Below are 57,671 nucleotides of genomic sequence, written 5' to 3' on the forward strand. Positions count from 1 at the left end.
GAAGCCTTTTTTAGCCTCCGATGCATCCGGCTTCAAGCCCCACGCACCGCCTTGTTTGCCTATCGCATTCCAGGTCCAAATCGTGTTTTCTTGCGTACCTTCCATAGTCCGCAACTGGCAACGGATTTTGCCGTTATGCGACTCAACCCAGATCCAGTCATCATCCTTCAATCCCATACGCCCGGCTTGTCCGCGGTTCATGTACATGAAGTTTTGCGCCAAAATCTGACGCAGCCACACATTCTGCGAATCCCATGAGTGGTACATCAGCATAGGACGCTGTGTCAGCGCAAAGAACGGATACTCTTTCTCATCAACCCTGGATTGCTCAAGCGGCTTGTACCACATCGGCAACGGATCAAAGTATGTAGCCAAACGCTCGCGATCTACCGGATTTGTCGGCTGCGGCCCGTCATACAAGCCCTGTCCAGCCAAACGGAATTTCTGCAATGGCTCAGAATAAATCTGCATGATAATTGGTTCGGATTTCCCAACAAAACCCACCTCTGCAGCAATATCCAGATACTCTTTGTTAGCGAACCGATTGTATTTCTGACTATCCGGCCAATGGTGTGCAAAGAACGATTCGTTCTCGATGTATTTTTCCCACTGTTTAGGGTTTGGCTCACCCTTCAACGATTTTTCGCCATTCTTACCACGCCAACCTGCCAGGAATCCAATGCCAGGTGCACGTTCGTAATTCACGATAAAATCAGGGTAATCCTTGAATTTGCGCGTACCGTCTTCGTTGGTAAACGCAGGGAATTTCATGCGTGATGCCAATTCCACCATCACTTCTTGCCATGGGCGCACATCACGGTCCAGCTTAATCAATGGATAGCGGATTGCATCCGCGGCTGCATCCGGCTCGGAAATCGGTCTATCCAACAGCGAAATCGTATCGTGCCGCTCCAGATAAGTCGTATCCGGCAACACCAGATCCGCGAAGTTAACCATTTCGGAATGAAAAGCATCCACCACTACCAGGAATGGAATTTTATGCTGATCAGGCTTGGCCGGATCCTTCTCGCGCAACATATCCTGCACATTTTTGGTATTCATCGTCGAATTCCAAGCCATGTTAGACATGAACAACAATAACGTATCTATTGGATACGGGTCATGATTGGTCGCGTTGGTAATAACCATATGCATCAGACCATGCGATGCAATCGGTATTTCCCATGAGTAAGCCTTATCGATACGTAACGGTTTACCATCAGCATCGATCACCAGATCTTCAGGGCGCGTAGGGAAACCTAACGGCGTACGTGACAACGGCGTGTTCGGCGCATTAATCACATCTATATTATTTTCCGGTAACTGATGCGGCGGAATTGGTTTCGGATAAGGTGCGCGAGCACGGAAATTACCCGGACCATCCAGCGCTCCCAGCAACATCTGGATCAAATGCACAGCGCGACAAGCATGGAAACCATTAGAGTGCGCCGCAATACCACGCATCGCATACATGGACACTGGACGTCCAATCACTTTGTCGTGCTTGCGACCCCAGCTATCGGTCCATTCGATATCCAGCTCAACCGTTTCCTTGAATGCCACATGCGCCATTTCTAAAGCCATGCGCTCTATCGTTTCCGCCGGCACGCCACATTCTTGCGCAACATTTTCCGGCGCATAGCGATCATCCAGATAACGCTCGGCAGTCAAACTCATCACGGTTCTAACCGGACGACCATCCGGCGCAACAAAGTCACCAAACAATGCCGGCGCAACATCTTTCGCCAGACCGTTTACGAAGGTCTCTTTCTCGATATCCCATACCAGCGGATTACCCTGTTCATCCCGCAGGAACAGGCCATGGCCTTTTTGACCCGGGGTATCAACAACCAGCCACGCTGTATTCGTGTAACGAATCAGGAAATCCCAGTCGAACAGTTCACGTGAAAGCAGGACGTGGACAACGGACAACGCCAGCAGGCCGTCCATACCCGGTTTAATCGGTATCCATTCATCGGCAATAGCCGAATATCCGGTACGTACCGGATTCACCGATACGAATTTACCGCCATGACGCTTGAGCTTTTCCAGACCAATTTTAATTGGATTGGATGAATGGTCTTCTGCTACACCCCACATAATGAAGTATTTCGCGTAATCCCAATCTGGCGCACCAAATTCCCAGAAAGAAAATCCGATGGAATACAATCCCGCCGCCGCCATATTAACCGAACAGAAGCCGCCATGAGCTGCCCAGTTCACCGTGCCAAACTGTTGCGCCCACAAACCTGTCAACGCCTGCATCTGGTCGCGACCTGTAAAGAATGCCAGCTTGGATGGATTGGTCGCACGAATCTCGGACAAACGATCCGACAGCATATCAAGCGCCTGATCCCACTCAATCTCGACAAACTCACCCTCTCCGCGTTCGGAACCAGGCTTGCGCATCAACGGTTTACGCAGCTTGGCGGCAGAGTACTGCTTCATAATACCGGCCGAACCTTTGGCGCACAGCACACCCTGGTTTGTCGGGTGGTTACGGTTACCTTGAATAAACCTGACCTTATCTTCTTCCAAGGTTACTTTAATGCCGCAGCGACAAGCGCACATGTAACAAGTAGTGAATTTAATTTCCTGCTTGTCGTGATTTTCGATTTTTACGATTGCATTCATTGGGATAGCGACTTCTGTGAGAAAGTGGACAATAACCTGAGCTTTCCATTTTCGCTCAATCGCCCCACTTAACGCAAACTATAATCTTTAATAGGGGTATAAATAATATTGTGAGCAAGGCACCGCGCACCTCAACTGTTTACGCCCCACTCTTTCCATGATAAAGTTTTGGCAGTTTGTATTTCCATTCAATACAATGGATACCAATCCGAATTCAAAAACCGAGCAAGATGCTCAGCAACAATAGGAGTATGGCAGTGGATAAGAGCAACTTCAAAGAAAACACACGTTACACGATTACTTGGCGCTCGCCTGAAGGTAAGCTGCGTCCGGCAAACATTTACGTCTACAAAATGTTTGAAAACGCCATGATTGCACGCATGACGGATAAAAGTGGTTTTTTATACAAAATTGCTTACGATGACGTCACTAAAATCGTTATGGAAAAAGCTGTTGCCAAGGAAGATCAATTCGGCATACCGTCTGCTGTACTTGATGAGAAGGTATGGAAAGATCGCACCATGATGGAGCGCTATTCTTCATCACCACACATGGGCAAGTAACCCCCGGCTGCGACGGCACTCCCTGCCGTCGCTCTGCACTTGACAAGCCTTACACAAACTCTAAACTAGAGCGCATCTTCGTTACTGACTCACCCATAGCTTGAACGACATTTCAATTGGCGTGCTTTTACTGGCATTGCTTGCTCTGCTGCTGCTTTCAGCTTTTTTCTCTGCTTCCGAAACCAGCATGATGGCGATTAATCGTTATCGACTCCGTCATCTTGCCCGGCAAGGCCATCGCGGCGCCACTCGCACTACCGAGTTGCTTGCCAATACGGACAAACTGCTTGGCGTCATCCTGCTGGGCAACAACCTCATTAATGCCGCCTCAGCGACATTAGTTACGTACATTTCCATACGCCTGTTTGGCAACAGTGAATGGGTGCTCGGCATTGCCACATTAATCGTCACATTCGCTATTCTGGTATTCAGCGAAGTCACGCCGAAAGTCATAGGCGCAGCCTACCCCGAAAAAATCGCTCTGCCCGCCAGCTTAATTCTGCGCCCATTGCTTACACTTGCTTTCCCGATAGTGTGGTTTGTCAATTTGTTTGTCCAGGCCTTACTGCGATTAATGCGTTTGCGCCCAAACGTCGACAGCACCGAAAATATACTGGGTATAGAGGAATTACGCTCTCTGGTAATGGAATCCGGAAAACTTCTGCCCTCTACACATAAAAGCATATTACTGAACCTGCTGGATCTGGAAAAAATCACAGTAGACGATGTGATGACACCGCGACACCAAATCGAAGCCATCGCAATCGATGAATCACCAGATACCATTACACGCCAACTTACCAGCAGTCACCACACCCGCCTTCCTGTCTATCGTGAACAACTCAATGAAGTCCTCGGCATCATACATCTACGCGATATCGCACGGGATTTACGCAACAATGACATCAACAGCGACTCGATACTCGCAGTAGCCCAGGAACCCTATTTCATACCATCAGGCACACTGCTTTTTAGCCAGCTGCGGCAGTTTCAGGAAAACCAGCGCAGCATCGGCCTGATTGTCGATGAATATGGCGAATTATTGGGCTTAGTATCGCTTGAAGACATACTCGAAGAAATAGTCGGCGAACTGGGTAATTCAGCACACCCCCAGCTTACGGGATACATAGCGCAAGCCGATGGCAGCTGGCTGGTTGAAGGCATCAGCCCTATACGCCAAATCAACCGGAAATTAAAATTCCAGCTACCGGAAACAGGCCCAAAGACAATTAACGGACTTATATTGGAACACCTCCAGGATATTCCGGAACCAGGCACAACACTAAAAATAGAAAATTACCCTATCGAAATCATCCAGGTACAGGAACGGGCGGTCAAAACCGCGCGCATTTTCCCGCAACAAAAAGCGCTGTAACGGGTTTACAAACACCCCATCTCAGCGCATCATTATTATTGATAATGGGATCACTCGGTTTAATCACTTAACTATCATTCTAAATATGTCAGCCACTTCATCCGCAATTACATTAACAGGACTCGCTCGTGCACTTGTAAGCCAGCAATGGCTTACAGAAGAAGAAGCCGAAGCCTTGATGAAGCAAGCCAAATCCAGCAATGAGCATTTTGTGACACAGGTTCTCAACAGTAAAAAAATCAAGGCTATCAAATTAGCTGAATTTGCTGCTACCCAGTTTGGCTTTCCCTATTTCGATCTGAGCGCCATCGATCCCGAAGTCATTCCCAAAAAAATACTCGACCCCAAACTTATCCATAGCCGACGGGTCATTGCACTCTATCAGCGCGGCAATCGTCTTTCAGTGGCTGTATCCGACCCGACCAACCTTCAAGCCATTGATGAAATCAAATTTCAGACCAATCAGGCTGTTGACATCATCGTCGTCGAAGATGACAAGTTAGGTAAGCTGATTACCGAGCTTGGCGAAAGTGAAAACAACACGCTTGCCAGCATAGACACCGAAGACCTTGATCTGGATTTTACTGACGACGAGGCGCTGGCCAAGGCAAATGAAGCCGATACCCAAGATATTGATGACGCTCCGGTAGTACGCTACTTGCAGAAAATATTGCTGGATGCAATTAACGATGGTGTTTCTGATATTCACTTCGAGCCTTATGAGAAATTCTACCGCATCCGATATCGACTGGATGGCATATTACGCGAAGTGGCACAGCCACCTTTAGCCATCAAAGACAAATTATCCTCCCGTATCAAAGTCATTTCCAAGCTCGATATTTCAGAAAAACGCGTACCACAAGATGGTCGCATGAAGCTGGTTCTGTCTAAAAACCGGGCCATCGATTTCCGCGTAAGCACACTACCAACGCTGTACGGCGAAAAAATCGTCATGCGTATTCTCGATCCAACCAGCGCTACGCTGGGTATTGATGCGCTAGGCTACGATCCACAACAGAAAGAATTATTACTGAACGCAGTGCAGCGTCCATACGGCATGGTACTGGTGACCGGACCTACCGGTAGCGGCAAAACCGTGTCTTTGTACACCTGTTTAAACATTCTGAATCAGCCTGGTGTCAACATTGCGACTGCGGAGGATCCTGCCGAAATCAACCTGCCTGGTGTAAATCAGGTCAACGTCAACGACAAAGCCGGCCTCACCTTTTCCGCAGCACTGAAATCATTTTTGCGGCAGGATCCCGACGTAATCATGGTGGGTGAAATTCGCGATCTGGAAACTGCAGAAATCGCTATTAAAGCAGCTCAAACCGGCCACATGGTGCTATCAACCCTGCACACCAATGATGCCCCATCGACGCTGACCCGGCTCATGAACATGGGTATAGCGCCCTTCAACATCGCATCCAGTGTCATTCTGATTACCGCCCAACGACTGGCGCGCAGATTATGCAAATGCAAGCAACCCGCAGACATCCCCGAAGCCGCGCTACTGCGCGCAGGCTTCAAGCAAGAGGAACTGGATGGCAGCTGGCGGCCATATCGCGCTGTAGGCTGTGATATATGCAAAGGCAGTGGCTACAAAGGCCGTCTTGGTATTTACCAGGTAATGCCGATTACAGACTCAATGACGCGCATCATCATGAATAACGGTAACGCCATCGATATCGCAGACCAGGCTCGCAAAGATGGGGTTCGAGATCTGCGGCGATCCGGTTTAGACAAAGTACGGTCAGGACTCACTTCGCTGGAAGAAATCGAATCCGTAACCAACGAATAGCCCAGCACCTTCACGCCACAACTTCAATAATGAAATAGAATTCGGAGACTTAGCATGGCTGTCGCAAAAAATGTTAAAGCGCAAAAAGATGTCGCATTCAGCTGGGAAGGCACAGACAAAAGCGGCAAAAAGGTTCAAGGTGAAATGATCGCCGGGGGCGAAGCCGTAGTCAGTTCTACCTTGCGTCGCCAAGGCATCAATGTCAAGAAAATCAAGAAGAAAGGGTCTTTTGCGGGCGGTAAAAAAATCACAGCCAAAGATGTCGCGCTGTTTACCCGGCAACTGGCTACCATGATGAAGTCAGGCGTGCCTTTATTGCAGGCATTCGACATTGTCGCCAAAGGTCATGCCAATCCTGCTGTACAGAAACTGCTTATTGACATCAAAACCAATATAGAAGGCGGTAACAGTCTCGCCAAATCGTTTGCAAAGTACCCACTGTATTTTGACACCTTATATGTAAACCTGGTTGATGCTGGCGAGCAGGCGGGTATTCTTGACGGAGTACTGGATCGTCTCGCAACCTATCAGGAAAAAATTCTCGCCATTAAGGGGAAAATCAAATCCGCACTGTTCTATCCGCTATCCATCCTCGTGGTAGCGTTTGTCATTACTGCGGTAATCATGCTGTTTGTTGTGCCCGCCTTTAAAGAACTATTCAGCAGCTTTGGCGCTGATTTGCCCGCACCGACCCTGATCATGATGAGCATTTCCGACTTTTTTGTCAGTTACTGGTGGGCTATTTTCGGCGCCATCGGCGGCGGTTTCTGGTTCTTCTTCTATACCTGGAAACGCTCACGCAAAATGCAGGAGGTCATGGATCGCGCCATGCTCAAACTGCCTATATTTGGTGTAATTCTGGAAAAGGCGGCCATTGCGCGCTGGACCCGCACCCTGTCCACCATGTTCGCCGCAGGTGTGCCACTGGTTGAAGCGCTTACTTCCGTGGCAGGAGCGGCAGGCAATATAGTTTACTATCATGCCACCATGAAGATTCGCTCTGAAGTCAGCACTGGCATCAGCCTCACCATCGCCATGCAAAATAGTGGGATTTTCCCCAACATGGTGCAGCAAATGGTCGCCATCGGCGAAGAATCCGGCGCACTGGATTCCATGCTGGGCAAAGTTGCCGATTTCTATGAAGCTGAAGTCGATGATGCGGTAGCATCTATCTCCAGCCTGATGGAGCCTATCATCATGGTAGTACTCGGCGGCCTGATCGGCAGCATGGTTATCGCCATGTACTTACCTATCTTCAAAATGGGCAGCGTGGTCGGTTAATAAATCAAGGTACTCTGCATATGCTCGCTTTACTGCAAGCCGACCCAATATTATTCACTGTCACTTGCGGGATAGTGGGTTTGCTGGTCGGCAGTTTTCTCAATGTTGTCATTTATCGCCTACCGAAAATCATGGAACGCGATTGGCAGGAACAATGCGCCGCCTTAAATGGACTGCCGTCGCCACATCAGACAGCATTCAGTTTATCCATACCCCGTTCTGCATGCCCGTCATGCGGGCATAAAATCGGTGCAACCGAGAACATCCCCATACTCAGTTACTTGTGGTTGCGCGGCAAATGCGCGGGTTGCGGAGTACGCATCAGCCCGCGCTATCCTATAGTGGAAGCCGCAACAGGCATTCTTACCGCTGCAGCCGCAAGCTATTTTGGTTTCGGGCTCAGCGCGATAGCTGCGATTATTTTCATTTGGGCATTAATTGCCCTCACTTTTATTGATTTTGACACCCAGCTATTGCCTGACAGCATCACGCTGCCATTATTATGGGCCGGACTCTTATTTAACCTGCAATCCACGTTTGTGCCATTGCAAACGGCCGTCATCGGTGCAATGGCTGGCTATTTGAGCCTCTGGGCTGTTTACTGGGCATTCAAACTTATCACCGGCAAGGAAGGTATGGGCTACGGCGATTTCAAGCTACTCGCCGCCATTGGCGCATGGCTGGGCTGGAGCATGCTGCCACTGGTGATTTTATTATCGTCGGCTGTCGGCGCCATCGTAGGCATTATTTTGATCGTTCTCGCCAAACAGGGCAGATCAGTCCCCATCCCTTTCGGCCCATATCTGGCCGGGGGCGGACTCATTGCATTATTTTGGGGGCCCGCAATTCTACAGAACTATCTGGCAACGCTGGCATGACCTTCATTGTCGGCTTGACTGGGGGCATAGGTTGCGGCAAAAGCACAGTAGGTCAGCAATTTGCTGACCTTGGGGTAGATGTCATTGATACAGACACCATTGCCCACGCCCTCACGCAAGCTCATGGCTCGGCCATACTCGAAATCGCCAGCGCATTCGGTGAGCGTTACATTAATCAACACGGCGCCCTTGATCGCGAGCGCATGCGGGAACTCGTGTTTACCGATGCTAACGCCAAAGCCAAGCTGGAAGCCATCCTGCATCCCCTTATATACCAGGCCGTCATCGCAGCAATTGCATCAGCCGATGATGCCGCTTATATCCTGCTCGTCGTACCACTATTAATAGAATCAAAACGGTACTTGGACATAGTGCAACGCGTACTTGTGGTAGATTGTGACGAACAGCAGCAAATCAACCGGGCGATGGCCCGAAGCGGCTTAACTGAACAAGCCGTGCAACGTATCATGCAAAATCAGGCAACTCGTCAGCAACGACTTCAACACGCTGACGATGTCATCCTGAACACCAGCTCACTTGATTTTGTACAGCAGCGGGTTATGGAACTTCACAAGACTTACTTGACTCAGGCACAAATTTTGCCTGCAACGCATTAGTATTTGCCAACACAAACATTATCATGTCAGAATCTGGTTTGCTTTTTAAGCTTGTGATGAAACAACCTAACTCGTGATTCACTACGAATACCCACTCAGTGAGCGTGTCCGCACCTTACTTCGACTAGAGAGCCTGTTTCAGAAGGCTCTCTATTTTGTTACGCTTGAAGACCGCCTGCCGCATCACGCAGCACTGCTCGCCATATTTGAAATTATCGAAGTTGCCGCACGCGCCGACCTGAAATCAGACATTCTGCAAGAGCTGGAACGCCAACGCCAAGGATTGGAAGCACTACGCCGCAATCCTGCAATCGATCAGGACAAGCTGACAGAAATACTAGGCGAAATTAGCCAGTGTCTGAAATCAATCCATAGCCTGACCGGCAAACTCGGTCAACACCTCAAAGACATTGAATGGCTGATGAATGTCAAACAGCGCGCCAGCATCCCGGGGGGCACCTGCGAATTCGACTTGCCTGCTTATCACTACTGGCTATATAGCACCACAGCGAAACGTCGCAGCGACTTAACCGCATGGATTACTCCCATGCTGCCGATTCACCAGGGCCTGAGCGTAGTATTGAAGTTGCTGCGGGAAAGCGGACAACCGCAACCAGTAATCGCGGTCAAAGGTGCTTATCAACAAATGCTGGGGGGGCGTAATGCGCAATTGCTCAAGATCAGCGTCAACCAGACACTGCCTTGCGTACCAGAAGCCAGTGCTAATAAATATGCACTCAGCATCCGTTTTTTGACTGTGTCCCAGGAACACCCCAGCCAGTGTACGGAAAATATTGAATTCAGCCTGACATTCTGCAATCTATGAAGCCACCCGCCATCGTCAAATGCCCGACCTGCAAGGACCCGGTAGAATGGACACCGGCAAGTAAGTATCGTCCTTTTTGCTCGGAGCGTTGCCGCCTGATTGATCTGGGACAATGGGCGACTGAGGCATACAGCGTACCGGTCACCAGCTCACCGGACCAGGACACCGATACCTCATTCAGTTAAATTAGTTACCGGCCTGCATGGTTTTGACACCTTCAGCCGTACCCAGCAGTAACACATCAGCAGCACGCTGTGCGAACAAACCGTTCGTCACCACACCCACAATCTGATTCAACGTTGTTTCCAGCTCTACCGGATTCATAATACTCAGCCCATGCACGTCCAGAATGACATTACCATTATCGGTAATAAAGCCTTCTCGCAACTGCGGCTGGCCACCCAGCTTAACTATTTCACGCGCAACATAACTACGCGCCATCGGAATAACTTCCACGGGCAACGGAAAACGCCCCAGCACATCCACCAGCTTGGAAGCATCCGCCAGGCAAATGAATTTCTTGCTGCAAGCTGCAACGATCTTTTCCCGTGTCAACGCACCGCCACCTCCTTTAATCATATGCATATGCTTGGTGATTTCATCCGCCCCATCCACATATATCTCCAGCTCACCGACCTCGTTCAGCTCGTATACGCTGATGCCATGGCCTTTCAGGCGTTGCGCGGTGGCTTCAGAACTAGCGACAGCGCCATCAAAGCGGCCCTTGATCTTGGCCAGCTCATCAATAAAGAAGTTGGCAGTCGAACCGGTGCCCACACCGATAATGCCTTGCGGCACATAATCAATCGCGGCACGCGCCACGGCCTGTTTCAATTCATCTTGTGTCATTGTCATCCTCAATCACTAGCTCATTACAAAAACAAAGAGGATAACCATAAATTAGAATTTTCACAAATCGTGCAAGGTCTGTTAATCTTAGGGTTCTGTTTGACACATACCGCATCATGGCACATAACGATCTCACCCACGACTATCTGGCAGCCATCCTTACCGCGCGCGTTTATGACGTAGCCATAGAATCGCCGCTGGAACTCGCACCCAATTTATCTGCACGTATCGGCAACAACATCTACCTGAAACGGGAAGACTTGCAACCGGTATTCTCCTTCAAGTTACGCGGCGCCTATAACAAGATGGCAGGACTATCCGCAGATGCATTGGCCGCAGGTGTGATTACCGCGTCCGCTGGCAACCATGCCCAGGGTGTAGCATTGGCTGCCCAGAAACTGGGCTGCCGTGCGACCATCGTAATGCCCACACCTACTCCGCAAATCAAGGTCAATGCAGTCAAGGCGCGTGGCGCCGAGGCCATACTGGTGGGCGACACCTACGATGACGCCTACGCCTACGCCAGGAATCTGGCGGAGACATCGGGCGCGACCTACGTCCACCCCTACGATGATCCGGCGGTCATTGCCGGCCAGGGCACCATTGCGATGGAAATCCTGCGCCAGCACAGTGCGCCGATAGACGCCGTATTTATCCCCGTGGGCGGCGGTGGCCTGATCGCCGGCATGGCGGTGTATATCAAGCGCCTCAAACCCGGCATCAAAGTCATAGGTGTCGAACCCGAAGATGCCGATGCCATGGCGCGCTCACTCACCGCACAGCAACGCGTATTACTCTCACAAGTCGGTATTTTTGCCGACGGTGTTGCCGTCAAGCAGGTCGGTGAAGAAACCTTCCGCCTGGCCAGCCTGTATGTCGATGAAATCATCCGCGTCGATAATGACGCCATCTGTGCGGCAATCAAGGATGTATTTGAAGACACCCGTTCCATCCTCGAGCCGTCCGGCGCGCTGTCAGTCGCCGGCGCCAAAATCTGGTGCGCGCGCGAGCAGGTATCCAACAGCACCGTGGTCGCCATCGCCAGCGGTGCCAACATGAACTTTGACCGGCTGCGCTACATTGCCGAACGTGCCGAACTGGGCGAACGCCGCGAAGCCATCCTTGCCGTGACGATCCCGGAAACACCCGGCAGCTTCAAGGCATTCTGCACCTTGCTGGGTACGCGCAACATTACCGAATTTAACTACCGGTTTGCCGACAACCAGGATGCGCATGTATTTGTCGGCGTACAGGTAGCCAATCGCCAGGGTGCAACCGATCTGGTTAACATGCTGCAAGCTAATCAGCTAACTACGATAGACCTGACCGATAACGAGATGGCCAAATTGCACGTACGCCATCTGGTTGGCGGACACGCCCCCCAGGTGGAACACGAACTGGTTTACCGTTTTGAATTCCCGGAACGTCCAGGTGCATTAATGCGCTTCCTGAACGCCCTGAGTCAGAACTGGAACATCAGCCTGTTCCACTACCGTAATCACGGCGCTGACTACGGGCGCGTACTGGTGGGTATACAGGTACCACCACAGGAACAGGCCGATTTCCACGCCTCCCTGCACCGCCTTGGCTACCCGTACTGGGACGAAACTGCTAACGTAGCTTACAAGCTATTCCTGAACTAGATGCGTTATCTTGTCGCCTGCCTCCTGCTGGCAGCCAGCTTTATCACCCACGCCGACGACAGCAGCGACTTTGTCGCCGCGCGTGACGCATTCCGCACTGGACAAATCCAGCGCCTGCCCGAGTATGCACAGCGTTTACATGATTCCGTATTACTGCCATACGTTCAATACTGGCAAATAAGCTCGCAACTCAAAACTGCCAGCGCAGATGACATTCGCTATTTCATTGACCGCAACAGCGACTCTCCGCTATCCAACAAACTACGCAGTGACTGGTTACGCCTGCTCGGACAACAGCAAGACTGGACAACCTATCTCAACGAATATCCTTTAGTGGTCAATCCAGACGTCACTCTGCAGTGTTATGCGCTGCAGGGTCGCATTGCGCAGGGCCAGCCACTCGCGCTCAAGGATGGTGTGGCATTATGGTTTACCGGCAAGGATATGCCATCCAGTTGCGACAACCTGTTCAGCAACCTGATTGCCAGACAGTACATCAGCCAGAATGACATCTGGCAACGTATCCGTCTGTCACTGGAAAACAACAACACCAATACCGCGCAGGCTATTAGCGCCTATCTCACTGAGCCCTCACAGCTAGATCAAAAACTGCTGTCCAAAGTCGCGAATGCACCGGAAGCATTGCTGAACAGCAACCGGCTCAACTTACAGCAACGCGGACAACGTGAGTTGGCACTCTACGCGATCAGCCGGCTGGCACGCAGCAACGCTACAACGGCAGCCCAACGCTGGGAAAAAATTAAAGCAGACTTTCCCGCCGCCGACCAGCACTACGGCTGGGGACAAATTGCACTCTATGCCGCACGCCAACACTTGCCGGCAGCCGTGACCTGGTTTGACCTGGCTGGCAACACCGAACTCAATGAAGAACAGCAGGCATGGCGTGTCCGCGCTGCGCTACTGGCTGGCAACTGGACACAAGTACAAAGCGGCATTCTGAACATGCCCGCCACCCTGCGTAATGAAAGCGCCTGGCGCTACTGGCTGGCACGGGCCTATAAAGCCCAGGGCAAAACCTATCAGGCTAATACACTGCTGGCCCCACTCTCGCGCGAATATGATTTTTACGGCTTGCTGGCAGAGGAAGAACTCGGTGCGGCGGCAGGCAGCCCGACGATCAACTTCAACGTAGCCAGCGATGAAGTCGCTACCATCAGCCGCATCCCCGCCATCCAGCGGGCGCTACTGCTCAATCAGCTTGATTACCGCACCGAAGCCAACAACGAATGGAACTGGGCAATCCGCAATTTCGATGATCGCCGCCTGTTGGCCGCGGCAGAACTGGCCCGGCAACAAAACTGGCTGGATCGTGCCATCAATACCGCCACGCGCACTCAGCAATTGCATAATTTTGATTTGCGTTTTCTCGCGCCTTATCGCGACACTGCCCGCCAATACGCCAAAGAGTATGGGCTGGATGAAGCCTGGGTCTATGGATTAATGCGGCAGGAAAGCCGCTTTGTCAGCCAGGCCAAATCCGGTGTTGGGGCTTCCGGTATCATGCAGATCATGCCGGCTACCGGGCGCTGGATTGCCAACAAGCTGGGTATCCATCACTTCCAGACTGAACACCTGCATCAGCTTGATACCAATATGCAATTTGGCATGTATTACCTCAAGAGCATCCAGCAGAGCCTGGACAATTCGGACGTGCTCGCCACTGCCGCATACAATGCCGGCCCTGGACGCGCACGTCGCTGGCGCACTGAAAAAGCCATAGAAGGGGCGATTTATGCAGAAGCAATACCTTTTAGCGAGACTCGTGACTACGTCAAGAAAGTCATCGCCAATGCCGTGTTTTATGCCCGCCGCTTCAATCAGCCGGAAACCTCGATCAAAGCTAGACTCGGCATCATTGCTGGCACAGCCTCACCGGCATTATGCGGCGGCAACAATGAAAACGCGCCCAGCTGCGACAATTAAGACACACCGGTTACTTGCACCAGCGCAGCCAGGCTGCCTCGAACGAGCTGGTCAATTTCAGCCTCGCTAATCACATAAGGAGGCATGAAATACACTGTATTACCGATTGGGCGCAGCAACAAACCCTGATCCAGTGCCGCCAGATAGAACTCACGGGCAAAGCTGGCATCAGCACCCGCCACATCAAACGCCCAGATCATGCCGGTACGCCGGAAATTGGTCACGCGGGCATGCTCACGCAATGGCACCGCCACTTTATCCAGATAATCACCTTTGCTGCGATTATTAGCCAGCACCTGATCCTGTGCAAAGATATCCAGCGTAGCCAATGCTGCGCGGCACGCCAATGGATTACCCGTATAGGAATGCGAATGCAGGAAGCCGCGCGCAGTGGCGTCATCATAAAACGCACTGTAAATTTCATCCGTAGCCAGTACCGCTGACAATGGCAGATAGCCACCGGTAATCCCCTTCGACAGGCACATCAGATCAGGCTTGATGGCAGCCTGCTCACAGGCAAACATGGTGCCGGTACGGCCGAAACCCACGGCAATTTCATCAGCGATCAAATGCACATTGTACTGATCGCACAATTGCCGCACCCGGGTTAAATACACTGCATGATACATCGCCATTCCAGCCGCACCCTGCACCAGCGGTTCGACAATAAGCGCCGCCACCTGCTGATGATGCTGCGCCAGATGACTGGCCAGATCCTGCGCTGCGCGCTCAGCATACTGCTCAGCGGATTCACCCGCTTCCGCCAGCCGCCAGTCCGGGCTCATCACTTGTGTGCTGTGTCGTAACAAGGGTGCATACGTGTCTTTAAAGATCGCCACGTCGGTTACAGACAGCGCTCCCAATGTTTCACCGTGATAGCTGTTCTGCAAACTGATAAACTCAGTTTTACCGGCCTGACCACGATTGCGCCAGTAGTGAAAACTCATCTTCAACGCAATCTCGGTAGCCGATGCTCCATCCGAACCATAGAAAGCATGCCCAAGGCCAGTCAACTGCCCCAGACGCTCCGACAATGCCACTACCGGGGCATGGGTACACCCTGCCAGCATCACATGCTCTATCTGATTCAACTGGTCGCAGATGGCCGCATTTATCCGTGGATTGGCATGGCCGAACAAATTCACCCACCACGACGAAATCGCATCAATATATGCCCGCCCATCGGCATCATGCAGCCACACTCCATGGCCCCGCGTAATTGCCAGAGGCGGGGTTGCAATTTGCTGTTTCATTTGCGTACAGGGGTGCCATACCGCTGCTTGGGTACGTTGAATCAAATCAGACGGTTTCATTGCACCAGATCCTAAAAATCGATATTCGAACATTTTAATGAAATTTTGTTCATCGCTTCACATTTAGCCATTTTTTAGTTAGCATACACGCATACTTCCAAACGCATTCGCGTGTCGACCTTATATTTTTACCTACTAAATTCAGCGAGGATTCCATGAGCGAGCATATTCATTACGTTACCGACGACACATTCGAACAAGAGGTTCTGCAATCAACACTGCCTGTGCTGGTTGATTACTGGGCTGACTGGTGTGGTCCTTGCAAAATGATTGCTCCGATACTGGATGAAGTTGCAAAAGAATATGCCGGCCGTCTGAAAATCGCCAAACTCAACATCGATGAAAACCAGGCAACTCCTCCCAAGTTCGGCATCCGCGGCATCCCCACTCTGATGATTTTCAAAAACGGCAACGTTGAAGCAACTAAAGTTGGCGCTCTGTCAAAATCACAACTTACTGCATTTGTTGACAGCAACATTTAATTCCATTATTCTGCGCCTGAGCCTATCCGAATAGCAGCACAAATCTAAATTCGGACATCAGGCGCACCTTCCCCTATTTGTTTTCATCCTGCCTAAAATTAGGCTTAGAGTTTTCCTACATGCATTTATCCGACCTGAAACAACTTCACGTCACCCAGCTAGTTGAAATGGCAACCACCAGTTCAATTGAAGGTGCCAACCGCTTACGCAAGCAAGAGCTGATTTTTGCGCTGCTTAAAAACCAGGCCAAAAAAGGCGTCAGCATCTTTGGCGAAGGCACGCTGGAAGTGCTACCCGACGGCTTTGGCTTTCTGCGCTCACCGGATACGTCTTATCTTGCCAGCCCGGATGATATCTACATCTCGCCATCGCAGATTCGACGTTTTAACCTGCATACAGGCGACTCTATCGAAGGCGAAATTCGCATTCCTAAAGATGGTGAACGCTACTTTGCCCTGGTCAAGGTCGACAAAGTAAACAGCGAACCACCAGAAAACGCCAAGAACAAAATTCTGTTTGAAAACCTCACCCCGCTGCACCCTACCCAACCCCTGCTCCTCGAACGCGACATCCGCGCTGAAGAAAACATTACCGGCCGTATCATCGACATGATCGCGCCTATCGGTAAGGGACAGCGCGGTTTACTGGTTGCCAGCCCGAAATCAGGTAAAACCGTGATGCTGCAGCACATTGCTCACGCCATTACCAATAATCACCCTGACGTCATCATGATCGTATTGCTGATTGATGAGCGTCCGGAAGAAGTTACCGAAATGACACGCTCAGTACGCGGTGAAGTGGTGGCATCAACCTTTGATGAACCAGCTACCCGCCACGTGCAAGTGGCCGAAATGGTCATCGAAAAGGCCAAGCGCCTGGTTGAACACAAAAAAGACGTCGTGATTTTGCTGGATTCGATTACCCGTCTGGCACGTGCTTACAACACAGTGATCCCGTCCTCCGGCAAAGTTCTGACCGGTGGTGTGGATGCCAATGCGCTACAACGTCCCAAGCGTTTCTTTGGTGCAGCCCGTAACATCGAAGAAGGCGGCTCACTGACTATTATTGCTACAGCGCTGGTTGAAACCGGCAGCCGTATGGATGACGTGATTTTTGAAGAATTCAAAGGTACCGGCAATATGGAAATCCATCTGGATCGCCGTATGGCTGAAAAGCGTCTGTATCCTGCGATTAACGTTAACCGCTCCGGTACCCGTCGTGAAGAATTACTGATCAAGGCCGACATCCTGCAGAAAATCTGGGTACTGCGCAAACTGCTCTACCCTATGGATGATCTGGAAGCGATGGAATTCCTGCTCGACAAAGTCAAAGCCACCAAAAATAACGCCGAGTTTTTTGACTCCATGCGTGGTGGGCGCTGATTTCAGCGCACTAATCGGATCAGTTGCCAGGCTAATCCTGGCAACTGATCCCGCTTCAACGGCTTGCCAACGCTCCCGGCACAGCCATCGTCTTCGGTAGCAATACCCACATTTTTCCAGTCTGCTTCATCATTCCTGCCTGCTTACCCGCAGCATCGCCAAATCCCCAGAAGAAATCAGCACGCACATTACCGCGTATGGCACCGCCAGTATCTTGTGCCAGCACCAGACGGTTCAGGGCCACCGTCGAAGCCGGCTCTGTCGTCGCCAGCCAGACTGGCGCACCCAACGGGATAGCACGGGTATCCACCGCAATACTGCGACCACCCGTTATGGGTACGCCCAAGGCACCCAGCGGGCCACCGTTACTATTCGGCAGCTCCTTGAAAAATACAAAACTGGGATTCTGTGCCAATAACTCAGGTAACTTATCTGGATTGCGTTTACCCCAGGCCTTGATACTCTGCATGGAAGTCTGCTCCAGCCGCAACTCACCGCGATCTGCCAGCACCCGACCAATAGAGCGGTAGGGGTAACCATTCTGGTCAGCATAGCCCACGCGCATCATGCTGCCATCCGGCAGTTGCACACGTCCGGAACCCTGCACCTGCAGGAAGAACGCATCCACGGCATTATCCACCCACACCAGCTCACTCCCTGCCAGCGGCAATTTGGCGCCATCGATATCGGCACGACTCAGATAAGGCACGACCTTATTACCCTCCAGGCGTCCGCGCAGCCGCAGGCCTTTGAGTTCAGGGTAGATACTGGACAGGTCAATGGTGAGCAAATTAGCCGGAGCTGCATATAACGGGACTGGATAGGCTGCTGAAGGCGTCCGGCTACCATGCAGCAACGGTTCGTAATACCCCGTCACCAGGCCATCGGTACTGCCATCAGCCTTCAGTGACTGATAAACATTAAACCAGGTCTGAAAGAATGTACGTGCCGCCTCATTGCTGGCGGGCTTCAATGCCACGGCAGCAGCGCACACGGCCTGCCACTCCGGTTTGGCTTTCAGCGCCACGCACGACTGTAACCAACTGTCCCATGCCGCCAAGGCCTGATCATCGTTCCATCCCGGCAACGCACTCCAGTCTGACAACTGCAAATTAGGAGTAACCGTAGTCACTGGTGGGGTCACTACCGGCGGGCACGGCGCAGGGCTCACTGGCGACGGAGGCACGGTGGTACAACCTCCCAGCAGCAAGGCGAGGGCAATGAACTTGAGACGAAAAAGATTAGTCATGCGAAAATGTAAACCATATAGATGACCGAAGAGTATAACAAAATCATGTCGCGTATTTATCAACCCGTACCACGTTTTTACATCGAACGCCTCACCATTGCCGCCTTATGCAATGAAGCCATGGATCTGCACTGGCATGACGAAGCCACCGAGATGAACTATATGACGCGGATCTGGCCGCTCGAGGTCGTAGAGCAGGATGAAGCCGAATTTCTGCTGGCCCGAAACGAATCAGGCGAAACAGTCAAAATCAGACTGGATCTGATTCGCAATTTCCCGAGGCCAGTTAAGTAAATACTCCCCAGCCTCATTAATGCAACTTACTCGCAACCGAGCGTTGCAAATTTGCCAGCGATGCCAAAACCTGATCCCTTAACAGGATCAGCTTCCCGCTCATCGCCTTTGCTTGTTCTTTCTCACCACGCTCATATAAATCCACCATTTCCTTCGCGACTTGATGCACCTTGGCGTGTATTCCCTCGAGCGCGACAAATTCGTCCAAATGACCATAACGGTCCTTACCCACGCCATAATACCAATGACCAAACCGGCACTGGTGGTGATCAGTCAACTCCGCTTCGGACAAAACCAGCGGGTGATCAAACACAGACGCTACCACTTTCTTCACCCAGGATAGATGATCGTGCTGTGCAACCAGCAACGGAAAATCCGACAAATCCCAATTCTGATTTGATGCTACCGTCCAACTAGAATCGGGCGCATACTGACCGGCCCACTCCACCACGTTTTCCGCCGGCATAGGACGCGCGATTCCATACCCTTGCCCCAGATCACAACCCAACCTTATCAGCGATACACCATGTTCAGCCGTCTCCACGCCCTCGGCAATAATTTCGCTGCCGAACACGGAAGCAAGACTAATGATCGCCTCAACCAATGCCATGCCTTCCTTATCTGCCAGCATATCGCGCACAAAGGACTGATCAATTTTGAGCACATCGGCAGGCAGGCGCTTAAGATAGGTTAAAGAGGAGTATCCCGTACCAAAATCGTCCAGGGCAAACGTCACCCCTACTTGCTGACATTTGACCACCATGTCATGGGCATAGCCTAAATCACCCAAAGCAGCGGACTCCAGGATTTCAAATTGCAACAATGCTGGTGGCACCTGCGGGTAACGGGCCAATAACAAATTAAGCCGTTCACAAAAATCCTGGCTTTGAAAATGCCAACCGGCAATATTGACACTTACCACCCATTCCTTACCCGCGGCCAGCCAGTCGCTTATTTGCGCAAGCGCCCGCTCTATTACCCATTCGCCAACTTCAATTATCAAATCCGTTTTCTCTATCAGAGGCAAGAAATCAAGTGGCGGCACTATGCCGCGTTCAGGATGATTCCACCGCAACAATGCCTCCATACCCACCGTTTTCCCAGTGCGCATATTAATTTTAGGCTGATAATGCAAAACCAGTTCATTCGAGAGCAGCGCCTGACGCACCCTGTCAATTTTCCTCAGGCTGGTTTGCGCTTCCATGTCGGAAGCAAGGTCAAACAAACGATAACGGCTGCGTCCGGCCTGCTTGGCTTGATACATCGCCTGATCGGCATGCCGCAACAAAGTATCTGCATCAGCATCATCAAGCGGATACAAGGTCAATCCGATACTTGCATTAATATTGATGATTTCATTGCCGATATGATACGGAGCGGCAATCATACTCAATACTCGATGAACAGCCATTTCCACGGCATCCATTTCATCAAACCCGTTAAGCAGCAACACAAACTCGTCCCCCCCCAGACGCGCAACGGTATCCTCTCCGCGCACCGCCTGAATTAGACGGTCTGCCACCTCGACCAGCACTGCATCACCCACCTCATGCCCGAAGGTATCATTCACCGGCTTAAACCCGTCAAGATCCAGCAAACATATCGCCGTCAAGGTACTGTGCCGGCGCGCATTAGCCAAAGCAATGCCAAAACGGTCATTCAGTAACGCCCGATTAGGCAGATTGGTTAATGTATCGTGCCCGGCTTGCCAATGCACGGCTGTCATCAGTCGGTGTTTATCGGTTACGTCATGAAACACCAGGACACACCCGACCAGATCCCCATCCCCCATGAATATCGGCGCAGCAGAATCTTCAATGTTATATTCAGCGCCATCACGGGAAACAAGTACGGCATTATCCGTCACCCCCGCTACTCGCTTTTCCTGCATCACCTGCCCAACCGGATTCATGACTGGCTCACGCGTGGCTTCGTTCACAACATTGAAAACCTGAGCCACCGGCCTTCCAACAGCCTCGGCCAGAGACCAGCCTGTCAGCCGTTCGGCAATTTCATTCAGAAAAACAATATTGCCTTCTACATCCGTGGTCATCACCGCATCACCAATAGAAGCCAGCGTCACTTCAGCACGCTCTTTTTCCAAATGCAGATCTGCTTCCAGACGTTTGCGCTCGGTAATATCAAAACGGATTGCCTGATAACGTTTCGTCAGATGCGTCACACCATCCAGAATGGGCACAATAGTGGTGTGTACCCAAAACAGATGACCATCCTTGGCGCGATTGCAGATTTCACCCTGCCATATTTCGCCACGCCCTATCGTTTGCCACATATCTGTAAAAAAATCTGCCGCATGCATATCTGAACGCAGCATACGGTGATTCTTGCCCAGCAACTCATCACGAACATAACCGGATACCTGGCAAAACCGGTCATTTACAAACACGATATTGCCCTGCAGATCCGTCTCCGCGATGATTGCGGCGGCATTCATCGCGCGGCGCTGCTCAAGGTAAGCGAAATTTTGGGCGGTAATCTGCTCCAGTTGCGCTGACTGACCCAGATCACGCTCATGCAGTTCGGCGATTAACTCCCCCAAACGTTTATTACTTTCATTGAAAGAGCGTATCAATACTCTTAATTCAGGCGCACCCGACTCCGTCACGCGCACGTCGTATTCACCGCGTTTCATCGCGCCTACGGCTCCCACCAGGCGCTCCAGCATGACTAAATTACGCTTTATAATAAAATAGCTGAGCAACCAGATCATCCCCAGCGCACTCAACGCAAACTCGGCAAGACGAATGAGATCATCCCATATAAGATTCATTGCCTTGGCAGGCGTAAGCGTTATTTCCAGATTACCGTAACTTTTCCCGGAGAACTGCACGGGTTTAACGCTATGCCAGGCAGTTGCGTTGAACAAAGACACGAACCAGCTGGGCGCTCGCATAGCAACAGGAGACGGATTAACCGCGCTGATCTCGACACCACGGTAACGCCAGGTCAGGCGCGACAACTCAGCACGCACCGTTACATTACTTTGCAATAATTGCCGGATACTGGCGTAATCACCCAATATTGCCTGCTCCACTATAGCGGGCGTTGCCATCACAAAAATTTCATGCGTCACACGCTGAGCCTGCGCACTCGCATCGGCACGCATATGCTCAAACTGGACCACCGTCAGCGCGGCTGATGTCAAAATGATGACCGCCGATATCATCACTAATAGCCGCGATAAAAAACCCAGATTTTGCCAAGAATGAATAATCTGCTTCATCATAGATGCCTACTCTTTCAATCGCGTTTCGCGATAAAGCTGACGATAACTATCATAGTCCTTATCATTTGCGACAACGAAACTTAATGTCTGCTCACTCTTTAGCAGAGTAGATGTCATTTGTAATATTTTCCGCCCCATGCTGTCATCTGCCATTCCCAGAAAAGCCTGCTGCACTTTCTGTATCGTACTCTCAGGCACACGTGCATTAACCATGACCGGAAAATTCATGTAGGAGCCAGAAGTATATAAAACCCTGTAGTTAAATAACTCCCGTTGCGCATAACTTGACATCAAACGACTATTCACCCCGGCTGCCGCCACATGGCCAAGTTGCAGGCGCGCCATGGCCGCCTCCTGATTACCGGTAAATACCGGCTGAACCTTGACACCGGCTTTCACCAAAGCCGCCATAGGCAGCTTATATCCAGCAAACCCTTCCGGTGACGGGAAAGCAACGCGCAGACCTTGCAAATCGGCAAGCTGTTGATAAGGAGAATCAGCCCGGACCACAATTTGTCCACGTATACCCGGTATATTGAAACGGACGACAGGGTGATAACCCAGCTTTTCGCGCTCAGGCGTAAAGAACTGATTAGTATAAACTAAATCGAATTCGCCACGCTCCGCCATGGCCATGGTGTCTTGCGCGGTCTTGCCCATTTTAAGAGTCAATGCCACGCCACTTTTAGCACTGACATATTCCAGTATGGGATTCCACAGTTGGGCGGTAAGCAATATGGAACGCTGATTGAGCACACCAAATTGCAATGATTCAGCGGCACAAGACCATGAAGGAGAAACTAAACAAATGAACAGGAACAGAATACTACGAAACATGCCACCCCCCTTTATATTGGTTTTATGTGTAGCACGATACCTCTATTAAACAGACAATTAACTTATCATAGTCACAACCTGTCTATTTGTAAACGCAATGCTGTCTCAGCGGAACCAACACCCGGGTGAAAGGGCAATACCCCCAGCAAAGGTGCAGTGATATGGTGTTGCAGCGTAGCCAGATTATCTTCCCGAACCAGCATACCCGGGTCCAGCTGATTGGCCACCCAACCGGCCAGCACCAGACCCTGATTGAGAATCGCCTGTACCGTCAGCAGCGCATGATTGATGCAGCCCAGCCGCATACCCACTACCAGTATCACTGGCAGCGCGAGTTGCTGCGCCAGATCGGCCATGGTGTCGGATTCATTCAGCGGCACGTAGAAGCCACCGGCGCCTTCTACTATTATTATATCGGCATGATTTTGTAAATCTGTATAACCACGATGGATGACTGCGAGGTCTATTCGGGAGTCGGCCTGGCTTGCCGCGATATGCGGTGCAATCGGCGGGTCAAACCGGTATGGGTTGCGGCTTTGCAATGGCGCCTCAATATTACTCGCCGCCTGCAACTGCGCCACATCTTCCCAATACGGCTCACCGTCGCGCCACTCGCATCCGGCAGCCACCGGCTTCATGCCGACCACATGCAAACCTTGTGCAGCAAACGCATGCAGCAGTGCAGCAGATACTAATGTTTTACCCACCCCGGTATCGGTGCCGGTGACGAAATAGCCGCGGCTCACACCAGCCCTTTTTCGCTGCGGCGACGCTGGATATTCATCTGCACAATCTGATAGCCATCTGCAGTTTTAGTTTTTTGGTTGACCCAGGCATGGCCATAGATTACTTCGTACGTCGCTGGCAAGCGCCCGTCCTTGCGCCGGCGCTCGAACGCTGCTTCCAGCTTCTGCCAGCGCGCTCGACTGGTCAGCCCCGGATTACGTCCGGCAGTGACATTGTGCGCGCCGATACCTTTCAGTTCACGCAGCATGGTTTTCAGATCGGCGTAGGTCAGGGTGATGTATTCCATGTCCATCACCGGCGTGTTGAAACCCGCGCTGACTAGCACATCGCCGATATCGTGCATATCCACAAACTGGTTAACATGGGAATAGCCATCCACCTCGGCAAACGCCGCACGCAGCTCTTTCAGCGTATCCGGTCCGAAGGTTGCGAACATCAGCAATCCGCCCGGTGCCAGCACCCGATACAGCTCGGCAAAACTGACATTCAGGTCATTACACCATTGCAGCGCCAGGCTCGACCACACCATGTCCACGCTGGAAGTCTTCAAGGGCAACTGGTCTATGTCACCGCACAGCGCATGCAGCGGCGCACCGCGGCGCAGCTTCTGCCACAGGCTCTGCGGTGGGCAGGCAATCTTGAGCATGGCTTCCGCCAGATCCAGCGCCACGATTGCAGCCTCCGGGTAGCGGCTACGCAAGTGCTGCGTGCCATAACCGGTACCGGCACCCGCGTCCAGCAGCACCTTCGGCTGATGCTTGATGTAATCCAACCGTTCCAGCATGCGGTCAGCAATTTCGCGTTGCAGTACCGCATTCGCGTCATAGGTCTGCGCTGCCCGATCAAACGCAACCCGCACCAAACGCTTATCGACAGTCAAAGCGTCGTTCGCCATATCCGCTTTATCTTTCATCTAAAAATTCAATTAACGCCGTTTCAAATTCGGCACGATGTGACAGAAATGGTGCGTGCGAAGCGCCGGGTATCACCTGCAAACGGCCATCCAGCAAGGCGGGTGCCAGCCACTCTGCTGCACATACTGGTGCCAGCTGGTCAAAGCTGCCATGCACGACCAGCGTTGGCATGGTAATTTGACTCAACTGCGGGCGTAAATCCGCCTGCAGCAAAATCGTTAACCCGGCCTGCAATACCGCACTATCGGACTTGCCGCGCGCAAACAACAAACTGCGTAACCGTGCCAATACCGCACGCGCCTCCTCGTCGCCACGTGCCTGCAACGCCAGAAAACGCTTCAGCGTCACTTCGTAATTAACCGCCAGCTCTTCACCAAACTGTGTCAGCACTTCCGGTGCAATGCCACAATGCCAATCAGACCGTGTGGTAAAGCAAGGATTCGCGCCCACCAGTACCAGTCGCCGCACCCGCTGCGGCATCAACCGCGCCAGCGTCATCGCTACCTGCCCGCCCAGCGACCAGCCACACAGATCAAACAACGGCGGCAACTCGGCTGCAATTGCCTCGGCCAGATTTTCCAGCGTATACGGCGCTACCGCAGCACGCCCGCCATAACCCGGCATATCCACCAGTAGCGCACGCTCGCCCAGCGCTTCGGCCGTTGCCGTCCACACCCCGCCGTGCATACCCCAGCCATGCAACATTACTAGCGGCGTCATGCGTTACCCATGGCATTTAACAGCAGCGCCACATCGGCTGCGCTGTGTGCCGCCGACAAGGTAATACGCAACCGCGCACTGTTGACCGGCACAGTCGGTGGGCGTATCGCCGGTACCAGTATGCCCTGCTCCAGCAATGCACTGCTAATGGCTAATGTCGCTGCATTGCTGCCGATGATAACCGGCTGTATCGGCGTAGCGCTGTCCAGCAACTCCCAGCCCTGCGCCTGCAACCCGTCGCGCAATTGCATAACCAGTTCACGCAAATGCGAGCGCCTGTCATCGGCACCCGCGATCACTTGCAGACTCGCCAGCAAGGCCGCCGACAATAGCGGTGGTGTTGCCGTGGTATAGATATAGGTACGCGCTTTTTGCAGCAGCCAGCTAATCACATCTTTCTCCGCTGCCACCACCGCACCGGCCACACCCGCTGCTTTACCCAGTGTCGCCATGTAAATAATTCGCGGCGACTGTAAGCCGAAATGCGCCAGCGAGCCGCGACCACCCGCGCCAAGCACGCCAAAACCATGCGCATCGTCGACTAGCAGCCAGGCATCATGCGCCTCGCACAACGCCAGCAACGCCGGCAGATCCGCCACATCGCCGTCCATGCTGAACACCGCATCGACCAGCACCAGCTTGCTGCGGGCAGTACTCGCTGCCATTAGCCGTGCTAATGCTGCCAGATCATTGTGGGCATAACGGCTGAATTTCGCCCGTGACAGCAGCGCCGCGTCATTGAGTGAAGCATGATTGAGTTTGTCACCAAACACCTCACCTTCTCTGCCAACCAACGCGGTCACTACCGCGATATTAGCCATATAGCCGGTAGAAAATAGCAAGGCGTCAGGCAAACCGATAAATCCGGCAAACTGCGATTCAAACTCATGATGCGCGGCATGATGCCCGGTGATCAGATGCGAAGCGCCGGCACCGACGCCCATCTCCGGCAAGGCTAGTGCCACTGCCGCAGCCAGCGCGGGATGATTGGCCAGGCCGAGATAATCGTTACTGCAGAATGACAGCAGTTCGCGGCCATCGACCTGCACCCGCGCGCCCTGTGCGCTTTGCAGCATACGCCGCTGGCGCAACAGGCCTTGTGCGCTTAGCGCGGTCAGCCCGCTGCGTATTTCAGAGAGTGCCGCAAACGTCATCTACCCGCCTTAACCGCAGGTATTACAAGCCGCAGCACCTTGTGGCTGTATACCCAGTTTGGCCAGCAGATCACGATCACGCTGCACGTCCGGGTTACCCGTAGTCAGCAACTTCTCGCCGTAAAATATCGAATTCGCCCCAGCCAGGAAACACAAGGCCTGAATGGCTTCCGACATCGCGCTGCGTCCGGCCGACAGACGCACATAGCTCTTGGCCAGCACGATGCGCGCCACTGCGATAGTGCGCACGAACTCCAGTTGATCCAATGCTTCGGTATCCTGCAACGGTGTGCCTTCTACCTGCACCAGCATGTTGATAGGCACCGATTCCGGTTGCGGCGTCAGATTGCCCAGTTGCGCAATCAGCCCGGCACGTTGCGTACGCGACTCACCCATACCGACGATACCGCCGCAGCACACGTTGATTTCAGCGCCACGCACACGCTCCAGCGTGTCCAGTCGGTCCTGATACGTGCGGGTGGTAATCACCTCACCGTAGAATTCCGGTGCGGTATCGAGATTGTGATTGTAGTAATCCAGTCCGGCGTCTTTCAACTGCTCAGCCTGTCCGTCCTTGAGCATGCCCAATGTGGCGCAGGCTTCCAGCCCCAAATCCTTGATACCTTTCACCATTGCCAGCACCGGCTCCAAATCGCGTTGCTTGGGGCCGCGCCAGGCTGCACCCATACAGAAACGGGTAGCACCGGCTTCTTTGGCGGCACGCGCAGCGGTCATCACCGTATCGATATCCAGCAACAGCTCGGCCTCAACATCGGTGCTGTAACGCGCTGCCTGCGGGCAATAGCCGCAATCCTCGGAACAGCCGCCTGTCTTGATCGACATCAGCGTGGACAATTGCACCACGTTTGGATCAAAGGTCTCGCGGTGCACGCTCTGTGCACGGTACATCAGATCACTGAAAGGCAAGGCGAATAGCGCCTCGACATCGGCCACGCGCAATTTTGCTGCTTCAGCAGCGGGTTGAGTCATATCATTCATGGTTTTCTACCTCTATAGTTAAGTCTTGCCAGTTTTCACGTCCGGCGCGGATAATGTCCCACAAGCCGAAAGGCACGACCACGACGACGAGTATCAGCCAGGCCGCCACCAGCCCATGCCAGTTATTAAATAAGCTGTAAATCGGTTGGCCGAACACGACCATCGCGCCAGTGGCGCCGTAAAAACGGTAGCCGGAAATGCGGTTGTAATACACGGTGCGCGGATTGGGATGATGCGCCACCGAGGCGTAAGCGAATATCGATGCCGCAATCCAGATCATCAACAGCGGCGCGATCAGGGTTGCCGTGATACTGGCGATATTGAACAGGCGCGCAGCAAACAGCGCACTCTTGCCAGTAATCGTTTTAGTTGCCATTAACCACTCCCGGAGACAATAATAGGCTGAATTTTCTTTGATTTTAACCAGATAGTCAATTTTGAATCACACCTTATTAAACATCTGCTCAAATTTTATACAATCCCTGCTGCCGCAGAACTGTCTGCTGTGCACTGCCGAGGCCGGACATGCGGCTCTCTGCCCATCCTGTATGGCTGAGCTGCCGCTGCATACCGCCCCGGCCTGCCCGATTTGCGCATACCCGACCCTGTCCGGCGAAGTATGCGGTGCCTGCCTAAGCCACCCGCCCGCCTACCGCCGCAGCCACGCCACCTACATCTACCGCTACCCACTGGATCAGTTGGTGCAGGCACTCAAATACCATCACCAGTTTGCCGTGATCGATACCCTCATCGCGCCGTTGCTGAGCAGCATCCACTCGACAAACGAGCCTCTGCCCGACGCCATCATCGCCATGCCGCTGCACCCTAACCGTTTACGCGAACGCGGTTTCAACCAGTCGCAACAACTGGCACGCACTATCGCCAACCAACTAAAACTGCCCTTACTCGACCACGCCTGCCAGCGCAACCGCGATACCCCGCCGCAAGCCGCGCTGCCACTCAAAGAGCGGCAGCAGAATATACGCAATGCCTTCAGTTGCGACGCCAGTGTCGCCGGCAAACGCATTGCCATTGTCGATGATGTAATGACCAGCGGCAGCACGCTGGATAGCCTGGCGCGGACTTTATTGAAGGCCGGCGCGGTGGAAGTACAGTGCTGGGTGGTGGCGCGGGCGGTGATGAAATAAGTTACCCACCATAATACTGATTTCAGTGCGCAGGATAATGATATAAATAACACGCCAATTCGTGCAACGAAAATGAACCCGAGAGTGAGCTATAAAAACATTTACAACCCTACTTAAACTGGTTTTGCTGTTGCTCAGTATGAGCCTGAGCCTGCATGCCCAGGCTTTCTATCTGTTTGGCACAAACTAGACGGAAGAAGTGTTGCTGCATGATGGTAGCAAGCTGATGGTGGAGCGATCTCAGGATCAAGGTGGTAGTCATGAGATTGGTCAGGATTCATCAATCAGCAAGCAATCCATCAGTTTTAAGATGCCTGGTTCGGGTTAAAAAGTCGTATGGGAAGATGACGAAACCGAAGACGTCGGGCACGCCAACTTCGACGCCATTTTGCTGGACATATCAAAAGGTACGCCTTATCTGGCAGTCATTCCTATGCTATGCCCCTCCTACAATAAATGGGGCAGACCCAATCCCCCGTATGTTTTCTTTAAATATGATGGCGCGACCTGGCAGCGTATATCGCTTGGTGAATTCCCTGGTGAATTTAAAGATATTGCCAACCTGACAGTCAGCCCATCAAAGAAACAAAGAAATGAGATGATTCCGGAATTTCATGCTAAAGGCTATGTGTCCGCCGAAACAGTGATTAAGCAGAATGTTAGACTCAAGGAATATGGTCGTGTCATCCGCACCGCAAGCCCGGAATTGGATCGGAAAGACTGCCCTCATGACATTCCAGATGGGCATAATGGGTGGATAGGAATAGGCTTCTTTACGATAGGTCACTCATATGAGAAATGCATACGAGCATGCGTCATAAACAACATGAGTGCGCCGTATTGCCCCTGTGACAGACTATTTAAAGAGAATAAGGACCAATAATCATGGATAACAACTTTCTGATTCAGTATGCGTTGATGGCTGGCGGTTCACAAACATCGAGGCCAAGTCTAGAAAAAATGCATTTACAAACTAAGTATTTGCAATAGTCCCAATACGGGACTATTATTAACACATGAAAATCATCGCCGTTAAACAGCTTAGGGAATTCTGGGTTCGGTTTCCCGATGCCGAGCAGCATCTCAAAGCATGGGTAGATGAAATTAAGCATGCAGCATGGACACAGCCTGCCGATATTAAAGAGAAATACCGCAACGCCAGCATACTTAAAAATCGTCGCGTTGTGTTTAATATCAAAGGTAATGACTATCGGTTAGTGGTATCAGTCGCCTACCGTTTTCAGGCGGTATACATCAAATTCATTGGCACGCACAAGGAATACGATGAGATCGATGTAGAAACTATAGAAATGGAGAATTAATGATGGAAATCCGCCCTATTCGTACCGAAGAAGATTACCAGATGGTCATGCATGAAGTTGCCGCGTACTTTGACAACGAGCCCGAACCTGGCACATCGGACGGTGATCGCTTCGAGATATTACTGACATTGGTCGAAGCTTACGAAGCTAACCACTTTCCCGTAGACTTACCCGACCCTGTTGAAGCTATCAAATTTCGCATGGAGCAGGCAGGGTTAACCCCAAAAGATCTCGTACCCATGATCGGCAAGCTTAACCGGGTGTATGAAATACTCAACCGCACGCGCCCATTAACACTGCGCATGATCTGGAATCTGCATGACAAACTTGGCATTCCGGCGGAAAGCCTGATACGTCCACCGAAAGATTTATTGGCCGCTTGAGCATCTGCAGTACTCGGCTGAGGTCTGCAACCCATCCACCACCGTCGAATAGATCAAACGCAAGCGCAATTCCCGTTTCATCCGCGCATTAGTCAAGCGCCGCGATTCGTTCATAAATGACAGCAGGGTCGCGGGTAAGGTCTGCTGTGCCTCCAGCCATGAAATCTGCGGTGGTGCGGGCAGGTCAAACGCCTGCGCCACCAGTTGAAAATACTCGCCCATTTTGATCTCGCCATCATCGCTGGCATGGTAGATGCGCGCATTCTTGCCGCGATGCATGGCCAGTACCGCAATTCGTGCCAGGTCTTCGGCGTGAATGTGATTGCTGTAGCCATCGTCTGCCGCGCGCAGTGTCGGCGTGCCGCGCTTGATGCGCTCCAGCGGCAGACGTTCTGCAGCATAAATTCCGGGCACGCGCAAGATACTGACCTGCACGCCGCTGCGGCGGCCGAATGCACGGATCTGGCGTTCAGCATCGACACGCCGATGCGCTCGTGCGCTCGCAGGCTTTACCGGGCGGGTTTCGCTTACCCAATCGCCACCACAATCACCATACACGCCGCTGGTGCTGATATAAATCAATCGTTGCGGCAATTCCCGATGTTGAGCCAATACCGCCAATAAATGTCGAGTACGTGGGTCGATCGTACCCACGGTCGGCGGCGGCGCAAAATGCAGCACCACGTCCGCGATTCCAGCGATTCGCGTTAAACTGCGCAGGTCATCCAGATCGGCGACGATGGGCACGATGCCCATGTCACGCAATGAGTCTGCTGCATCAGTTGAACGCACCAGCCCAAATACGCGATAATGCGGTAATAAGCGGCGTGCAGTGCGCACACCTACATCACCGCAACCAACGATCAGTACACGTTTTTTCAAAGGATATTTATGTCGCATCAAATCACCATCCAGCCTAGTGGCCACACCTTGGTTGCCGAAGACAACGAAACCATACTCGCCGCAGCGCTGCGCGAAGGCTTCATGTTACCTTATGGTTGCCGTAACGGCGCATGCGGCAGTTGCAAGGGCAAGGTATTAAGCGGCGATATCGATTATGGCGAGTTTCAGTCCGGCGCGTTGAGCGATGCCGACATTGCCGCAGGTAAGGCGCTGTTCTGCGTGGCCTGCGCTACCAGCGACATCACCATCGAATGCCGCGAAGTCGGTGCGGCCAAGGATATCCAGATCAAGACCCTGCCGTGCCGTGCGCACAAACTGGAAAAACTCGGCCATGATGTGATGGGCATGCATCTGAAGCTGCCGGCCAACGAGCGTCTGCAATTCCTCGCCGGACAGTACATCGATATCCTGCTGAAAAACGGCAAGCGCCGCAGCTTTTCGCTGGCCAATGCGCCGCACGACGATGCACTGCTGCAATTACATATCCGCCATGTGCCCGGCGGCGAATACACCGAGCATGTGTTCAACACCATGAAAGAAAAGGACATCCTGCGTATCGAAGGCCCGCTCGGCAGTTTCTTCCTGCGTGAAGACAGCGAAAAACCGATCATTTTCATTGCCGGCGGCACCGGCTTTGCCCCGATCAAATCCATGATCGAACATGCGCTGCACCATCACGCCAACCGCGAAATGGTGCTGTACTGGGGTGCCCGCCAGTTACGTGATCTGTACATGCCACATCTGGCCTCGCAATGGCAGCAGGAAAACCCTAATTTCACGTTCATCCCGGTACTCTCCGAACCCGCTGCCGAGGACGCCTGGCCAGGCCGTACCGGGCTGGTAGTCGATGCCGTGATTCAGGATTTCCCGAATCTGTCCGGTTATCAGGTGTACGCATGCGGCGCGCCAGTCATGGTGGATATTGCCCGCAAGGAATGCATTGCCCACGCCTTGCCTGAGGATGAATTTTTTGCCGATGCGTTCCTGTATCAGTCAGCTACTGAATAAGCGTTTCCAGCCCTCATGCCCCAGGGTACGCAAAGTAGCCATGTTCTTCTCGTAGATTTGTTCGGCTTCTGGAAAAGCCGCTACCGCGCGTTCCACACTGTCTTCGCGCAGCAGGTGCAGCATCGGATAGGGTGAACGATTGGTGTAGTTTTCGATATCGTCCACTGCGGTATCGGCAAACTGGAATTGCGGATGGAAGCTGGCAATCTGTAACTCATCGTTAAATTGCGGTTCTGCCGCTGCCGCATCGGCCACATCGAGAAAATCGTTGTAATCGAGGAAATCATCCAGCACATAGGGATGTATCAATAAGGTGGTGTCGGTTACTTCCGGATCGCTCTCATGCAATACGTACAACTCTTCCAGCAAATCTTCCAGCAACGCTTCCTGCGTAGTCGCATTGCTAACCACATAACGGATCTGCTGCTTGACATGCACAGCCTTGGCGAACGGGCATAAATTCAGACCGATCACAGCTTTCTCCAGCCAGTCCTGCGTTTCCTTGATAATTTTTGCGGGATCCGTACTCATAGTTAACTCCTTGGCGTGAGTAAATATTAACAATTAGCGTCAACATTATTCGTTAGTTACTCGTTATACTGAACATGCTGGGCGGTGTTTCAGCATAATAATTTCATTTAATTTGGAGGTTTCATGAATAAGTTACTGACCGCATTACTCATGTCCGTGGTTTTTTCCGTCGCATCTTTTGCTGCGCACGCTAAAACTGCACAACAGGAAAAAATGGGCGCATGCAACAAAGAAGCTGCAAGTAAAACTCTCAAAGGCGACGAGCGCAAAAGCTTTATGAAATCCTGCCTGTCTGCCAAACCCGAAGCAGCAGCAACACCAGCGACTCCGGCTGCAGCAGCCACTCCGCAAAATGCAATGACAACATGCAATAAAGCCGCTACCGGTAAAAAAGGTGACGAGCGCAAAGCCTACATGAGTTCATGCCTGAAGGCCAAAGGCCCGGAAAACATGAAGTAAGCTACATCAAGGGGGCACAGTGTTCCCTTGCATTCGTTATAAAGCATATTGTCCACGAAAGACACGAAAAGCACGAAATAAATCAAAAGCTGTCTAGTATCAGCGGTAGCTTTCTATAGCTTGAGGTTCTTGAAATATTTTCGTGCCTTTCGTGTCTTTCGTGGACAACTAGCCTTTAAAAAATCAGCGTTTCACCCTGAACCAAGCCGCATACAGCGCAGGCAGGAACAGCAAAGTCAGCACTGTCGCCACCGCCAGCCCACCCATAATCGCTGTTGCCATCGGGCCGAAAAACACACTGCGCGACAACGGTATCATTGCCAGTATCGCCGCCAGCGCGGTAAGCATGATAGGCCGGAAGCGTCGCACTGCTGCCTCGACAATCGCATCAAACACCGCCTGTCCCTCCGTAATATTGCGCTCGATCTGATCTATCAGTATCACCGAATTACGCATGATCATGCCGAACAGCGCAATGGTACCGAGCATCGCAACGAATCCGAATGGCCGCCCCAGCAGCAGCAATGCTGCCGCGACACCGATCAGTCCCAGCGGTGCAGTCAGCACCACCATGATCACCCGCTGAAAACTCTGCAATTGCAGCATCAGCAGGGTCAGCACCGCAATCAGAAATATCGGCATGCCGACATTGATCGAGCCGTTGGCTTTGAGACTTTCCTCGACAGCACCACCGGTTTCAATGCGATAGCCTAATGGCAGTTTGGCCTGAATTGCATCCATTGCCGGCTGTACCTGCGCCGACACCACCGGCGCCTGCATTTTGCTGTAAATATCAGCGCGTACGGTAATGGTCGGCTCACGATTACGATGCCAGATCAGGCCGTCTTCCATACCGTAACGCAGTGTCGCCAGTTGCGACAATGGCACGGTATGGCCGGAAGCCGTAGGTACGTTCAGATTTGCCAGCAGATGCAAGTGCTCACGCTCGTCCAGCGGCGCACGCAGCACCACATTGATAAGCTGGTCGCGCTCCCGGTAAGTCGTTACGGTGCTGCCCTGCAAGGCGGTTTGCAACAACTGCGACAGATCCTGTTGCGTCACCCCCAGTGCCGCTGCCCGCGCCGCATCCATTTCCACGAAGATCGCTTTGGTGCGCTCATCCCAGTCCAGTTGCACGTTACGCAGATTCGGGTTGGCACGCATGGCTGCGGCCATCTGGTTGGCGATAGCCCGCAAGGTATCGAAGTCTCCGCCACTTACCCGGAACTGCACCGGGAAGCCTACCGGCGGGCCGTTTTCCAGACGCAGCACGCGCCCGCGCAAGGCGGAGAACTGCGGACTGTCCATCAAGGCAATCAGTTCGCTGCGCAACTGCTCGCGCGCTGCCAGGTCGCGGGTAGTGATGACAAACTGGGCAAAATTCGAGGCTGGCAATTGCTGATCCAGCGACAGATAAAAGCGCGGTGAACCGCTGCCAACATAACTCGCATAGTTCACCAGCTGCGCCTTGTGCTGATCCAGCCAGTGCTCCAGCTTGACCACTTCACGCTGGGTGGCCGGCAGCGAGCTGCCTTCCGCCAGACGCAAATCCACCAGCAATTCCAGCCGTGTCGCATCGGGAAAAAACTGCTGCTGCACATATTTGAAACTGAAAATTGCGCCGGCAAACGCCAGCACCGTTAGCACGATCACTGTCTTGCGCTGCACCACACACCAGGTGACCCAGCCACGAAAATGCGTATAGAACCAGGCCGCGAACTGATGCTGCCTGCGTGCCAGCGTATGCAGCCAGCCCTGTTCAGGCGAACCGGCCTGATGCGGCTTGGGCAATAGCTTGTAACCCAGATACGGCACCACGATCACCGCCGCCAGCCATGACAGCAGCAAGGAAATCCCCACCACCTGAAACAGCGAGCGCGTGTACTCGCCGACCGTAGACTGCGCCGTCGCAATCGGCAAAAATCCTGCTGCAGTAATCAGCGTACCAGTGAGCATGGGGAATGCGGTGGTAGTAAAGGCGAAACTCGCAGCCTTGATACGATCCAGCCCCTCCTCCATTTTCACCGCCATCATTTCCACGGCGATGATGGCATCGTCCACCAGCAAACCCAGCGACAGAATCAGCGCACCCAGTGAAATCTTGTGCAGCCCCACACCCAGCCAGTTCATCACCAGGAAAGTTGCTGCCAATACCAGCGGAATGGTCAGCGCCACCACCATGCCGGCACGCAAGCCGAGACTGATAAAGCTCACTGCCAGCACTATGATCACCGCTTCGATTACCGAGCTGACGAATTCGCCTATCGCCCGGTGCACGGCCTTGGGCTGGTCGTTAACCCGATGCAGGGTCAACCCGACTGGCAGACGTGATTCGACCTGCGTCATCAGCTTATCCAGATTGCGCCCCAGCGCAATGATATCGCCGCCTTTTTGCATGGAGACACCGATACCAATAGCGGGTACCCCTTCAAAGCGCATCAGCGGTTGCGCGGGATCGGCATAGCCACGCCGCACGTCGGCTACATCTTTCAACCGGACCGTACGCTTGCCAACACGAATCGGCAATTCGGCAATGTCGTTCACCGTCTGAAATGCACCGGACGGCCGCAGATAGATGCGGTCGGTAGTGGTATCGATACTGCCCGCAGGCAGCAGGATATTGGCTGCCTGCAGCGCAGTGATCAGATCCTGTGCACTGAAGCCAAGATTGGCCAGTTTCTGATTGGACAGATCAATATAGACCCTGTCGTCCTGCACCCCGATGATGTCCACCTTGGCCACGCCGGCGGTGCGCAACAACTCCTTGCGCAGATCATCCGCCGTCTGCCGCAACTGGGTCAGGCTATAACCATCGCCGGTCAGCGCAAAAATGTTGCCGTAGGTTTCACCAAATTCGTCGTTGAAATAAGGGCCCTGCACTCCCTGCGGCAAAGTGCGCTGCATATCGGCCACGCGCTTGCGGATCTGATAGAACATCTCCGGCATATCACGACTTGGGGTCGCATCCTGCGCCTGCACAAATATCTGCACTTCACCCGGTCGCGAGAAGCTCTTCACCGTATCGACCTGCGGTGACTCCAGCAGTGTTTTTTCAATGCGGTCAGCCACCAGTCGTTGCATCTCGTCTGCCGTCGCGCCTGGCCAATATGCCTGCACCACCATGATTTTGAAGGTGAACGGCGGATCTTCCGATTGCCCGAGCTTGCCGTAAGCGGCCACGCCGAGCACGGTGATCAGCCCCATCAGATACAGCACCAGATTACGATGCGCCAGCGCCCACGCCGAGAGGTTAAAGCGACTCACTAGATACTCCCCGCTGGCGCCACACCATCATAAGCGGCCGGCACGATGGCCTGACCTTCATGCAGTTTATGCGCACCGGCAGCAATGACCTGCGTCCCGGCTGGCAGATTGGCCTGCACCAGCATACCGTCCTCGCGGTATTGCACCACACTTACCGGTACCAGATGCACCTGATGCTGCTGATTCACCACCCATACCGCCGTCTGTTTGCCCTGCTGGAATAACGCACCCGCCGGCAACGCCACCGCAGCAGACTGCACACCGGCATCGGCTAACACCACGCTGGCCGACATCCCCAGCCTGATTGCCGGAGCTGCCTCAGCCAGACTGACTTTCACCAGATAAGTACGCGTTTCGTCCGCCGCCGGTGCAATCTCGCGAACACGGGCGGGCAGCCATTGATCCGGCATGGCCCACAAATGCACCTGCGCTGGCTGGCCGACCTTGAGCTGACCGGCTATGCTTTCACCAACCCGCACCTGCACTTCGCGGACGCCATCGTAAGCCACGCGCAGCACCGGCTGCCCGGCACTGACCACCTGCCCGGCCTCAACATTGACTGCGGTTACGACGCCAGCAGCCTCAGCTGTCAACGTAGTATAACGCGACTGATTTGCCGTCACACCGGCCTGCGCCCGTAGTGCATTCAGCCGCGCCTGTGCGGCTTTGCTCGCAGTGATACGGCTGTCCAGTGCAGAGGGACTGATAAACTGCTGCGCCACCAACTTCTGCGAGCGCGCCAGCTCACTAGCAGCATTGGCGGCATCGGCCTCTGCTCCTGCCAGTTGCGCCTGCGCCTGAGTGCTGGCTAGCAGGGCATCGCTGGCATCCAGTCGCGCCAGAGCCTGACCAGGCTTGACTGCTGCCCCCAGCTCCACCAGACGTGCCAAGACCTTACCACCTACCCTAAAGCCCAGATCGGCCTCATGCTGCGCATGAATCTCACCGGCGTAGACAGCCTGCCCACCGTGCGCCGCCTGACTCACCACATACACCATCGCCGGACGGGTTGCCTCCGGTTTTTCAGCCGGTTTGCTGCAGCCACTCGCTACCACTGCCACTATCGGCATGACCCACCAGTTACGCATAACCATCCCTTTTATCTTGGAAAAATCAGCTTGTCCACGAACAACACGAAATGCACGAAATGCACGAAATCAATACATCACACCAATGGATCATTCACCATTTATGTCCGGTATTTTTTGAGAATTTTCGTGATTTTTGTGCTGTTCGTGGATAAATCGCATTTTCCAGGTCTATATTACAATTTTTATAACCAGCGCCGCACACGGGCGCAATAATCGCGATAGGTGTCGCCGAATTTCGCAGTCAGATGCGCCTCTTCATGCGCGATGACTGCATAACGCATAATGACCCACACCAGAGGCAGGAAGAAAACCGGCCACACCGTGCCCATCAATACGGCAATAGCGAAATAAACCAGCATATCCGCCACATAAATCGGATTACGCGTATAGGCAAACGGCCCATGCGTTACCAGCGTCGAAGCCGCTTTATATGGATTCACTGTCGTATGATGCCGCCATATCGTCCACACTGCCCACAGCATGAAGGCGAGCCCGAACACTAGCGCACCCCAGGCCACTTGTCGTGCCATCAGCGAGGGTGTAAAGCCCAGCGGCAATACCTGTTGCAACCACCAGCCTGCGCCCAGACCGGCTGCATAAACCAGAGGTGGCGGCGCTAAAGTGCGAGGACGTTGAGTCAAATCAGTCATAATTCATCACCAAAAATCATCCGGGCATTTGCGCTCGTTACCTGCGCTATTGTAGCCAAATCGACGCCACGTAATGCAGCTAATTCGCTGGCGATTTGCGCCAGATATTCCGGACTGTTACGTTGCTGATGCGCCCATGCCGGCGCCATATCCGGCGCATCGGTTTCCAGCACGATAGCCTCCAGCGGCAATTGCGCCGCCAACCGTCGCAAATTGCTCGCCCGGGTGTAGGTAAACGCGCCGCCAAACCCCAGTTTGAAGCCCTGCTTAATGAACGCTTCAGCCTGTTGCAGACTGCCATTGAACGCATGGGCAATGCCGCGGCGGATATCAAAGCGCCGCAACTGCTTCATGATTTCATCATTGGCATGACGGGTGTGCAGCAGCACCGGCAAATCAAACTCGCGCGCGATCTTGAGCTGCTCGGAAAAATAGTAAATTTGCTGAGCCACATCGACATCGGTAACAAACAGATCGAGACCGATCTCGCCAATGGCGACAGGACGGGCTGCCTGCACCGCTGCACGCAAACGCAGCAGATCATCTAGCTGGTGTCGCATGGCAAACATGGGATGCAGCCCGAATGCCGGACGGCATAAACTGTAACGGTCACAAGTCGTCTGTACGGCAGCGATATTGTCCGCAGTAATGGCCGGAACGATGATGTGCGTCACTCCGGCAGCAATCGACCGCGCCACTACCGCGTCACGATCCGCATCGAATTCGGCGGCGTCGAGATGACAGTGGGTATCAATGAGGGCAGGCGGCAATGCTTCAGACATGACAGGATGTATCCGGACGGGTGGTAATCATGTGAATAATCACAAAACAGGAATAATGTGATTGTAACTGGCAAAACCGCGTAGAACTATTAACAGCACGGGTTTATTGGCTGAAATTTTGCAATCAATGCAGTAGCGCCGCGTGCATCAGGCACACGGCGCTAGGTATGATACGAACAACATCAGGCTGGCGCGCTGGTGACCGGTGGCGTCAGAATCAATTGACCATTTTCCACAGGGATACGCTGGCCCGGATTATGATCCATGCGCACGGTGCCCTGCTTGTCACCCAAACGATACGTCACATCGTAACCCAGCGTTTTTTCATGGCTTTCGTATTCGGTTTTGCAACGGGTCTTGATTTCGGTACGCTGATCGGAATTCTGCATATTCTGCTGCACGCGATTACCGGCATATCCGCCAGCGGCAGCGCCAGCCACCGTAGCCACCGTTTTACCGGTACCACCACCCACCTGATTACCCAACACCCCACCCAGCACCGCACCTATCGCTGTACCGGCAATGCGGTTTTCATCTTTCACCGGCGCCCGGTGCGTCACGGCTTCATCCTTGCAGACCTGATGCGGCGTACGTATCTTTTCCTTCACGGCATGCACATTCACTACCTCAGCAAATTTAGGCTCAGGGTGCAGCACCTTGTAACCAGCGACACCGCCGATAGCTGTCACTGCTGCCGCACCGGCTACCATACCGATTATCATCGACTTATCCATGTTTCTCTCCTCAAAGTTTCACTCACAAACCACAAACGCTATAGCGTTGAAGTATAGCGAGAGTTGGCGAACGTGCTGTTACAAGATGTTTCAAAATATTAACGCCCAGCACAGCGCAATTTTGTTTTAGATTGCGTCTATCGCCGCCAATACTTTGCGTACCGGCGCGGGAATCCCCATCCCCAATGCCACCTCTGGCTGCACCCAGCAGCCGCCTGTTTCATTCACGGCTAACGGCAAGCTCAGCACCTCCACCAGTTGCGGCGTAATCTGCAGACTGAAATGGCTGAACACGTGACGGAAATCCGGTAATTGCCGCATCGCCCCGACCTGCAATCGCCAGTTATCACAACACACTGCCAGCGCATCTTCTTCCATCGCCAACTCGGGGAAACTCCACAGACCGCCCCAGATGCCGCTGGACGGACGCTGCTCCAGCCACACCCGACCGGCATGCTGCAGAATCACAAAACGTACCGTTTTGTGCGGCACGGATTTTTTCGGCTTGGGCGTAGGCAGGCTGGCAACTTGCTGCGTGGCCAGTGCCACACAACTTTCCGCTACCGGACACGCCTCACAGCGTGGCCGACTGCGACCGCACAACGTCGCCCCCATATCCATTAGCGCCTGAGTATAAACAGCCACGCCGCTTGCCGGCAGCAGCGCTTCCGCCAATGCCCACAGCCGTGTCTCGATGGCTTTCTCGCCGGGGTAACCCGCAATACCGAATTGCCGCGTCAATACCCGCTTGACGTTACCATCCAGTATGGCTGCGCGCGTATCAAAACAGAAAGCCGCAATCGCCGCCGCGGTGGAACGACCGATGCCTGGCAGGCTTACTATTTGCTCTATCTGAACCGGAAATACACCGTCAAAATCCGCCATCACCCGTCGCGCCGCCGCGTGCAGGTTGCGTGCCCGCGAGTAATAACCGAGCCCGCTCCAGTACGCCAGCACTTCATCCTGCTCTGCCGCAGCCAGACTCGCCACATCGGCAAACCGTTCCACAAAACGCTGATAATAGGGAATAACTGTCAGCACCTGGGTCTGCTGCAACATGATCTCGGACAGCCACACCCGATACGGATCGCGGCTGCCCTGCCAGGGTAAATCATGGCGACCGGCACGACGCTGCCAGTCGATCAGGCGCACAGCAAAATCACTCATTCCTGCTCCGATCTGATAATGATTTCCCGCAGATCGAACGGCGCAAAATACTGGAACGCTTTACCCGCTTTCTGTTCCTGCAAGAAGCCCAATGCGGTCAGATCCATTAAATCCTGCCGGGCCGTCGCATAAGAAATACCATGGGAGCGGCGGTGACTGTCTATCGTATACGCCTCGGAACGACCTTTCAGTGCTCCGGTCAGCAACGCGATTTGCCGCAGATTGAGTTTTGCCCGGTCTTTCAGCGTGCCCAGCAGTTGCGATGTCTGCTGCATTTCAGCCTGTGCCTTAGCCAGATAATCACGTAACGCATGCAAGGCAGCCTCTATCACATCCAACTGGTTAAGCAGAAAATAGGTCACGTCGCCCGCATCGGTTTCGGTGTAAAGATAAGCCCGCTTGTATTGCCCGGATGCTTTTCTTAATACGCTGGAAATAGATACATACTCCATCAGACTGTAACCGTGCCGCACCATCGCCCAGTAAAACAGGGCGCGCGCGGTGCGCCCGTTGCCATCGGCAAAAGGATGGTCGTAAGCCAGCATGAAATGCAGCAATATCGCACGCACCACTGGATGGCAATAAGGCTCATCGTCTTCCGTCTGATTGGCAAAATGGCACAATGCCTGCATACGCAGGCCCAGCTCGGCGGCCAGAGGCGGCTGATGCAGCACGGTGCCATCGCGGTTATCCACCACCTTGACTGTATCATCTTGCCGCAGGCGTCCTTCGTCTTCAGGGTTTTCCAGCGTGCCACTCGTGATGATTCGGTGAATCTCGCCTATCAGCGCCGGCGTCAAATCAGTCTGGGCGATTTGCTGGATACGGCGCATGGCTTCGAAATTGTTATATATCATGCGCTCCGATACATCCACAGGCTTGCGGCCGCTACGCAGCATTTCTTCTGCAACACGCCGCGTCGTCGATGCGCCTTCCAGCTGACTGGAAGTAATCGCTTCCTCCATTAGCTGATTGAACAGATACCGATCGCGCTCGGCCGAATCGATATTCGAGTTACCCAAATAATCCGCACCGCCGGCATGACGATCTATATAGCGCAACGCCTTCAGCACCGGCTCTGCCAGGACGTAGCTAAAAGTATCGCCCTGCTTATCCAACAACGGCAATGTGCGCGCCTGGCTCTGCCGCCCCCATTTGATGAACAACCACCACTCCTCGTGGCTAATCCCGGCAGGAGGTGGACGGTGACGCAACTCGTCCCAATGCAGATAGCGCGCATCCGGAATATACTGCCCACGATTAAACGCCAGCCGGCCAAATTGCGAAGGATCCAATTTGGCCATAATCTGCTGCAGTGTCGGGGGTACGGCTGGCAATGACATAACTATTAATTTTCTTAAAATTGATAGTTAATAGTAGACTGCATTCAAAAATTTATCTATCAATTTAATAAAAATTAATAGATAAATTCGCAATTCACGACATCAACAAAAACAAATCCCATGATTTTATTGACAAAAATAGCACAATTAAAAAAATAACATCTTGAGAACTATTAACAAACTCAATTATTAATAGATAAAAATCAGCTTAAATACTATCAATTTTCAGCTGATTAATAATACTGGCAAGCAATTTTTTTCATCAATGCCCGCCATGGCGCGACTTACTGTCAGCTTTAGGGTGATCTTCCGGATTGCAGATACGGTGATAACGCAACAGGGTCTTCTGCGCGCGGCCGAGCACGCTGTTATTGGTGTAGATACCGCTCTCATCCTGCTCACCTGCAGGATAACCGGTCAACAATTCCAGCCCGTCGAGCACATGATCAATGACATGAATATGGAATTGGCTGTCAGCGACGGCATCAATCACTTCCTGACTCAACATCAGATGCGGCCGGTTACGTGCCGGCAAAATGACGCCCTGGCTGCCATCCAGCCCAACCTCGCGACAGACACGAAAGAACCCTTCTATCTTTTCGTTAAGGCCGCCGATGGGCAACACTTCGCCGAACTGGTTAAGCGCGCCGGTCACCGCAATACCCTGATGTATTGGCAAGTCGGACAGACTGGATAGCAGCGCATACAGCTCGGCGCAGGATGCTGAATCACCTTCCACACCGCTGTACTCCTGCTCGAACACCAGCGCACCATCCACCGACAGCGGGCCCAGATGGGCAAACAGGCTGGCAAAATAGCTCTGCAGTATGAATACGCCCTTATCGTGTATCGGGCCGGACATTTCCACTTCGCGTTCGATATTGATGACGCCATCCTTGCCGGGGAAAGTGCGGGCGGAAACAACAACAGGCAAACCGAAGCGATGGTCGCCCAGATCGATCTGAGTCAGACCATTGATATGGCCGACACGCTCACCCTGTACGGTGATCAGCAATTCGCCTTCGGCTATCGATTCATGCAAACGCTGATCGGGATAATCATGACGCCAGGTTTTGGCCGCCAGCGCCCTTTCCACATCTTCGCGCTGCACAATCTCGCCCTGTGCCAATGCAGCACTTTCTGTCACCAGTTGCTCCAGATACGCGAACACCGCATAGAGCCGCAACTGGTCATCCGCCTCGCGGTGCATTTCTTCCAGCAAGCGTGCTACGGCCGCAGCAGAAAAGTGCGGCAAACCCAGGCGCTGGCAAACATGCGCGATGAAGATAGCGCTGTCGCGATGGGTCGATGCCCCGGCCTTGAAGCTTTCGGCAAAATCAACCTTGATGCGAAAATAACGGCCGAATTCGGGATCGGCTTCCTGCAGTTCGTAATAATGCTCACGGGTACCGATGAGAATAAGCTTGACCGCCACGTCCACGGCTTCCGGCTCCAGCGACACCGCCGGATTAGGTGAATACAGCGTGCCCGGCTCCTCTATCTGCAAGCGCCCGCTGCGCAGGAAGCGGCGCAATTTTTCCCACACCAGCGGATCACCAAACAGATCGCGCAGATGCAGCAACAAAAATCCGCCATGTGCCCGCAACAGACTGCCGGCACGAATGCGGGAAAAGTCGGTCATCAGCACATCGTTTTCAACCTGATACTCGATGTTGCCGAACAGGGAACGGAACAGTGGATTATCTTCCACCAGCGCCGGCGCACCGCTGAGGCCACTGTTATCTACCACCAGATTGACACGGTATGCCAGCATCACTTCAACCAGCTCGGCTTGCACCGCCACATCTTCCGAGCCAAACAAATCCAGTTGCTCCAGCACGTCCTGCGCCAGCGCATCGAGATAACGCCCCAACTTGCCGGCATCCATGATCTGCTGCTTCATCGCCACGCGAATCTGTTGCAACTCATGCTCCAGCAAAGGCTTGACCAGATGACGCTTGAACTGGCTCAGCGCATCTTTGCCGGCACGTTCCTTAGGCCGCATTTTATCCAGAAAGCGGGCAATCTCCACCCGCAGTGCCTGTTCATCACGATCGATCTCGACTTTACGTTCAGCGGACAGCGCCAGCATCTCCGTCTCGGTTACCGGATGCCCATCCGCATTAAGCAAGGTGAAGATCATGCGCTCATCCTCGCGATGCAGGGTGAAATGCCGCGCCGCAGCAAACGCAGACAGCTCCGCATAGGCCACGCCCTCTTCCTCTTTATAGGCTTTTTGCAAGCGCTCACTTTCAGCTTTGAATTCGGGACCACTGAGACGTCGCGGAATCTCTGCCAGCAACAGCTTCACCAGTTCCGCCATCCTGTCACGCAATACCCGGCCCTGCCCGGCAGGCAGACGCAATGCCAGCGGTTTTTCCGGCACATCGAAATGATGCAGATAGCACAAATCAGGAGGTGGCGGACGTTTCGCCGCGGCAGCGCGCATGGCCACTTCCAGCAGGGAAGAACGGCCACTGCCGACCTCGCCGAGCACAAACAGATTGTAGCCGGGCTGATCCAGTGACAGGCCGAAGTGCGCGGCTTTTTCAGCGCGTTCCTGGCCTATCCACGGCAAAGCTTCGGACACCAGTTCAATTGTATTGGCAAAACCCAGTTGTGCTGGATCAAGTGTCAGGCGGAGCTGTGGCGGTAGCAGTTTGGCAAGCGGCATGGACAACTCAGTATAAGGAGAGATAATGGTTATTTTCCCACGACTGGCCGAAAAATACAGATTAATGACAACATTGTGGATACGGCGGAAATTTTCAGCTCACTATTCTTAAACTTGTTCATTCTGGAATTACTTAATCGGAAAAAATGTCGGATAATAGTCATACAGAGACCTTTGCACGATGTAGCGAGCGCAGTTCAGATGAGGCGGAAATCAGCGAAAAAGCGGAGTGTACAACTAGTACATGAGCATTTTGAGCTAATTTTCAACGAAATATGAACAAGCGCAGTAATCGTGCAAAGGTCTCATACAGACATTCCGGCAATCTTATATAGATCAACGCAACCATGGACAAGGTAATGTACAGCAAAACCAGTAAGGGACTGAATGCCATCACCAAAGGCATTGTTAAATTTCCTTACAGTGCCGCAAGCGTACTCGCGCAGATTGGCGACAGATCGGATATCGTGCAAATCCATCTGAAGTGCACCGCACTCAGTAACGCAGAACTGAAACGCGCGCTTGATTGGCTGCTCCGTGAAGACTACATTCAAACCGTCGTTGAAAACCTGCAGGCCGTTGAAGATTTGCCGGAAGCACATAAACCCGGCGATACGGGCGTGGAATTACTGGACCCGATAAAAGGTTTACAGGAATGGGCCAAAGCCCAGCGCATGGCAAAGGCGCTCGTAAACAACGGATTTTGCTCATCAGGCAATATCCAGCGCACCAAACCGGAAAATGCAACCATACTGCTTATTGAAGATGATCCACGACTCGCCATGCTGGAAGAAGCCATACTCGAACGCGAGGGATATCTGGTAAGTCATGTGGAGTCAGGCGAACTGGCACTGGAAAAGCTGCAGGGCGGCTACATGCCGGATGCAATCATTCTGGATATTATATTACCCGGCATGGATGGCATAAAAACCTTGCAGGCCATACGCTCCAATGCCAGAACGGCTCATCTGCCGGTGATCATGGTAACGTCCAAAGTCAGTGACGAGGATGTGATGGAAGGTCTGATCAACGGTGCAGACGGCTATATATTCAAGCCCTTCCAGCCGAAAAAGCTGGCTAGCCATCTGCTGGAAGTACTGGGCTGGTGATCTTGTCACGCATTTAAATTCCAGGCTTGATTACAACGAACTCGTCTCTACTATTTATCAACAGGGGCCGCGCGCACCTGGTTGCGCCCGCCGCGTTTCGCCGCATAAAGCGCTTCATCTGCAGCAACGAGCAACGCCGAACCATTGCTGTCAGGATATTGCATTGAGCAGGCTATTCCCGCCGAGATAGTGCACGTAAAATCAATACCTTCATGACTGAAACGCAAACCTGCAAAACGCTGGCGTATATCTTCCATAAGCAGATAACCGGCCTCGATGTCACAATCCGGCAGCACCGCCACAAACTCTTCACCGCCGTAGCGCCCCGTGCTGTCTGACTGGCGCAGGCGCTGACGCAGCAACATCGCAACGGATGAAATAACCAGATCCCCCACGGCATGGCCATAGGTATCATTTACCGATTTGAAAACATCGATATCCAGCATTGCTACTGTGACCGGCTTACCGACCCGCCGGGCGCGAATCACCTCGACATCTGCGGCATCTTTAATACTGGCATGCTTGAGTAGCCCAGTCAGACTATCGCGGCTGATCTGCGTCGCCAACTGACGGGCTCGCTCGGTTCGGCTACGCACAGCGGCGATGAGCTGCGCATCCAGAATCGGTTTTAACAAAAAATCATCGGCACCGCGATCCATGGCCTTAATCTGTAAATTGAGGTCAGTCTCAGCGGAAAGATATACGATAGGCAGACTGCTCCAATTATCATACTGACGAATCACCCCCGCCAGGTCATGGCCAGAGTAGCCGGGCATGTTCAAATCCATCAGCACCAGTTCTGGCCGGAATGCCGATATCTTTTCGATGATAGCTCCGGGTTGATGCAAAACATCGACCTCCATGCCTGCGCCAAGTAAAACCAGACGATAATGTTCCGCCAGATCCACATCATCATCGACGATCAATACCCGTTGCGGTGGTGCCTGGCGCTGCTCAAATACCTGCTCCATGCGATTAACCAGGCGCGGCACATCCAGCGGCTTGAGGAAGTAACTGGCCGCACCCAGCTGAGCAGCACGCACTCGCGACTCAAAATCATCATGCGAAGTTATAAATATTAACGGACAACTTAATGCCCGCAGGTTTAGGCGCTGAGCAAACACTTCTGTGGAATTCTCACCTTCCTGCTGAAAGATAACGTCCATAATCAGCATATCCGGAGATTCATTCTGCGCAACCGCTTCGGCATCACTGATCCTCGCGAACAGACGTACCTCATAATTGAATGCTGTCAGTTGGCGCATCAATTCATTGCCGAGCACGACATCGTCTTCGACCAGCCACACCCGAACGCGCTGTCTGGTTGTCAGTACTGTTTTTTCAACTGGTTTAGGAATAGGCGAAGTCCGGACATCGGATAAAGATTCAGCCAGGGCCGCGATGTCGCTCACAAGATGTAACCGGGTTTGTACATCAACTGCATCGAGCGTACCAGCAAGAAAATTTTTGACTTGCTGCTCCAGCGAGCGTGCGCCCGAACTCAACGCAGCCAATCCGAATGTGCCACCCGATCCTGCCAGTTTATGCAAACGATGGTGCAGTTCATTCAACTGGGCACGGTCTTCCTCGCTCCCCGCCAGACCACCAGCCAGCGTATTCAACGCCAGCAGCTCTGCTGGTAGCCGTGACAAATAATCATCACGCAGTCGGTTCAACTGTGCGGCTATGGCAGCCGCTCTGGATTTATCCTCGGTCATCTTCAAGTAGGCTCTATGATCATTATTAAGAATACTACTGGGCATCAGATGGTTTCATCTTAGCTCAAATCAAGCGCAGCAAACGTTAACAATTATTAAATTGCCCCCCGTACGCATTGGATTTAATAAACCCGGCAATACCGGATGAGTGCAACAGCGCGACCTATATCCACTTCTTGAATTTGAAGAACAGATACATGCCTACCCCAACCAGCACCATCAACACCATCGTGGCTTGCAGACCATAAGGCCAGTCCAGCTCGGGGAAGTTGCGGAAATTCATGCCGAACACACCGACGATAAAGGTAAGCGGCAGAAAGATACTGGAAAACAGCGTCAGCACTTTCATGATCTCGTTGGTGCGGTTGCTGATACTGGACAGATACACGTCCTGCATGCTCGACAGCATATCGCGGTAGGTATCAATGCTGTCGGCGACACGGATCACATGATCGTGCAGATCGCGCAGAAACAATTCCGTGCTTTCATGAATCAGCGGTGATTCGGCTCGCTGCATGGAGGCCACCACATCGCGTAGCGGCCACACGGATTTACGCAGAAAAATCAGTTCCTGACGCAGCTTGTGAATACTGCGCAAAGTATCGGGTTTGGGATTTTTAGCCAGCATGATTTCCAGCGCTTCTATTTTTTCCCCGATTTTTTCCAGCACATCGAAATAGCGGTCCACTACCGAATCCATCAGTGCGTATGCGGTGTAATCCGAGCCGGATTTGCGAATACGGCTGGCGTTTTTACGAATGCGTTCCCGTAAAGCATCGAACATGTCGCCGGGCCGTTCCTGAAACGAAATGATGTAGTTTTCTCCCAGCACCAGACTCAACTGCTCAATGACGATCTCATTTTTAGCAGCATCGAAATCCAGCATTTTGAGTACCAGGAAAATGTAATCACCATAATCCTCATATTTGGGACGTTGATCCGTATGCAGGATGTCTTCCAGCATCAACGGATGAAAACCGAGCGCATTACCGAATGCTTCCAGCACACCACTGACTTGTACATCGTCGACATTGATCCAGGTGACGGTGTGCGCCTGAGTGAAGGGTACGCATTCTGCAATATCATGGACGACATTCTCCACGACATGCTGCTCGTCAAAATCAAACAAGGTTATTCGGGCATCCTGCGTTGTCGGTCTATCGGTCGCATAGACTAATGTGCCAGGCGGCATACCGGATTTATGTGCGCGTTTTTTTGGTCGCATAGGAAATAATGACGAAGTCAGGATGACCTATCCTAACATGGACTTGCGCCAGACGGCACTGGACGCAAGTCGTTGAGCACAGACTGTTTAGTCTTTATAAGCCTCGATCGGCACATTGATTTTGATATCATCGCCGATAGCCGGCAGGTAGGTCATCATGCCGTAATCCGAACGCTTGAATGTCGCACTGACATCGCCCGCGCACAGCGATTTTTTGTTCATAGGATTAACGCCGCAATGAAATCCGGTCACTGTAACGCGTAGCGGTTTGGTTACGCCCAGCAATGTGAAATCGCCATCGGCAGCCACTACTTTGTCGCCCTCGAAAATCAGCTTGGTGGATTTATAGGTCATGGTCGGGAATTTTTCCGGATGGAAGAATCCGTCAGAAACATGCTCGTTCCATAACGGGAAGCCCATATCCAGTGACTTGGTATTGATGGTCAGAGCCACGCTGCCAGTTTTAGCGGCAAAATCCAGTGTTACTTTGCCGCTGGTTTCATCAAACCGGCCACGCTGTGTGCTGAAACCCAGATGACTTACCTCAAAAATCGGGAAGGCATGATGCGGATCGATGGTATAGCTGTCAGTTGCAGCATAGGCGCTACTGACCATTACGGCTGATAAAGATAAAGCGATCAAACTGTGTTTCATGTTCTTGCTCCTTAACAATTTAACAACAAAAATTACAGCGCTTGCTACTTCCCTGCACTCAGGGTGAAATGAAAACGTACCTGCACCTCGTCGGCAACCACGGAAGGGTCTGCCCACGCACCTTCACCGATACCGTATGCCGCACGCGAAATCGGAATAGCGCCATCCAGCACCAGAGTGAATCCAGCCGGGGTCGCAGTGAACGGCACGACCACCTCACGACTCTTGCCCTTGATGCTCAGTTTACCGATGGCCTGATATCGATTACCGCCTAATGGCTTCAGGCTGCTGGACACAAAAGTTGCTAGCGGATATTCCTTGGCGTTAAACCAGGCTTTACCTTTGACTTCATCATTGGCCTCGCCACTGCCGGCATCGATACTGGCCAGCATCACATCAATCCGGGCCTGGCCGGATTCCGGTTTGACCGGATCAAAACTAATCTGGCTGCTGAATTTACTAAATCCGCCGTTGACCGCGACGCCCATCTGCCTGGACACAAACGTCACGTTGCTCTTATTGGCAATCGGGGTACTGAATGTCGCCGCCGAGGCCTGACTGGCAACCAGCGCGAACAGCAATATGGGTAACCATTTCATTTGCGTTCTCCTAACCAGGGAGCCATGCGCGTTAACGTGCTGTCACGGTGGATGAAGTGGTGTTGCAGCGCAGCACCGATATGCACAACCACCATTGCCAGCAAACCATAATTGAGTAATTCATGAACTTCTTTCAACTGCTGACCGACCGCCTTGTTCGCTGCAATCAAATCAGGCAATGGCAGCACACCGAACAGCACCACCTGAAAACCCAGCGCCGAACTCATCAGCCAGCCAGTTAGTGGCACAGCCAGCATCAGGCCATACAAACCCAGATGCACACCCTGCGCTGCCAGTTGTTGCCAGCGCGGCATACCCGCGACCATGGCAGGAGGGCGGTGGGTCACACGCCATAACAAACGCAGCACCACCAGCATCAACACCACTATACCTATCCACTTATGATAGGCATACAACTGCAATTTGAACGGCGACAGGGATAAATCGCTCATGTACAGCCCAAGCGGAAAAGTCATCACGATCATGGCTGCTATCAGCCAGTGCAACACGATGGCCGTATGTGTATAACGTGTACTCATTTCTTCTCCTTATTCTGTTTAAATACTCCACCCAGACGATGCAACATCTGCTGCATCTGCTTGATTTCATCAAGCTCCAGTGTTGAGAATGCCTCACTCAGATACTGTAAATGACGAGGAAACACATCCGCAAACAACACCTCGCCCTGCTCGGTCAGCGCCACAATCTGACTGCGACCATCATCAGGATCGGCTATGCGCCGCACCAGATTTTTTTCCGCCATCCTGTCCACCACCCCGGTCAGTGTACCCTTAGTGATCAGGGTTTTACTGCCTAACTCACGGAAGCTCAGACCCGCGGTATTGCCCAAGGTTGCAATAATGTCGAACTGGCACGTGGTCAAGCCAAAGCTGCGTATGTGCTGACCTGAATACGCCTCAAACGCCTGATAGCTACTGGCTAATTCGCGGATCAACGGTAAAAACGGATAACTGGGCATGACATGAGCTTCTTATTTAGTTCGCATTAGTACCAATATAGTACTAACAAGAACTAAATACAAGTCTTAATTTCAATAAATTTTGCTTGCCCCATTATTAATACTTGAACAGCCCAGCACAATTGGCATCCAGCCACAGTCGATGCTAACATCACATCAAGTAACCGTAGCTCGGCTCCGGCACATAACACCTGCACACACCATCTCTTGCAGTTTACGAACGCCATCTCTATGAGCAATAACATGCCGCAATACCAGCTTCGCACCGTAGACATCATTGTTTATCCCGGCTTTAAAGCGCTGGAAGCCATCGGCCCGCTGAAGGTGTTCGACTATGCCAACAACTGTCTGCAGCAGCGCAACCTGAGCGGGGGCTACGCCGTCACCATTGCGGCTACCCGTATCGGCATGGTGCCATCCGACACGCTGATGGCATTGCAGGCAACCAAGGCAATCAGCCTGCACGATTTGCCTGATCTTGCGCTGATCGTCGGTTCACCTGATATCGAGCAGGCATTGCGAGACTCCCCCGAAATCACCGCCTGGGTGCTGCAGGCGGCGCCCCGAATACAGCGCCTGGCGGCCTTATGTACCGGCAGTTTTTTTCTGGCTGAAGGGGGTGCGCTCAACGGCAAGCGCGCTACCACGCACTGGAGTTTTGCTGAGCGCCTGCGTAAACACTACCCCAAGGTGCAAGTGGATGCAGACGCCATTTTTATTCATGAAGGCAACATCTGGACCTCTGCCGGTGTCACTGCCGGTATGGATTTGGCGCTGGCGCTGGTGGAAGAAGATTTTGGCCGCGAGATCGCACTGGAAGTGGCGCGGGATCTGGTGATTTACCTGAAACGTCCGGGCGGCCAGTCTCAGTTCAGCGTCCATCTTGCCAGCCAAATGACCACCCACCCCACTATCCGCGAATTGCAGAACTGGATCATGTCGCACCTCGCCGATGATCTCAGCATTCCCAAACTCGCTGCCCGACTGGCGATGAGCGAACGCAATTTTGCCAGAGTGTTTCATCGCGAAACGGGGGAAAGTCCGGCGGATTTTATCGAAGATGCGCGCTTTGAAGCTGCCCGCCGCCTGCTGGAAGAAAATACCTCGCCGTTGAAAGTTATCGCAGTGCAAACCGGATTTGGCACCGAAGAAAAAATGCGGCGGGTATTTCAGAAAAAGATAGGAGTAACGCCCAAGGTTTACCGTGAGCGTTTCTCCACTACTGCTTAAGCTGCCGAGCGTGAAATTGAAGATGCGCTTCAATGAAGGTAGAAATGAAGTAATAGCTGTGATCGTAACCTGCGTGCCTGCGCAGCTCTAACGGCTGATCCGCTTGCTGACAAGCCGCCTCGAACGCTTCCGGAAACAGCTGATCGGTCAGGAATTTGTCACTTAGTCCCTGATCAATCAGTATGCCACTCGGGAATGGTGTTTTGCTACGTGCCATCAGCGCACTTGCGTCATATTGCTGCCAATTTGCCTGGTCGCTGCCCAGATAAGCTGTAAATGCCTTCACCCCCCATGGACACTGACTTGGTGCGCATACTGGCGCAAACGCCGAAACCGATTTAAAGCGTTCCGGATTACGCAATGCCATCACCAGCGCTCCATGCCCACCCATAGAGTGCCCGGCAATGCCAATACTGTCAGCCTGCACCGGAAATTCGCGAGCTACCAGCTCATACAATTCCAGTATGTAACTGTACATGCGGTAATGCTGGCTCCACGGTGCCGTTGTCGCATCGACATAGAACCCGGCACCTACACCGAGATCCCAGTTATCGGTCTCGCCCGGCACATTGGCGCCGCGCGGACTGGTGTCCGGCGCAATCAGCATCATGCCCAGCTGAGCGGCAACACGCTGCGCACCCGCCTTGGTCATGAAGGTTTCTTCATTGCAAGTCAGCCCTGCCAGATAAAACAAGGCAGGTACTTTGCCTTGCTCTACTTGCGGCGGCAAAAATACCGAAAAACGCATGGGTAAGCCGATAGCTGCAGAATGGTGGCGATAGAAACGTTGCACGCCGCCATGACACGCATGTTCGCTGATCAGTTCAAGCATGGCAGTACCCACTTAATACAACACAACGGAACGTATCGATTCGCCGCTCTTCATCAGATCGAAACCTTCGTTGATACGCTCCAGCGGCAGGGTATGCGTGATCAGGTCATCGATGTTCAGTTTGCCGTCCATGTACCAGTCAACAATTTTCGGCACATCGGTCCGACCGCGGGCGCCACCGAAAGCGGAGCCTTTCCATTCGCGGCCGGTAACCAGCTGGAATGGACGGGTGCTGATTTCTTCACCCGCGGCGGCGACGCCGATAATGAACGATTGACCCCAGCCCTTGTGACAGCATTCCAGCGCCTGACGCATGGTAGTGATATTGCCGATGCACTCAAACGAGTAATCAGCACCGCCATCGGTCAACTGCACGATATGATCGACAACATTGGCGATTTCATTCGGGTTAACAAAATCAGTCATACCGAACTTGCGCGCCATTTCGATGCGGCGCGGATTGATATCCACGCCGATGATCTTGTTGGCACCGACCATCTTGGCCGCCTGAATCACGTTGAGCCCGATACCACCCAGCCCGAACACCACCACATTGGCACCGGCTTCCACTTTGGCGGAGAACACCACCGCACCGACACCGGTAGTAACGCCGCAACCAATGTAGCAAGCCTTGTCGAATGGCGCATCTTTACGGATTTTCGCCAACGCGATTTCCGGTACCACGATGTAATTGGAGAAGGTCGAGGTGCCCATGTAATGGAAAATCGGCTTGCCGTCGAGAGAGAAGCGCGAAGTACCATCCGGCATCAGACCGCGGCCCTGGGTGGAGCGTATGGCCTGGCACAGATTGGTTTTGCGCGACAGGCAGAATTTGCACTCGCGACATTCCGGTGTATACAACGGAATCACGTGATCATCTTTTTTCAGCGACTTCACGCCCGGACCAACCTCCAGCACAATGCCTGCGCCTTCGTGACCGAGTATGGCAGGAAACAGACCTTCCGGATCCGCGCCGGACAGGGTGTAATAATCAGTATGGCAGATACCGGTAGCCTTGATTTCCACCAGCACTTCGCCAGCTTTCGGGCCCTCCAGATCAACTTCTTCTATTGTCAGCGGCGCACCGGCTTTCCATGCAATTGCGGCTTTTGTTTTCATCAGTTAACTCCGGTAAATTCAAAAAATGTATTCTACTATCCAAGAAAGTAGATAAATGAACAGCACATGAATATTGGCTGAATATGCCGCAATTTCGTCCGCATTTGCTTCAGAGCGTCGCCTGCTGCCTGCCTAAGTGTATCAATGCGCCCCGGCCGATTCAGCCGCTTTAGGTGCCGCTTTAATAGGCCGTGCCAGCCAGATCAAGCCAATCAGTACAATGAACAATATCGCCGAGATCCACGCCAGATCATCCGCCGCCATGGTTGACGCCTGCTGCTGGATCATACCGTTAATCCTGGCTAACGCCTGTTGTTCGCTCATACCGGTATCGGTCAGCGTTTTGATCGCGGCCTGGGTCGCCGGACTTGCGTAATTGATATGTTCCGCCAGCACCGCATGATGCGCGGCTGTCCGGTTACCCCAGACACTGGTAAAAATCGAAGCACCAAAACCACCCGCCATGATCCGCGCAAAATTCGACAAACCCGATGCAGCCGGAATTTTATCCGGCGTCAGCCCGGAAAAAATCAACGTCACCAGTGGCACAAAGAACGTAGCCATGGCGATGCCCTGTATCAGCGACGGTATCATGATGGTGGCGAGATCAGTCTGTACCGTAAATTGCGAGCGCATCCACACTACCAGCGCAAACACCACAAATGCCAGCGTCGCAAACCAGCGCGGATCGTACTTGCCGATATTTTTCCCCACTAGCGGCGACAGCATGATTGCCAGCAGGCCTACCGGCGCCAGCACCGCACCTGCCAGCGTGGCGGTATAACCCATATCCTGTTGCAACCACAGCGGCAGCATCACTACGTTGCCGAAAAACACGCCGTAAGCGATTGCCAGCGCCAGCGTTCCCGACCAGAAATTGCGGCGGCGGAACAGGCTTAAATCCACCACCGGATGCGCATCGGTCAACTCCCACACCAGAAAGAAACAGAAACTCACCGCTGACACGATGGCCAGCGCGATGATCTGGCTGGAATTGAACCAGTCCAGCTCGTTGCCCTTATCCAGCAGGATTTGCAGCGCGCCTACCCAGACAATGAGCAAACCCAGTCCGACGTAGTCTATCGGCACTTTACGCCGCGGCGTTTCCCGATGCCGGTACAGCGCCCAGGTCACGCCTGCCGCCAATAGCCCGATAGGAATATTGATATAGAAAATCCATGGCCAGGAAATATTGTCGGTAATCCAGCCACCCAGCAGTGGTCCGGCCACGGGTGCGACCAGCGTGGTCATCGACCAGATGGTCAGCGCCACCCCGGTTTTCTCTTTAGGATAACTGGACAGCAACAATGACTGCGACAGCGGGATCATCGGCCCGGCCACTGCACCCTGGATAACGCGAAATACAATCAGCATGCCAAGGCTGGTCGACATGCCGCACAGCCACGACGCCAGTACAAACAACAGTATACTGCTGACGAACAGCCGCACCGCACCAAAACGCTGGGTGAGGAATCCGGTCAGCGGTACCGCAATCGCATTCGCTACGGCAAACGAGGTAATGACCCAGGTGCCCTGACTGCTACTCACCCCCAGATCACCGGATAAAGCTTGAATTGACACGTTGGCAATCGACACATCCAGCACGTTCATGAACGTTGCCAAGGCCAGTGCCATGCTGGCCAGCACCAGCATGAAACCATGCAACGGCGGCGGAGGTGCGGGAGGTGACGATGCTGGTACGGAGGTCGCCATATCGTCTATCAGTGTTTAACTGCCGGGGCTAGGTGCTCACCCAGATTGCTGGTAATGATTTTGTCCACCAGCGCATCTGCAGCATGAGCAGCACCGCTATAGACTTTGGTTTGCGCCAGTTCGCGTGGTGATGCCGCATCTGCCAGTACCGCACCACCCTGCTCGGACAGATCCACCGTCGCTTCCATGGACATGCCCACTCTTAATGGATGCGCCGCAATTTCTTTGGCATCCAGGCTGATGCGCACCGGAATGCGCTGCACCACTTTAATCCAGTTGCCGGTGGCATTCTGCGCTGGCAGCAACGCAAATGCCGCACCTGTACCTGAGCCTATGCCCATCACTTTGCCGTGATATTCCACCTTGTCGCCATACACATCAGCCGTCAATGCGACTGGCTGCCCGATACGAATCCGGCGCAACTGCGCTTCCTTGTAGTTAGCATCCACCCAGATCTGCTGCAGCGGAATGACCGTCATCAACGGCGCACCAATAGCCACACGCTGTCCAAGCTGCACACTGCGTTTGCCGACATAACCATCTACCGGCGCCAGCACTGCACTGCGCTGCATATCCAGATATACCTGCGCCACTTTAACAGCAGCGGCCTGTACTTTTGGATGGTTACGCACCGAGGTACCACTGGTCAGCGCCTGATTGGACACTAGCTGCTGCTGTGCCGCGGTCAGCGCCGCTGCGAATGCGGCGACATTACTGCGTGCGGCCTCCACTGCGGTTTGCGCATGCTGCACCTCCTCCTGCGACACAGCACCGCTAGCAACCAGATGCTGCCTGCGAGCATAATCAGCCTGCGCTTTGGCCAGATCGGCGCGCGCCTGCTCCAGCTCGGCCTGATGCTGCGCAATAGTTGCGGTCAGGCCATTATTTGCCGCATACAGGGTACGCACTTCACGCACGGTTTGCGCCAGCTGTGCTTCCGCCTCCTGCAACGCCACCTGCGAGTTGGTGCTGTCCAGCGTCACCAGCACGTCACCGGCACGCACAAAATCAGTTTCATTTGCCGCAATTGCCACGACGGTACCCGCCACCTGCGGTGTGATCTGCACGATATTTGCGGTTACGTAGGCATCATCGCTGTATTCAAAATGCCGACTGTGCAGATACCATTGAATAAAGTAGATGAGCCCTGCTGCCACAAATACCAGCGCCAGTATCAGCATCCATTTCCTGCGGGCTGGCGCATTGCCTGCCGGGGGTGTTGCACCTGACTTTACTGCTGTCTGCTCACTCATTTCGCTACCTTCGCTATCGGTTCAATTGCGGT

At 53.0% G+C, this 57,671-nt stretch carries 55 protein-coding genes (2 of these 55 only partly in view); 21 read left to right on the top strand and 34 right to left on the bottom strand.

Annotated features, from left to right (window positions below):
- Positions 1–2,634: the 5' portion of a molybdopterin oxidoreductase family protein gene (locus EJE49_RS06245; RefSeq protein ID WP_124949543.1), read on the bottom strand. 234 nt of this gene lie to the left of the window's left edge; 2,634 of the gene's 2,868 nt are visible here — the first part of the coding sequence; the start codon lies at positions 2,632–2,634; its stop codon lies off the left edge, out of view.
- 257 nt (positions 2,635–2,891) lie between these two features.
- Here EJE49_RS06245 and EJE49_RS06250 point away from each other — a divergent pair, with 257 nt between their 5' ends.
- The 8 genes from EJE49_RS06250 (at position 2,892) to yacG (ending at position 10,160) form a co-directional block, all read left to right on the top strand.
- On the top strand, positions 2,892–3,197 hold the full coding sequence (locus EJE49_RS06250; RefSeq protein WP_124949544.1) for a hypothetical protein: 306 nt from the start codon (positions 2,892–2,894) through the stop codon (positions 3,195–3,197).
- A 100-nt stretch (positions 3,198–3,297) separates the two neighbouring features.
- Positions 3,298–4,572, top strand: coding sequence for an HlyC/CorC family transporter (locus tag EJE49_RS06255; protein ID WP_189941729.1), 1,275 nt, complete (start codon positions 3,298–3,300; stop codon positions 4,570–4,572).
- Positions 4,573–4,657: 85 nt separating this feature from the next.
- Positions 4,658–6,373, top strand: a complete 1,716-nt coding sequence (gene pilB, locus EJE49_RS06260) for a type IV-A pilus assembly ATPase PilB (protein ID WP_124949545.1) — start codon at positions 4,658–4,660, stop codon at positions 6,371–6,373.
- Between the two features lie 54 nt (positions 6,374–6,427).
- A complete protein-coding gene (locus EJE49_RS06265; RefSeq protein ID WP_124949546.1) occupies positions 6,428–7,654 on the top strand; it encodes a type II secretion system F family protein in 1,227 nt (408 codons plus the stop codon).
- Between the two features lie 20 nt (positions 7,655–7,674).
- A complete protein-coding gene (locus tag EJE49_RS06270; RefSeq protein WP_124949547.1) occupies positions 7,675–8,532 on the top strand; it encodes a prepilin peptidase in 858 nt (285 codons plus the stop codon).
- Positions 8,529–9,149 carry a dephospho-CoA kinase gene (coaE, locus tag EJE49_RS06275; RefSeq protein ID WP_124949548.1) on the top strand — a complete coding sequence of 207 codons (621 nt, stop codon included), beginning with the start codon at positions 8,529–8,531 and terminating at the stop codon, positions 9,147–9,149. The genes EJE49_RS06270 and coaE overlap by 4 nt, the downstream gene beginning before the upstream one ends.
- 73 nt (positions 9,150–9,222) lie before the next feature.
- Positions 9,223–9,975 carry a cell division protein ZapD gene (gene zapD, locus EJE49_RS06280; RefSeq protein WP_124949549.1) on the top strand — a complete coding sequence of 251 codons (753 nt, stop codon included), beginning with the start codon at positions 9,223–9,225 and terminating at the stop codon, positions 9,973–9,975.
- Positions 9,972–10,160, top strand: coding sequence for a DNA gyrase inhibitor YacG (gene yacG / locus EJE49_RS06285; protein WP_124949550.1), 189 nt, complete (start codon positions 9,972–9,974; stop codon positions 10,158–10,160). The genes zapD and yacG overlap by 4 nt, the downstream gene beginning before the upstream one ends.
- 1 nt (position 10,161) lies before the next feature.
- Here the strand turns inward: yacG and rpiA are convergent, their stop codons facing one another.
- Positions 10,162–10,824, bottom strand: coding sequence for a ribose-5-phosphate isomerase RpiA (gene rpiA / locus EJE49_RS06290; RefSeq protein ID WP_189941731.1), 663 nt, complete (start codon positions 10,822–10,824; stop codon positions 10,162–10,164).
- Between the two features lie 116 nt (positions 10,825–10,940).
- Here rpiA and ilvA point away from each other — a divergent pair, with 116 nt between their 5' ends.
- A complete protein-coding gene (ilvA, locus tag EJE49_RS06295) occupies positions 10,941–12,467 on the top strand; it encodes a threonine ammonia-lyase, biosynthetic (RefSeq protein ID WP_124949552.1) in 1,527 nt (508 codons plus the stop codon).
- Positions 12,468–14,411 (top strand): transglycosylase SLT domain-containing protein, encoded by a 1,944-nt coding sequence (locus tag EJE49_RS06300; RefSeq protein ID WP_124949553.1) that lies wholly within the window; start codon positions 12,468–12,470, stop codon positions 14,409–14,411.
- Here the strand turns inward: EJE49_RS06300 and bioA are convergent.
- On the bottom strand, positions 14,408–15,724 hold the full coding sequence (gene bioA, locus EJE49_RS06305) for an adenosylmethionine--8-amino-7-oxononanoate transaminase (protein WP_124949554.1): 1,317 nt from the start codon (positions 15,722–15,724) through the stop codon (positions 14,408–14,410). The genes EJE49_RS06300 and bioA overlap by 4 nt on opposite strands.
- Before the next feature lie 155 nt (positions 15,725–15,879).
- Here bioA and trxA point away from each other — a divergent pair, with 155 nt between their 5' ends.
- On the top strand, positions 15,880–16,206 hold the full coding sequence (gene trxA / locus EJE49_RS06310) for a thioredoxin TrxA (protein ID WP_124949555.1): 327 nt from the start codon (positions 15,880–15,882) through the stop codon (positions 16,204–16,206).
- A 119-nt stretch (positions 16,207–16,325) separates the two neighbouring features.
- Positions 16,326–17,588, top strand: a complete 1,263-nt coding sequence (rho, locus tag EJE49_RS06315) for a transcription termination factor Rho (RefSeq protein WP_124949556.1) — start codon at positions 16,326–16,328, stop codon at positions 17,586–17,588.
- Between the two features lie 55 nt (positions 17,589–17,643).
- Here rho and mltA read toward each other — a convergent pair whose 3' ends face one another.
- On the bottom strand, positions 17,644–18,837 hold the full coding sequence (gene mltA, locus EJE49_RS06320) for a murein transglycosylase A (RefSeq protein ID WP_124949557.1): 1,194 nt from the start codon (positions 18,835–18,837) through the stop codon (positions 17,644–17,646).
- Positions 18,838–18,858: 21 nt separating this feature from the next.
- Between mltA and EJE49_RS06325 the strand changes: the two genes are divergently transcribed.
- Positions 18,859–19,131, top strand: coding sequence for a hypothetical protein (locus EJE49_RS06325; protein WP_223246772.1), 273 nt, complete (start codon positions 18,859–18,861; stop codon positions 19,129–19,131).
- A 16-nt stretch (positions 19,132–19,147) separates the two neighbouring features.
- On the opposite strand, the gene EJE49_RS06330 is transcribed toward EJE49_RS06325, so the two are convergent.
- The 8 genes from EJE49_RS06330 to EJE49_RS06365 form a co-directional block, all read right to left on the bottom strand.
- Positions 19,148–22,378: an EAL domain-containing protein gene (locus EJE49_RS06330; protein ID WP_124949559.1), complete on the bottom strand. Its 3,231-nt coding sequence runs from the start codon at positions 22,376–22,378 to the stop codon at positions 19,148–19,150.
- 6 nt (positions 22,379–22,384) lie between these two features.
- Entirely contained in the window at positions 22,385–23,215 is an 831-nt protein-coding gene (locus tag EJE49_RS06335; RefSeq protein ID WP_124949560.1) for a phosphate/phosphite/phosphonate ABC transporter substrate-binding protein, read from the bottom strand.
- A 71-nt stretch (positions 23,216–23,286) separates the two neighbouring features.
- Positions 23,287–23,961, bottom strand: coding sequence for a dethiobiotin synthase (gene bioD, locus EJE49_RS06340; RefSeq protein WP_124949561.1), 675 nt, complete (start codon positions 23,959–23,961; stop codon positions 23,287–23,289).
- Positions 23,958–24,875 carry a malonyl-ACP O-methyltransferase BioC gene (gene bioC, locus EJE49_RS06345; RefSeq protein WP_223246773.1) on the bottom strand — a complete coding sequence of 306 codons (918 nt, stop codon included), beginning with the start codon at positions 24,873–24,875 and terminating at the stop codon, positions 23,958–23,960. Before bioC ends, bioD begins: the two co-directional genes overlap by 4 nt.
- A complete protein-coding gene (gene bioH / locus EJE49_RS06350) occupies positions 24,865–25,596 on the bottom strand; it encodes a pimeloyl-ACP methyl ester esterase BioH (RefSeq protein ID WP_124949562.1) in 732 nt (243 codons plus the stop codon). Before bioH ends, bioC begins: the two co-directional genes overlap by 11 nt.
- Complete coding sequence (gene bioF / locus EJE49_RS06355) at positions 25,593–26,750, bottom strand: 8-amino-7-oxononanoate synthase (RefSeq protein ID WP_124949563.1); 1,158 nt, start codon at positions 26,748–26,750, stop codon at positions 25,593–25,595. The genes bioH and bioF overlap by 4 nt, the downstream gene beginning before the upstream one ends.
- A 9-nt stretch (positions 26,751–26,759) precedes the next feature.
- Positions 26,760–27,749, bottom strand: coding sequence for a biotin synthase BioB (bioB, locus tag EJE49_RS06360; protein ID WP_124949564.1), 990 nt, complete (start codon positions 27,747–27,749; stop codon positions 26,760–26,762).
- Entirely contained in the window at positions 27,742–28,125 is a 384-nt protein-coding gene (locus tag EJE49_RS06365; protein WP_124949565.1) for a hypothetical protein, read from the bottom strand. The genes bioB and EJE49_RS06365 overlap by 8 nt, the downstream gene beginning before the upstream one ends.
- A gap of 61 nt (positions 28,126–28,186) precedes the next feature.
- Between EJE49_RS06365 and EJE49_RS06370 the strand changes: the two genes are divergently transcribed.
- Positions 28,187–28,897, top strand: a complete 711-nt coding sequence (locus EJE49_RS06370; protein ID WP_223246774.1) for a ComF family protein — start codon at positions 28,187–28,189, stop codon at positions 28,895–28,897.
- A gap of 109 nt (positions 28,898–29,006) precedes the next feature.
- Here the strand turns inward: EJE49_RS06370 and EJE49_RS14095 are convergent, their stop codons facing one another.
- Entirely contained in the window at positions 29,007–29,159 is a 153-nt protein-coding gene (locus tag EJE49_RS14095) for a hypothetical protein (RefSeq protein ID WP_189941733.1), read from the bottom strand.
- Between the two features lie 126 nt (positions 29,160–29,285).
- Here EJE49_RS14095 and EJE49_RS06375 point away from each other — a divergent pair, with 126 nt between their 5' ends.
- The 3 genes from EJE49_RS06375 to EJE49_RS06385 all read left to right on the top strand — a co-directional run bounded on the left by EJE49_RS06375 (position 29,286) and on the right by EJE49_RS06385 (position 30,602).
- Positions 29,286–29,780, top strand: coding sequence for a hypothetical protein (locus tag EJE49_RS06375; protein ID WP_124949567.1), 495 nt, complete (start codon positions 29,286–29,288; stop codon positions 29,778–29,780).
- Between the two features lie 133 nt (positions 29,781–29,913).
- Positions 29,914–30,219 (top strand): type II toxin-antitoxin system HigB family toxin, encoded by a 306-nt coding sequence (locus tag EJE49_RS06380; protein ID WP_124949568.1) that lies wholly within the window; start codon positions 29,914–29,916, stop codon positions 30,217–30,219.
- Entirely contained in the window at positions 30,219–30,602 is a 384-nt protein-coding gene (locus tag EJE49_RS06385) for a helix-turn-helix domain-containing protein (RefSeq protein ID WP_223246775.1), read from the top strand. Before EJE49_RS06380 ends, EJE49_RS06385 begins: the two co-directional genes overlap by 1 nt.
- Here EJE49_RS06385 and EJE49_RS06390 read toward each other — a convergent pair.
- Entirely contained in the window at positions 30,588–31,502 is a 915-nt protein-coding gene (locus EJE49_RS06390) for an SDR family oxidoreductase (RefSeq protein WP_124949569.1), read from the bottom strand. The genes EJE49_RS06385 and EJE49_RS06390 overlap by 15 nt on opposite strands.
- Here EJE49_RS06390 and EJE49_RS06395 point away from each other — a divergent pair.
- Complete coding sequence (locus EJE49_RS06395) at positions 31,494–32,513, top strand: CDP-6-deoxy-delta-3,4-glucoseen reductase (protein ID WP_124949570.1); 1,020 nt, start codon at positions 31,494–31,496, stop codon at positions 32,511–32,513. The two genes, EJE49_RS06390 and EJE49_RS06395, sit on opposite strands and share 9 nt — an antisense overlap.
- Here EJE49_RS06395 and EJE49_RS06400 read toward each other — a convergent pair.
- Positions 32,499–33,044, bottom strand: a complete 546-nt coding sequence (locus EJE49_RS06400) for a DUF1415 domain-containing protein (protein ID WP_124949571.1) — start codon at positions 33,042–33,044, stop codon at positions 32,499–32,501. The two genes, EJE49_RS06395 and EJE49_RS06400, sit on opposite strands and share 15 nt — an antisense overlap.
- Before the next feature lie 123 nt (positions 33,045–33,167).
- On the opposite strand from EJE49_RS06400, the gene EJE49_RS06405 reads away from it, so the two are divergent.
- Positions 33,168–33,503 carry a PsiF family protein gene (locus EJE49_RS06405; protein WP_124949572.1) on the top strand — a complete coding sequence of 112 codons (336 nt, stop codon included), beginning with the start codon at positions 33,168–33,170 and terminating at the stop codon, positions 33,501–33,503.
- A 183-nt stretch (positions 33,504–33,686) separates the two neighbouring features.
- On the opposite strand, the gene EJE49_RS06410 is transcribed toward EJE49_RS06405, so the two are convergent.
- The 8 genes from EJE49_RS06410 to EJE49_RS06445 all read right to left on the bottom strand — a co-directional run bounded on the left by EJE49_RS06410 (position 33,687) and on the right by EJE49_RS06445 (position 45,208).
- Positions 33,687–36,767: an efflux RND transporter permease subunit gene (locus EJE49_RS06410; RefSeq protein ID WP_124949573.1), complete on the bottom strand. Its 3,081-nt coding sequence runs from the start codon at positions 36,765–36,767 to the stop codon at positions 33,687–33,689.
- Positions 36,767–37,855, bottom strand: a complete 1,089-nt coding sequence (locus tag EJE49_RS06415; RefSeq protein WP_189941735.1) for an efflux RND transporter periplasmic adaptor subunit — start codon at positions 37,853–37,855, stop codon at positions 36,767–36,769. Before EJE49_RS06415 ends, EJE49_RS06410 begins: the two co-directional genes overlap by 1 nt.
- A gap of 185 nt (positions 37,856–38,040) precedes the next feature.
- Complete coding sequence (locus EJE49_RS06420) at positions 38,041–38,508, bottom strand: methyltransferase family protein (protein ID WP_124949575.1); 468 nt, start codon at positions 38,506–38,508, stop codon at positions 38,041–38,043.
- Complete coding sequence (locus EJE49_RS06425; protein WP_124949576.1) at positions 38,505–39,290, bottom strand: TatD family hydrolase; 786 nt, start codon at positions 39,288–39,290, stop codon at positions 38,505–38,507. The genes EJE49_RS06420 and EJE49_RS06425 overlap by 4 nt, the downstream gene beginning before the upstream one ends.
- Positions 39,291–39,472: 182 nt before the next feature.
- Positions 39,473–40,024, bottom strand: a complete 552-nt coding sequence (locus tag EJE49_RS06430; protein ID WP_124949577.1) for a glycine zipper 2TM domain-containing protein — start codon at positions 40,022–40,024, stop codon at positions 39,473–39,475.
- Positions 40,025–40,150: 126 nt separating this feature from the next.
- The gene (gene mutY, locus EJE49_RS06435) at positions 40,151–41,191 is read right to left on the bottom strand and encodes an A/G-specific adenine glycosylase (protein WP_124949578.1); all 1,041 of its coding nucleotides are present in this window, start codon (positions 41,189–41,191) and stop codon (positions 40,151–40,153) included.
- Positions 41,188–42,495 (bottom strand): Fic family protein, encoded by a 1,308-nt coding sequence (locus EJE49_RS06440; protein ID WP_223246776.1) that lies wholly within the window; start codon positions 42,493–42,495, stop codon positions 41,188–41,190. The genes mutY and EJE49_RS06440 overlap by 4 nt, the downstream gene beginning before the upstream one ends.
- A 301-nt stretch (positions 42,496–42,796) precedes the next feature.
- Positions 42,797–45,208, bottom strand: coding sequence for a Lon protease family protein (locus EJE49_RS06445; RefSeq protein ID WP_124949580.1), 2,412 nt, complete (start codon positions 45,206–45,208; stop codon positions 42,797–42,799).
- Between the two features lie 359 nt (positions 45,209–45,567).
- Between EJE49_RS06445 and EJE49_RS06450 the strand changes: the two genes are divergently transcribed.
- On the top strand, positions 45,568–46,317 hold the full coding sequence (locus EJE49_RS06450) for a response regulator (RefSeq protein ID WP_189941737.1): 750 nt from the start codon (positions 45,568–45,570) through the stop codon (positions 46,315–46,317).
- Positions 46,318–46,367: 50 nt separating this feature from the next.
- Here EJE49_RS06450 and EJE49_RS06455 read toward each other — a convergent pair whose 3' ends face one another.
- The 6 genes from EJE49_RS06455 to EJE49_RS06480 all read right to left on the bottom strand — a co-directional run bounded on the left by EJE49_RS06455 (position 46,368) and on the right by EJE49_RS06480 (position 51,492).
- On the bottom strand, positions 46,368–48,035 hold the full coding sequence (locus EJE49_RS06455; RefSeq protein ID WP_124949790.1) for a diguanylate cyclase: 1,668 nt from the start codon (positions 48,033–48,035) through the stop codon (positions 46,368–46,370).
- A 163-nt stretch (positions 48,036–48,198) separates the two neighbouring features.
- A complete protein-coding gene (corA, locus tag EJE49_RS06460) occupies positions 48,199–49,260 on the bottom strand; it encodes a magnesium/cobalt transporter CorA (protein ID WP_124949582.1) in 1,062 nt (353 codons plus the stop codon).
- Between the two features lie 87 nt (positions 49,261–49,347).
- Positions 49,348–49,914 carry a YceI family protein gene (locus tag EJE49_RS06465; RefSeq protein ID WP_124949583.1) on the bottom strand — a complete coding sequence of 189 codons (567 nt, stop codon included), beginning with the start codon at positions 49,912–49,914 and terminating at the stop codon, positions 49,348–49,350.
- A 44-nt stretch (positions 49,915–49,958) separates the two neighbouring features.
- Entirely contained in the window at positions 49,959–50,513 is a 555-nt protein-coding gene (locus EJE49_RS06470; RefSeq protein ID WP_124949584.1) for a YceI family protein, read from the bottom strand.
- On the bottom strand, positions 50,510–51,052 hold the full coding sequence (locus tag EJE49_RS06475; RefSeq protein ID WP_124949585.1) for a cytochrome b: 543 nt from the start codon (positions 51,050–51,052) through the stop codon (positions 50,510–50,512). The genes EJE49_RS06470 and EJE49_RS06475 overlap by 4 nt, the downstream gene beginning before the upstream one ends.
- Positions 51,049–51,492, bottom strand: a complete 444-nt coding sequence (locus tag EJE49_RS06480) for a MarR family winged helix-turn-helix transcriptional regulator (RefSeq protein WP_124949586.1) — start codon at positions 51,490–51,492, stop codon at positions 51,049–51,051. Before EJE49_RS06480 ends, EJE49_RS06475 begins: the two co-directional genes overlap by 4 nt.
- 231 nt (positions 51,493–51,723) lie before the next feature.
- Between EJE49_RS06480 and EJE49_RS06485 the strand changes: the two genes are divergently transcribed.
- Positions 51,724–52,722 carry a GlxA family transcriptional regulator gene (locus EJE49_RS06485; RefSeq protein WP_124949587.1) on the top strand — a complete coding sequence of 333 codons (999 nt, stop codon included), beginning with the start codon at positions 51,724–51,726 and terminating at the stop codon, positions 52,720–52,722.
- Here EJE49_RS06485 and fghA read toward each other — a convergent pair.
- The 5 genes from fghA to EJE49_RS06510 all read right to left on the bottom strand — a co-directional run.
- Positions 52,712–53,554: an S-formylglutathione hydrolase gene (gene fghA, locus EJE49_RS06490; protein ID WP_124949588.1), complete on the bottom strand. Its 843-nt coding sequence runs from the start codon at positions 53,552–53,554 to the stop codon at positions 52,712–52,714. The genes EJE49_RS06485 and fghA overlap by 11 nt on opposite strands.
- Before the next feature lie 12 nt (positions 53,555–53,566).
- On the bottom strand, positions 53,567–54,673 hold the full coding sequence (locus EJE49_RS06495) for an S-(hydroxymethyl)glutathione dehydrogenase/class III alcohol dehydrogenase (protein ID WP_124949589.1): 1,107 nt from the start codon (positions 54,671–54,673) through the stop codon (positions 53,567–53,569).
- Positions 54,674–54,814: 141 nt separating this feature from the next.
- On the bottom strand, positions 54,815–56,386 hold the full coding sequence (locus EJE49_RS06500) for a DHA2 family efflux MFS transporter permease subunit (RefSeq protein ID WP_124949590.1): 1,572 nt from the start codon (positions 56,384–56,386) through the stop codon (positions 54,815–54,817).
- Between the two features lie 8 nt (positions 56,387–56,394).
- Entirely contained in the window at positions 56,395–57,639 is a 1,245-nt protein-coding gene (locus EJE49_RS06505) for an HlyD family secretion protein (RefSeq protein WP_124949591.1), read from the bottom strand.
- Positions 57,636–57,671 carry the 3' portion of an efflux transporter outer membrane subunit gene (locus tag EJE49_RS06510; RefSeq protein ID WP_124949592.1) on the bottom strand. The gene runs 1,443 nt beyond the window's last position, so only the last 36 of its 1,479 coding nucleotides appear in the window; the start codon falls outside the window, past its right edge; it ends in the stop codon at positions 57,636–57,638. Before EJE49_RS06510 ends, EJE49_RS06505 begins: the two co-directional genes overlap by 4 nt.

It is taken from the genome of Sulfuriferula thiophila (assembly GCF_003864975.1).
In the GTDB taxonomy this organism is placed as follows: domain Bacteria; phylum Pseudomonadota; class Gammaproteobacteria; order Burkholderiales; family Sulfuriferulaceae; genus Sulfuriferula; species Sulfuriferula thiophila.

Bases quoted from the DNA above. Each gene is read 5' to 3' on its own strand.
- EJE49_RS06385 (WP_223246775.1), top strand. From the start codon at position 30,219: ATGATGGAAATCCGCCCTATTCGTACCGAAGAAGATTACCAGATGGTC.
- EJE49_RS06365 (WP_124949565.1), bottom strand. From the start codon at position 28,125: ATGGCAACTAAAACGATTACTGGCAAGAGTGCGCTGTTTGCTGCGCGC.
- EJE49_RS06380 (WP_124949568.1), top strand. From the start codon at position 29,914: ATGAAAATCATCGCCGTTAAACAGCTTAGGGAATTCTGGGTTCGGTTT.
- yacG (WP_124949550.1), top strand. From the start codon at position 9,972: ATGAAGCCACCCGCCATCGTCAAATGCCCGACCTGCAAGGACCCGGTA.
- bioC (WP_223246773.1), bottom strand. From the start codon at position 24,875: ATGAAAGATAAAGCGGATATGGCGAACGACGCTTTGACTGTCGATAAG.
- EJE49_RS06400 (WP_124949571.1), bottom strand. From the start codon at position 33,044: ATGAGTACGGATCCCGCAAAAATTATCAAGGAAACGCAGGACTGGCTG.
- mltA (WP_124949557.1), bottom strand. From the start codon at position 18,837: ATGACTAATCTTTTTCGTCTCAAGTTCATTGCCCTCGCCTTGCTGCTG.
- EJE49_RS06335 (WP_124949560.1), bottom strand. From the start codon at position 23,215: ATGTTTCGTAGTATTCTGTTCCTGTTCATTTGTTTAGTTTCTCCTTCA.
- EJE49_RS06330 (WP_124949559.1), bottom strand. From the start codon at position 22,378: ATGATGAAGCAGATTATTCATTCTTGGCAAAATCTGGGTTTTTTATCG.
- EJE49_RS06325 (WP_223246772.1), top strand. From the start codon at position 18,859: ATGACCGAAGAGTATAACAAAATCATGTCGCGTATTTATCAACCCGTA.
- bioF (WP_124949563.1), bottom strand. From the start codon at position 26,750: ATGACGTTTGCGGCACTCTCTGAAATACGCAGCGGGCTGACCGCGCTA.
- EJE49_RS06390 (WP_124949569.1), bottom strand. From the start codon at position 31,502: ATGCGACATAAATATCCTTTGAAAAAACGTGTACTGATCGTTGGTTGC.
- EJE49_RS14095 (WP_189941733.1), bottom strand. From the start codon at position 29,159: ATGACTACCACCTTGATCCTGAGATCGCTCCACCATCAGCTTGCTACC.
- rho (WP_124949556.1), top strand. From the start codon at position 16,326: ATGCATTTATCCGACCTGAAACAACTTCACGTCACCCAGCTAGTTGAA.
- EJE49_RS06470 (WP_124949584.1), bottom strand. From the start codon at position 50,513: ATGAAATGGTTACCCATATTGCTGTTCGCGCTGGTTGCCAGTCAGGCC.
- EJE49_RS06405 (WP_124949572.1), top strand. From the start codon at position 33,168: ATGAATAAGTTACTGACCGCATTACTCATGTCCGTGGTTTTTTCCGTC.
- EJE49_RS06485 (WP_124949587.1), top strand. From the start codon at position 51,724: ATGAGCAATAACATGCCGCAATACCAGCTTCGCACCGTAGACATCATT.
- coaE (WP_124949548.1), top strand. From the start codon at position 8,529: ATGACCTTCATTGTCGGCTTGACTGGGGGCATAGGTTGCGGCAAAAGC.
- mutY (WP_124949578.1), bottom strand. From the start codon at position 41,191: ATGAGTGATTTTGCTGTGCGCCTGATCGACTGGCAGCGTCGTGCCGGT.
- EJE49_RS06420 (WP_124949575.1), bottom strand. From the start codon at position 38,508: ATGACTGATTTGACTCAACGTCCTCGCACTTTAGCGCCGCCACCTCTG.
- bioH (WP_124949562.1), bottom strand. From the start codon at position 25,596: ATGACGCCGCTAGTAATGTTGCATGGCTGGGGTATGCACGGCGGGGTG.
- EJE49_RS06445 (WP_124949580.1), bottom strand. From the start codon at position 45,208: ATGCCGCTTGCCAAACTGCTACCGCCACAGCTCCGCCTGACACTTGAT.
- fghA (WP_124949588.1), bottom strand. From the start codon at position 53,554: ATGCTTGAACTGATCAGCGAACATGCGTGTCATGGCGGCGTGCAACGT.
- EJE49_RS06430 (WP_124949577.1), bottom strand. From the start codon at position 40,024: ATGGATAAGTCGATGATAATCGGTATGGTAGCCGGTGCGGCAGCAGTG.
- EJE49_RS06395 (WP_124949570.1), top strand. From the start codon at position 31,494: ATGTCGCATCAAATCACCATCCAGCCTAGTGGCCACACCTTGGTTGCC.
- EJE49_RS06450 (WP_189941737.1), top strand. From the start codon at position 45,568: ATGTACAGCAAAACCAGTAAGGGACTGAATGCCATCACCAAAGGCATT.
- EJE49_RS06465 (WP_124949583.1), bottom strand. From the start codon at position 49,914: ATGAAACACAGTTTGATCGCTTTATCTTTATCAGCCGTAATGGTCAGT.
- bioA (WP_124949554.1), bottom strand. From the start codon at position 15,724: ATGAAACCGTCTGATTTGATTCAACGTACCCAAGCAGCGGTATGGCAC.
- ilvA (WP_124949552.1), top strand. From the start codon at position 10,941: ATGGCACATAACGATCTCACCCACGACTATCTGGCAGCCATCCTTACC.
- EJE49_RS06300 (WP_124949553.1), top strand. From the start codon at position 12,468: ATGCGTTATCTTGTCGCCTGCCTCCTGCTGGCAGCCAGCTTTATCACC.
- EJE49_RS06270 (WP_124949547.1), top strand. From the start codon at position 7,675: ATGCTCGCTTTACTGCAAGCCGACCCAATATTATTCACTGTCACTTGC.
- EJE49_RS06475 (WP_124949585.1), bottom strand. From the start codon at position 51,052: ATGAGTACACGTTATACACATACGGCCATCGTGTTGCACTGGCTGATA.
- trxA (WP_124949555.1), top strand. From the start codon at position 15,880: ATGAGCGAGCATATTCATTACGTTACCGACGACACATTCGAACAAGAG.
- corA (WP_124949582.1), bottom strand. From the start codon at position 49,260: ATGCGACCAAAAAAACGCGCACATAAATCCGGTATGCCGCCTGGCACA.
- EJE49_RS06425 (WP_124949576.1), bottom strand. From the start codon at position 39,290: ATGTCTGAAGCATTGCCGCCTGCCCTCATTGATACCCACTGTCATCTC.
- EJE49_RS06265 (WP_124949546.1), top strand. From the start codon at position 6,428: ATGGCTGTCGCAAAAAATGTTAAAGCGCAAAAAGATGTCGCATTCAGC.
- EJE49_RS06455 (WP_124949790.1), bottom strand. From the start codon at position 48,035: ATGACCGAGGATAAATCCAGAGCGGCTGCCATAGCCGCACAGTTGAAC.
- EJE49_RS06440 (WP_223246776.1), bottom strand. From the start codon at position 42,495: ATGGCCAAATTGGATCCTTCGCAATTTGGCCGGCTGGCGTTTAATCGT.
- rpiA (WP_189941731.1), bottom strand. From the start codon at position 10,824: ATGACACAAGATGAATTGAAACAGGCCGTGGCGCGTGCCGCGATTGAT.
- EJE49_RS06500 (WP_124949590.1), bottom strand. From the start codon at position 56,386: ATGGCGACCTCCGTACCAGCATCGTCACCTCCCGCACCTCCGCCGCCG.
- pilB (WP_124949545.1), top strand. From the start codon at position 4,658: ATGTCAGCCACTTCATCCGCAATTACATTAACAGGACTCGCTCGTGCA.
- bioB (WP_124949564.1), bottom strand. From the start codon at position 27,749: ATGAATGATATGACTCAACCCGCTGCTGAAGCAGCAAAATTGCGCGTG.
- EJE49_RS06480 (WP_124949586.1), bottom strand. From the start codon at position 51,492: ATGCCCAGTTATCCGTTTTTACCGTTGATCCGCGAATTAGCCAGTAGC.
- EJE49_RS06495 (WP_124949589.1), bottom strand. From the start codon at position 54,673: ATGAAAACAAAAGCCGCAATTGCATGGAAAGCCGGTGCGCCGCTGACA.
- EJE49_RS06505 (WP_124949591.1), bottom strand. From the start codon at position 57,639: ATGAGTGAGCAGACAGCAGTAAAGTCAGGTGCAACACCCCCGGCAGGC.
- EJE49_RS06415 (WP_189941735.1), bottom strand. From the start codon at position 37,855: ATGCGTAACTGGTGGGTCATGCCGATAGTGGCAGTGGTAGCGAGTGGC.